The organism is Streptomyces sp. NPDC028298, from assembly GCF_055565895.1.
The window spans coordinates 439,015-495,647 of record NZ_JBVHTL010000002.1; the positions used below are offsets into that span (position 1 = coordinate 439,015).

49 protein-coding genes and 1 riboswitch (1 of these 50 running past the window's edge) are annotated in these 56,633 nt (G+C 71.2%); of the genes, 14 read left to right on the forward strand and 35 right to left on the reverse strand.

The window, feature by feature from the left end:
- Positions 1-166: 166 nt before the first annotated feature.
- Together ACZ4TO_RS10510 and ACZ4TO_RS10515 are read right to left on the reverse strand one after the other, a co-directional pair.
- On the reverse strand, positions 167-1,519 hold the full coding sequence (locus ACZ4TO_RS10510; RefSeq protein ID WP_382781000.1) for a class II 3-deoxy-7-phosphoheptulonate synthase: 1,353 nt from the start codon (positions 1,517-1,519) through the stop codon (positions 167-169).
- A 136-nt stretch (positions 1,520-1,655) separates the two neighbouring features.
- Entirely contained in the window at positions 1,656-2,873 is a 1,218-nt protein-coding gene (locus tag ACZ4TO_RS10515) for a glycoside hydrolase domain-containing protein (protein WP_468023966.1), read from the reverse strand.
- Between the two features lie 127 nt (positions 2,874-3,000).
- Between ACZ4TO_RS10515 and ACZ4TO_RS10520 the strand changes: the two genes are divergently transcribed.
- A complete protein-coding gene (locus ACZ4TO_RS10520) occupies positions 3,001-3,057 on the forward strand; it encodes a trp operon leader peptide (protein WP_101392327.1) in 57 nt (18 codons plus the stop codon).
- Positions 3,058-3,170: 113 nt separating this feature from the next.
- Positions 3,171-5,072, forward strand: coding sequence for an anthranilate synthase family protein (locus tag ACZ4TO_RS10525; RefSeq protein ID WP_468023967.1), 1,902 nt, complete (start codon positions 3,171-3,173; stop codon positions 5,070-5,072).
- On the opposite strand, the gene ACZ4TO_RS10530 is transcribed toward ACZ4TO_RS10525, so the two are convergent.
- The 5 genes from ACZ4TO_RS10530 to ACZ4TO_RS10550 form a co-directional block, all read right to left on the reverse strand.
- Positions 5,024-6,019, reverse strand: coding sequence for a 2-hydroxyacid dehydrogenase (locus ACZ4TO_RS10530; protein ID WP_382781009.1), 996 nt, complete (start codon positions 6,017-6,019; stop codon positions 5,024-5,026). The two genes, ACZ4TO_RS10525 and ACZ4TO_RS10530, sit on opposite strands and share 49 nt — an antisense overlap.
- Before the next feature lie 79 nt (positions 6,020-6,098).
- Positions 6,099-7,127, reverse strand: a complete 1,029-nt coding sequence (locus tag ACZ4TO_RS10535; RefSeq protein ID WP_382781012.1) for a 6-phosphofructokinase — start codon at positions 7,125-7,127, stop codon at positions 6,099-6,101.
- Between the two features lie 141 nt (positions 7,128-7,268).
- Positions 7,269-7,970 (reverse strand): response regulator, encoded by a 702-nt coding sequence (locus tag ACZ4TO_RS10540; RefSeq protein WP_385049697.1) that lies wholly within the window; start codon positions 7,968-7,970, stop codon positions 7,269-7,271.
- Between the two features lie 19 nt (positions 7,971-7,989).
- The gene (gene macS / locus ACZ4TO_RS10545; protein WP_382781018.1) at positions 7,990-9,213 is read right to left on the reverse strand and encodes a MacS family sensor histidine kinase; all 1,224 of its coding nucleotides are present in this window, start codon (positions 9,211-9,213) and stop codon (positions 7,990-7,992) included.
- Positions 9,214-9,320: 107 nt separating this feature from the next.
- Positions 9,321-10,241: a lysophospholipid acyltransferase family protein gene (locus tag ACZ4TO_RS10550; protein WP_468023968.1), complete on the reverse strand. Its 921-nt coding sequence runs from the start codon at positions 10,239-10,241 to the stop codon at positions 9,321-9,323.
- A gap of 159 nt (positions 10,242-10,400) precedes the next feature.
- Between ACZ4TO_RS10550 and ACZ4TO_RS10555 the strand changes: the two genes are divergently transcribed.
- Positions 10,401-11,210, forward strand: a complete 810-nt coding sequence (locus ACZ4TO_RS10555) for an alpha/beta hydrolase (RefSeq protein ID WP_382781024.1) — start codon at positions 10,401-10,403, stop codon at positions 11,208-11,210.
- On the forward strand, positions 11,203-11,967 hold the full coding sequence (locus tag ACZ4TO_RS10560; protein WP_468023969.1) for a hypothetical protein: 765 nt from the start codon (positions 11,203-11,205) through the stop codon (positions 11,965-11,967). The genes ACZ4TO_RS10555 and ACZ4TO_RS10560 overlap by 8 nt, the downstream gene beginning before the upstream one ends.
- Positions 11,968-12,078: 111 nt before the next feature.
- Here ACZ4TO_RS10560 and ACZ4TO_RS10565 read toward each other — a convergent pair whose 3' ends face one another.
- The 6 genes from ACZ4TO_RS10565 to ACZ4TO_RS10590 form a co-directional block, all read right to left on the reverse strand.
- Positions 12,079-12,843 carry an endonuclease/exonuclease/phosphatase family protein gene (locus tag ACZ4TO_RS10565; protein WP_382781030.1) on the reverse strand — a complete coding sequence of 255 codons (765 nt, stop codon included), beginning with the start codon at positions 12,841-12,843 and terminating at the stop codon, positions 12,079-12,081.
- 142 nt (positions 12,844-12,985) lie between these two features.
- Entirely contained in the window at positions 12,986-13,939 is a 954-nt protein-coding gene (locus ACZ4TO_RS10570; RefSeq protein WP_382781033.1) for an ROK family glucokinase, read from the reverse strand.
- 54 nt (positions 13,940-13,993) lie between these two features.
- On the reverse strand, positions 13,994-14,494 hold the full coding sequence (locus tag ACZ4TO_RS10575; protein ID WP_468023970.1) for a DUF5304 domain-containing protein: 501 nt from the start codon (positions 14,492-14,494) through the stop codon (positions 13,994-13,996).
- Between the two features lie 92 nt (positions 14,495-14,586).
- Entirely contained in the window at positions 14,587-15,756 is a 1,170-nt protein-coding gene (locus tag ACZ4TO_RS10580; RefSeq protein WP_382781039.1) for an ArsA family ATPase, read from the reverse strand.
- Positions 15,757-16,126: 370 nt separating this feature from the next.
- Positions 16,127-16,567 (reverse strand): SRPBCC family protein, encoded by a 441-nt coding sequence (locus tag ACZ4TO_RS10585; protein WP_355769797.1) that lies wholly within the window; start codon positions 16,565-16,567, stop codon positions 16,127-16,129.
- Positions 16,568-16,691: 124 nt separating this feature from the next.
- Positions 16,692-17,447, reverse strand: coding sequence for a metallophosphoesterase family protein (locus tag ACZ4TO_RS10590; RefSeq protein WP_382782718.1), 756 nt, complete (start codon positions 17,445-17,447; stop codon positions 16,692-16,694).
- Between the two features lie 338 nt (positions 17,448-17,785).
- Between ACZ4TO_RS10590 and ACZ4TO_RS10595 the strand changes: the two genes are divergently transcribed.
- Positions 17,786-19,582 carry an AMP-dependent synthetase/ligase gene (locus ACZ4TO_RS10595; RefSeq protein WP_382781041.1) on the forward strand — a complete coding sequence of 599 codons (1,797 nt, stop codon included), beginning with the start codon at positions 17,786-17,788 and terminating at the stop codon, positions 19,580-19,582.
- 454 nt (positions 19,583-20,036) lie between these two features.
- Here ACZ4TO_RS10595 and ACZ4TO_RS10600 read toward each other — a convergent pair whose 3' ends face one another.
- The gene (locus ACZ4TO_RS10600; protein ID WP_468023971.1) at positions 20,037-21,179 is read right to left on the reverse strand and encodes a glycosyltransferase family 4 protein; all 1,143 of its coding nucleotides are present in this window, start codon (positions 21,177-21,179) and stop codon (positions 20,037-20,039) included.
- A gap of 180 nt (positions 21,180-21,359) precedes the next feature.
- Between ACZ4TO_RS10600 and ACZ4TO_RS10605 the strand changes: the two genes are divergently transcribed.
- Positions 21,360-22,565, forward strand: coding sequence for a glycosyltransferase 87 family protein (locus tag ACZ4TO_RS10605; protein ID WP_468023972.1), 1,206 nt, complete (start codon positions 21,360-21,362; stop codon positions 22,563-22,565).
- Here the strand turns inward: ACZ4TO_RS10605 and ACZ4TO_RS10610 are convergent.
- Positions 22,526-23,911: an MATE family efflux transporter gene (locus ACZ4TO_RS10610; protein WP_468024360.1), complete on the reverse strand. Its 1,386-nt coding sequence runs from the start codon at positions 23,909-23,911 to the stop codon at positions 22,526-22,528. The two genes, ACZ4TO_RS10605 and ACZ4TO_RS10610, sit on opposite strands and share 40 nt — an antisense overlap.
- Positions 23,912-23,989: 78 nt before the next feature.
- On the opposite strand from ACZ4TO_RS10610, the gene ACZ4TO_RS10615 reads away from it, so the two are divergent.
- Positions 23,990-24,523 carry a PadR family transcriptional regulator gene (locus tag ACZ4TO_RS10615; protein WP_468023973.1) on the forward strand — a complete coding sequence of 178 codons (534 nt, stop codon included), beginning with the start codon at positions 23,990-23,992 and terminating at the stop codon, positions 24,521-24,523.
- Positions 24,524-24,719: 196 nt separating this feature from the next.
- On the opposite strand, the gene ACZ4TO_RS10620 is transcribed toward ACZ4TO_RS10615, so the two are convergent.
- From ACZ4TO_RS10620 to ACZ4TO_RS10640, 5 genes are all read right to left on the reverse strand, one after another.
- Positions 24,720-25,919, reverse strand: a complete 1,200-nt coding sequence (locus ACZ4TO_RS10620) for a hypothetical protein (protein WP_385049559.1) — start codon at positions 25,917-25,919, stop codon at positions 24,720-24,722.
- Positions 25,920-25,996: 77 nt separating this feature from the next.
- Positions 25,997-27,019: a C40 family peptidase gene (locus ACZ4TO_RS10625; RefSeq protein ID WP_382781057.1), complete on the reverse strand. Its 1,023-nt coding sequence runs from the start codon at positions 27,017-27,019 to the stop codon at positions 25,997-25,999.
- A gap of 241 nt (positions 27,020-27,260) precedes the next feature.
- Entirely contained in the window at positions 27,261-28,292 is a 1,032-nt protein-coding gene (locus ACZ4TO_RS10630; RefSeq protein WP_382781060.1) for a C40 family peptidase, read from the reverse strand.
- A gap of 410 nt (positions 28,293-28,702) precedes the next feature.
- Entirely contained in the window at positions 28,703-30,052 is a 1,350-nt protein-coding gene (locus ACZ4TO_RS10635) for an NYN domain-containing protein (RefSeq protein WP_468023974.1), read from the reverse strand.
- Positions 30,053-30,088: 36 nt separating this feature from the next.
- Positions 30,089-30,328, reverse strand: a complete 240-nt coding sequence (locus tag ACZ4TO_RS10640) for a hypothetical protein (RefSeq protein WP_037624014.1) — start codon at positions 30,326-30,328, stop codon at positions 30,089-30,091.
- Positions 30,329-30,480: 152 nt separating this feature from the next.
- On the opposite strand from ACZ4TO_RS10640, the gene ACZ4TO_RS10645 reads away from it, so the two are divergent.
- Together ACZ4TO_RS10645 and ACZ4TO_RS10650 are read left to right on the forward strand one after the other, a co-directional pair.
- Positions 30,481-31,239: a rhomboid family intramembrane serine protease gene (locus tag ACZ4TO_RS10645; RefSeq protein WP_382781066.1), complete on the forward strand. Its 759-nt coding sequence runs from the start codon at positions 30,481-30,483 to the stop codon at positions 31,237-31,239.
- Positions 31,240-31,281: 42 nt separating this feature from the next.
- Entirely contained in the window at positions 31,282-31,563 is a 282-nt protein-coding gene (locus tag ACZ4TO_RS10650; protein WP_339128929.1) for an Lrp/AsnC family transcriptional regulator, read from the forward strand.
- Between the two features lie 39 nt (positions 31,564-31,602).
- On the opposite strand, the gene ACZ4TO_RS10655 is transcribed toward ACZ4TO_RS10650, so the two are convergent.
- The 6 genes from ACZ4TO_RS10655 to ctaE form a co-directional block, all read right to left on the reverse strand.
- Complete coding sequence (locus ACZ4TO_RS10655; RefSeq protein ID WP_468023975.1) at positions 31,603-32,964, reverse strand: aminotransferase class V-fold PLP-dependent enzyme; 1,362 nt, start codon at positions 32,962-32,964, stop codon at positions 31,603-31,605.
- A 187-nt stretch (positions 32,965-33,151) separates the two neighbouring features.
- A riboswitch (SAM riboswitch) is annotated at positions 33,152-33,268 on the reverse strand.
- An 84-nt stretch (positions 33,269-33,352) separates the two neighbouring features.
- Positions 33,353-34,417, reverse strand: a complete 1,065-nt coding sequence (gene trpD / locus ACZ4TO_RS10660) for an anthranilate phosphoribosyltransferase (RefSeq protein ID WP_468023976.1) — start codon at positions 34,415-34,417, stop codon at positions 33,353-33,355.
- Between the two features lie 179 nt (positions 34,418-34,596).
- Positions 34,597-36,237, reverse strand: coding sequence for a cytochrome bc1 complex cytochrome b subunit (gene qcrB / locus ACZ4TO_RS10665; RefSeq protein WP_382781075.1), 1,641 nt, complete (start codon positions 36,235-36,237; stop codon positions 34,597-34,599).
- Positions 36,234-37,310, reverse strand: a complete 1,077-nt coding sequence (gene qcrA / locus ACZ4TO_RS10670) for a cytochrome bc1 complex Rieske iron-sulfur subunit (RefSeq protein WP_382781078.1) — start codon at positions 37,308-37,310, stop codon at positions 36,234-36,236. Before qcrA ends, qcrB begins: the two co-directional genes overlap by 4 nt.
- The gene (qcrC, locus tag ACZ4TO_RS10675) at positions 37,307-38,116 is read right to left on the reverse strand and encodes a cytochrome bc1 complex diheme cytochrome c subunit (protein WP_355765867.1); all 810 of its coding nucleotides are present in this window, start codon (positions 38,114-38,116) and stop codon (positions 37,307-37,309) included. The genes qcrA and qcrC overlap by 4 nt, the downstream gene beginning before the upstream one ends.
- 64 nt (positions 38,117-38,180) lie before the next feature.
- Complete coding sequence (gene ctaE, locus ACZ4TO_RS10680) at positions 38,181-38,801, reverse strand: aa3-type cytochrome oxidase subunit III (RefSeq protein ID WP_328453310.1); 621 nt, start codon at positions 38,799-38,801, stop codon at positions 38,181-38,183.
- Positions 38,802-39,003: 202 nt separating this feature from the next.
- Between ctaE and ACZ4TO_RS10685 the strand changes: the two genes are divergently transcribed.
- Entirely contained in the window at positions 39,004-39,405 is a 402-nt protein-coding gene (locus ACZ4TO_RS10685) for a response regulator (protein ID WP_382781082.1), read from the forward strand.
- A gap of 85 nt (positions 39,406-39,490) precedes the next feature.
- Here ACZ4TO_RS10685 and ACZ4TO_RS10690 read toward each other — a convergent pair whose 3' ends face one another.
- The 4 genes from ACZ4TO_RS10690 to ctaC all read right to left on the reverse strand — a co-directional run bounded on the left by ACZ4TO_RS10690 (position 39,491) and on the right by ctaC (position 43,983).
- Positions 39,491-40,762 (reverse strand): L,D-transpeptidase, encoded by a 1,272-nt coding sequence (locus tag ACZ4TO_RS10690; RefSeq protein WP_382781084.1) that lies wholly within the window; start codon positions 40,760-40,762, stop codon positions 39,491-39,493.
- A 130-nt stretch (positions 40,763-40,892) separates the two neighbouring features.
- Entirely contained in the window at positions 40,893-41,291 is a 399-nt protein-coding gene (locus ACZ4TO_RS10695; RefSeq protein ID WP_355765877.1) for a cytochrome c oxidase subunit 4, read from the reverse strand.
- Positions 41,288-43,021 (reverse strand): aa3-type cytochrome oxidase subunit I, encoded by a 1,734-nt coding sequence (gene ctaD, locus ACZ4TO_RS10700; RefSeq protein ID WP_382781088.1) that lies wholly within the window; start codon positions 43,019-43,021, stop codon positions 41,288-41,290. Before ctaD ends, ACZ4TO_RS10695 begins: the two co-directional genes overlap by 4 nt.
- Entirely contained in the window at positions 43,018-43,983 is a 966-nt protein-coding gene (gene ctaC, locus ACZ4TO_RS10705) for an aa3-type cytochrome oxidase subunit II (protein ID WP_382781091.1), read from the reverse strand. Before ctaC ends, ctaD begins: the two co-directional genes overlap by 4 nt.
- A gap of 298 nt (positions 43,984-44,281) precedes the next feature.
- Between ctaC and ACZ4TO_RS10710 the strand changes: the two genes are divergently transcribed.
- On the forward strand, positions 44,282-45,664 hold the full coding sequence (locus ACZ4TO_RS10710; RefSeq protein ID WP_468023977.1) for an aminotransferase class V-fold PLP-dependent enzyme: 1,383 nt from the start codon (positions 44,282-44,284) through the stop codon (positions 45,662-45,664).
- 124 nt (positions 45,665-45,788) lie between these two features.
- Here the strand turns inward: ACZ4TO_RS10710 and ACZ4TO_RS10715 are convergent, their stop codons facing one another.
- Entirely contained in the window at positions 45,789-46,763 is a 975-nt protein-coding gene (locus ACZ4TO_RS10715) for a carbohydrate kinase family protein (protein ID WP_382781096.1), read from the reverse strand.
- A 133-nt stretch (positions 46,764-46,896) separates the two neighbouring features.
- On the opposite strand from ACZ4TO_RS10715, the gene ACZ4TO_RS10720 reads away from it, so the two are divergent.
- Both ACZ4TO_RS10720 and ACZ4TO_RS10725 read left to right on the forward strand, forming a co-directional pair.
- Positions 46,897-47,118, forward strand: a complete 222-nt coding sequence (locus ACZ4TO_RS10720) for a hypothetical protein (RefSeq protein ID WP_326788238.1) — start codon at positions 46,897-46,899, stop codon at positions 47,116-47,118.
- A gap of 236 nt (positions 47,119-47,354) precedes the next feature.
- Positions 47,355-49,289, forward strand: coding sequence for a hypothetical protein (locus tag ACZ4TO_RS10725; protein ID WP_468023978.1), 1,935 nt, complete (start codon positions 47,355-47,357; stop codon positions 49,287-49,289).
- A 138-nt stretch (positions 49,290-49,427) separates the two neighbouring features.
- On the opposite strand, the gene erpA is transcribed toward ACZ4TO_RS10725, so the two are convergent.
- Positions 49,428-49,784: an iron-sulfur cluster insertion protein ErpA gene (erpA, locus tag ACZ4TO_RS10730; RefSeq protein ID WP_037623995.1), complete on the reverse strand. Its 357-nt coding sequence runs from the start codon at positions 49,782-49,784 to the stop codon at positions 49,428-49,430.
- A gap of 334 nt (positions 49,785-50,118) precedes the next feature.
- Between erpA and nadA the strand changes: the two genes are divergently transcribed.
- Positions 50,119-51,303, forward strand: coding sequence for a quinolinate synthase NadA (nadA, locus tag ACZ4TO_RS10735; RefSeq protein ID WP_382781102.1), 1,185 nt, complete (start codon positions 50,119-50,121; stop codon positions 51,301-51,303).
- A gap of 214 nt (positions 51,304-51,517) precedes the next feature.
- Here the strand turns inward: nadA and ACZ4TO_RS10740 are convergent, their stop codons facing one another.
- From ACZ4TO_RS10740 to ACZ4TO_RS10750, 3 genes are all read right to left on the reverse strand, one after another.
- Positions 51,518-54,655, reverse strand: a complete 3,138-nt coding sequence (locus ACZ4TO_RS10740) for an efflux RND transporter permease subunit (RefSeq protein ID WP_382781105.1) — start codon at positions 54,653-54,655, stop codon at positions 51,518-51,520.
- Positions 54,656-54,811: 156 nt separating this feature from the next.
- The gene (locus ACZ4TO_RS10745; protein WP_385049730.1) at positions 54,812-55,486 is read right to left on the reverse strand and encodes a response regulator; all 675 of its coding nucleotides are present in this window, start codon (positions 55,484-55,486) and stop codon (positions 54,812-54,814) included.
- Positions 55,483-56,633, reverse strand: the 3' portion of a protein-coding gene (locus tag ACZ4TO_RS10750; protein ID WP_382781111.1) for a sensor histidine kinase. 145 nt of this gene lie beyond the right edge of the window; 1,151 of the gene's 1,296 nt are visible here — the last part of the coding sequence; its start codon lies beyond the right edge, outside the window — the gene reads right to left on this strand; it ends in the stop codon at positions 55,483-55,485. Before ACZ4TO_RS10750 ends, ACZ4TO_RS10745 begins: the two co-directional genes overlap by 4 nt.

The window sequence follows — 56,633 nt, forward strand, 5'->3', positions numbered from 1 at the left end:
TCCCTGCTCTGGGGGAGGTTTTGTGTTTTGGTTTAGGGGGGTTAGGGGGAGACCACAAGCAGACAAGTGGTGGGGGGCGTCTCCCCCGGGGGGGGGGGGGGGGGGGTCTCCCCCCCCCCCCCCCCCACTCCAGGTGCCCGTAACAGGCGTGACGCCTGTTGATCTCCTACTGGTCGCGGTACATCTCGGCGACGAGGAAGGCCAGGTCGAGGGACTGGCTGCGGTTCAGGCGCGGGTCGCAGGCCGTCTCGTAGCGCTGGTGCAGATCGTCGACGAAGATCTCGTCGCCGCCGCCCACGCACTCGGTGACGTCGTCACCGGTGAGCTCGACGTGGATGCCGCCCGGGTGCGTACCGAGACCCTTGTGGACCTCGAAGAAGCCCTTCACCTCGTCGAGCACGTCGTCGAAGCGGCGGGTCTTGTGGCCGGAGGCCGCCTCGAAGGTGTTGCCGTGCATCGGGTCGGTGACCCAGGCCACGGTGGCGCCGGAGGCGGTGACCTTCTCGACCAGCTCGGGCAGCTTGTCGCGGACCTTGTCCGCGCCCATGCGCACGATGAAGGTCAGCCGGCCGGGCTCGCGGTCCGGGTCGAGGCGCTCGATGTACTGCAGCGCCTCCTCGGCCGTCGTCGTCGGACCCAGCTTGATGCCCACGGGGTTGCGGATCTTCGACGCGAACTCGATGTGCGCTCCGTCGAGCTGACGGGTGCGCTCGCCGATCCACACCATGTGGCCCGAGACGTCGTACAGGTCGCCCGTACGGGAGTCGACGCGGGTCAGCGCCGACTCGTAGTCGAGGAGCAGCGCCTCGTGGGAGGCGTAGAACTCGACGGTCTTGAACTCCTCCGGGTCGGTGCCGCAGGCCCGCATGAAGTTCATCGCGTTGTCGATCTCACGCGCGAGCTGCTCGTAGCGCTGGCCGGACGGGGAGGACTTCACGAAGTCCTGGTTCCAGGCGTGCACCTGGCGCAGGTCGGCGTAGCCGCCGGTGGTGAAGGCGCGCACCAGGTTGAGCGTCGAGGCGGACGCGTTGTACATCCGCTTCAGCCGCTCGGGGTCCGGGATACGGGCCTTCTCGTTGAAGTCGAAGCCGTTGACCGAGTCGCCCCGGTAGGTCGGCAGCGTCACGCCGTCGCGGGTCTCGGTGCCCTTGGAGCGGGGCTTGGAGTACTGGCCGGCGATCCGGCCGACCTTCACCACCGGCACCGAGGCGGCGTACGTGAGGACGGCGCCCATCTGGAGCAGCGTCTTGAGCTTGTTGCGGATGTGGTCGGCCGACACGGCGTCGAAGGCCTCGGCGCAGTCGCCGCCCTGGAGAAGGAACGCCTCTCCCTTGGCGACGGACGCCATCCGGGCGCGCAGCTGGTCGCACTCGCCCGCGAAGACGAGCGGCGGATACGACTCGAGGTCCGCGATCACATCGCGCAGAGCCTCGGCATCGGGGTACTCGGGCTGCTGCGCCGCGGGCAGGTTTCGCCAGGTGTTGCCAGCGCTCGCGCTGGACTTAGCGTTCACGGTCACCCGGACAACATTACGGGGTCGTGTCGGGCGTCCCATCCACATGCCCATCAAGTGAGACGAACCGCGCTCGATCGGTGACGCTCCGGACGGGCGCCGCGACCGTTCGCGACACCCGCCCGGAGAGGTGCGGACGGTCCTAGTCCACGTCGAGGCGGTCGCGGTCGATGGAGATCCGCACCCCGCCGTGGGTCTCGGTCGTGTCGCCCACGTACTGGTGGACACGCTGGTGCTTGGACCACAGCGTCGAGGGGATCGAGGAGTCGGTCGTGCTCGACACCCGGTTCCAGCGGGCGAAGTGGATCACGTCGGGCAGGGTGACACGGCTCTTGTTGGCGATCAGGTCGGACACCAGGGACGAGGTGTTGCCGTACGCGCCGGAGCGGTAGCCGAGCGCGTGCAGACGCACGGTGTACGCCTGGAGGTAGGCGAGCACCGAGTCGGTGACCTTGCCTCCGGGCTCGTAGTGCTCCAGGTCGAGGTAGAGCACCGTGCCCTTGCCGAAGCCCAGCGCGGCCGCCTGCTTGACGGCGTCGTCGGCGCCCGCGGTGCCCTGCGAGACCGGGCTGGTGATGGCCGCGCAGCCGCCTCCGCAGCTCCCGCCGTCGGAGGAGGGCTGCCGGCCCACGTACAGCGGGAAGAAGCGCCAGCCGCGCGTGTACTGCGTCCGCACCCAGTCCGCGGTCAGGTGCTGCTGGGCGCAGGCGCGGTTGATGCCGCCGATGTAGACACCGATGGCGCCGTACGGGGAGTCGTCGCGCCAGGCGTCCATCGCCGACTGGCTGGGGGCGGTGCAGGCGTCGAAGCCCTCGCCGCGGAAGGAGGTCGCGTCCTTCGGCAGCGGGGCCGCCGCGCGCTGCTGCCCCGGCTCCTCGCGGCGGGCGGCGGCGACGGGCAGTCCGGCGCTGCTCAGGACGTCCTGGATGCGCGCGCGGTCGTATCCGTAGGCCGCGGTGACGGCGATGCGGTCGGCGGTGGCCCGGTAGGTGCGGGCCACCGGGTTCTCGGTGACGGCCCTGGGGGCCACCGGGGCGGGCTGCACCAGCAGGGCCTCGGTACGGCCGCTGGCCCTGGCCGGGCAGTTCTGGTCGGCGCCCGGGGTGCCGAGGTAGACGGCGTGCCGGTCGAAGCGGACGCAGGTGTCGGGATGTTTCTTCAGGTCCACGATCCGCCAGGAGTCGGGGACGGTGAAGATGTAGCCGCGGTAGGCGACCTGGGTGAGGTCCTCGGCGTCGCTCGGTCGCGGGGCGGAGCTCGCGGGGACGAGCGGTCCGGCGGCGAGGGCGGCGGCCGCGAGGAGCACGGTCAGGGCGCGGGCTCCGGTCCGGAGGGTCTGGGGCGAACGGCTTGCGCGCATGGTTCTCGTTTCTCGGTGCGTTCGGGCTGTCTCTGGCCATGCATGGCCGGTGACCGGACGGTAGGAACGCCCCGCGGGGCCGTTTCACGCTGTTGCCCGCCCCTCACCGTCGGGTAAGGTGCGGCGCATGTTCGCGCATTCGAACCAGAACTGGTGGTGGACCGCTCATCCGGCGGCCCACTGACTGCGCGTCGACACACGACTTCGCGAAGGCCGCCCGAGGGGCGGCCTTCGGTGTTTGCGGACCCGGGTCGTTCCTCTCCGAGATGCACGATCCCGAGAGAAGGACCGCACCCGATGAATCTGCTCGACCTGCTGGACGATCCCCGTCCCTTCGCCCTGCTGCGCCGCCGTACGCCGGGCCGCGACCATGACGTGGTCGAACTGCTGCTGGGGCCGGTGCGCGAGGTGGAGCGCCTCGCCGACCTCCCCGACGAGTGCCTCGCGCTGATCCCGTTCCGGCAGATCCGGGAGCGCGGCTTCGACGTACGCGACGACGGCACCCCGCTCGCGGTGCTCGTCCCCGAGGAACGCCATGAGGTGCCGCTCGCGCGGGCGCTGGCCGAGCTCCCGGACCACGACGTCCGGGTCGAGGGCGGCGGCTTCGACGTCGGCGACGAGGAGTACTCCGGGATCGTGGAGCGGGTGCTGCGGGAGGAGATCGGGCGCGGCGAGGGCGCCAACTTCGTGATCCGGCGGACGTACGAGGGCCGCATCCCGGGGTTCGGACGGGCGGACGCCCTGGCGCTGTTCCGCCGGCTGCTGACCGGCGAGCGGGGCGCGTACTGGACGTTCGTCGTGCACACCGGGGAGAGGACGCTCGTCGGCGCGAGCCCCGAGGTGCATGTGCGGATGTCGGCCGGGACGGTCGTGATGAACCCGATCAGCGGGACGTACCGCTACCCGGCCGGGGGGCCGACGCCCGAGGATCTGCTGGCGTTCCTCGCCGACGGCAAGGAGATCGAGGAGCTCTCGATGGTCGTCGACGAGGAGCTCAAGATGATGTGCACCGTGGGTGACATGGGCGGGGTGGTGATCGGGCCGCGGCTCAAGGAGATGGCCCATCTCGCGCACACCGAGTACGAGTTGCGGGGCCGCTCCTCGCTGGACGTGCGGGACGTGCTGCGGGAGACCATGTTCGCGGCGACCGTCACCGGCTCGCCCGTGCAGAACGCCTGCCGGGTCATCGAGCGTCACGAGGTCGGCGGTCGGGGCTACTACGCGGGGGCCCTGGCGCTGGTCGGGCGGCAGCCGGAGGGCGGACCGGACGGCGGGCCCGGGGCGCAGACCCTCGACTCCCCGATCCTCATCCGCACCGCCGACATCGACGCGGACGGCCGGCTGCGGGTGCCGGTCGGCGCGACCCTCGTCCGCGGATCGGACCCGGCGGGCGAGGTCGCCGAGACGCACGCCAAGGCGGCGGGTGTGCTCGCCGCACTGGGCGTGCGGCCCGGCCGGCCGCGCCCGGACGGCGCCCGGCCGCGGCTGGGCGACGATCCTCGGGTGCGGGCGTCGCTGGACGGACGGCGGGCCTCGCTGGCGCCGTTCTGGCTGCGGATGCAGGAGCGTTCCGGTGAACTCGCCGGGCACGCGCTGGTCGTGGACGCCGAGGACACCTTCACCGCGATGCTCGCGCACGTCCTGCGGTCGTCCGGGCTCGAGGTGACGGTGCGCCGCTACGACGAGCCGGGGCTGCGGGAGGCGGTCCTCGCGCACGAGGGTCCGGTCGTCCTCGGCCCGGGGCCCGGCGATCCCTCCGACGGGACGGACCCGAAGATGCGTTTTCTGCGCGGGCTGACCGCCGAGGTGCTGCGTGACCACCGGCACGGCGTCCTCGGTGTCTGCCTCGGGCACGAGCTGATCGCGGCCGAGCTGGGGCTGGAGATCGTCCGCAAGGACGTGCCGTACCAGGGCGCGCAGACCCGGATCGACCTCTTCGGGCGGCCCGAGACCGTCGGGTTCTACAACAGCTTCGTGGCGCGCTGCGACGACGAGGCGCTGGCGGAGCTGGCCGCGCACGGCGTCGAGGTCGGCCGGTCCGCGAACGGCGAGGTGCACGCGCTGCGCGGTCCCGGCTTCGCGGGCGTGCAGTTCCACCCGGAGTCGGTGCTCACGCTGAACGGCGCGGCCGTCGTGCGGGAGCTGACCGGTCAGCTCCGGGGCACGAGCACGTTCTCCGAGCGGCGGCCCTCGGCGTAGTCGCGGACGTTCGCGGCGGTCGCGTCGACGATCTGGCCCACGGCGTCCAGGGTGTAGTACGCCTGGTGCGAGGTGACCAGGACGTTCGGGAAGGTGACCAGGCGGGCCAGGGTGTCGTCCTCGACGGTCTCGAGGGACTTGTCGAGGAAGAACAGCCCGGCCTCCGCCTCGTACACGTCGAGGCCGACGCCCGTGAAGCGGCCCTCGCGCAGTTCGGCGACGAGGGCCTGGCTGTCGATGAGGCCGCCGCGGCTGGAGTTCACCAGGATCGCGTCGTCCTTCATGGCGCGCAGGGCCTCGGCGTCGATGAGGTGCTGCGTCTGCGGCATCAGCGGGACGTGCAGGGTGACGAGGTCGGACTCGGCGAGCAGGCGCTCCTTGGAGACGTACCGCATGCCGAGTCCGAGGCACGCCGGGTTCTCGGCGATGTCCCAGCCGAGCAGGTTCATGCCGAAGCCGTGGGCGATCCGGGCGAAGGCCGCGCCGATCTTCCCGGTGCCGACGATTCCCGCGGTGCGGCCGTGCATGTCACGGCCCATCAGCCCGTCGAGGCGGAAGTCGAAGTCGCGGGTGCGGTTGGCGGCGCGCACGATGCGGCGGTTGACGGCCATGCCGAGGGTCCAGGCGAACTCGGCGACCGAGTAGGGCGAGTAGGACGAGACCCGGGCGACCGTCAGGCCGAGACGCTCGGCGACGTCGAGGTCGATGTTGTTGAACCCGGTGGAGCGCTGGGCGACGAGCTGGGTGCCGCCGGCCGCCAGGGTCTGCAGGACACGGTGTCCCAGGGCGCAGTTGACGCTCGTGGACACGGCCTCGTGGCCGGCCGCGATGGGGGCGGTGTCCTCGCTGAGGAAGACGTCGAGGCAGCGGACCGCGTGGCGCTCCCCGAAGGCCTTCTCCAGCAGGGGCTTCTCGTCGGACTGGACGCCGAACGCCAGAATCTCCACCGGTCTCTCCCGTGCTGGGGTACGGGCCGAATATACGGCCCGTACCCCTCGGCCGCGCGGGCACGGCCGGGTGCCGGTGTCAGCCGAAGAACACCCCGACCTCGGCGTACAGGGCGGGGTCGACCGTCTTCAGCCTGGCGGTGGCCTCGGCGATCGGGACGCGGACGATGTCGGTGCCGCGCAGCGCCACCATCTTGCCGAAGTCGCCGTCACGGACGGCCTCGATGGCGTGCAGCCCGAAACGGGTGGCGAGCCAGCGGTCGAAGGCGCTGGGCGTCCCGCCGCGCTGGACGTGTCCGAGGACCGTGGTGCGGGCCTCCTTGCCGGTGCGCCGTTCGATCTCCTTGGCCAGCCACTCCCCGACGCCGGAGAGCCGGACGTGCCCGAAGGAGTCCAGGCTGCCGTCCTTGAGGACCATGTCGCCGTCCTTGGGCATGGCGCCCTCGGCGACGACGACGATCGGCGCGTACGAAGCCTTGAAGCGCGAGGTCACCCAGGCGCAGACCTGGTCCACGTCGAAGCGCTGCTCGGGGATGAGGATGACGTTCGCGCCGCCGGCCAGGCCCGAGTGCAGGGCGATCCAGCCCGCGTGGCGGCCCATCACCTCGCAGACGAGGACGCGCATGTGCGACTCGGCGGTGGTGTGCAGGCGGTCGATGGCCTCGGTCGCGATGTTGACCGCCGTGTCGAAGCCGAAGGTGTAGTCGGTGGCGGAGAGGTCGTTGTCGATGGTCTTCGGTACGCCGACGACGTTGATGCCGTACTCGTCGCCGAGCCGCGCGGCGACGCCCAGGGTGTCCTCGCCGCCGATGGCGATGAGCGCCTCGACCTCCTGCTTGACGAGGTTCTCCTTGATTCTGCGGATGCCGTTCTCGTGCTTGAGGGGGTTGGTGCGCGAGGATCCGAGGATGGTGCCGCCCCGCGGCAGGATCCCGCGCACGGCGGTGATGTCGAGCCGTACGGTGTCGCCTTCGAGCGGCCCCCGCCAGCCGTCCCGGTAGCCGACGAAGTCATAGCCGTACTCCTGCACGCCCTTGCGGACAATGCCCCGGATGACGGCGTTGAGCCCGGGGCAGTCGCCGCCTCCGGTCAGTACTCCGACCCGCATGGAAAGTCCCTTCGCCACGTTTGGCTGTCGGACTCACGCTAATAGTGATCCACGTCACTTCGGCATGGTGCGGACGGGCTGTTCCGGTGAATTGTCGGGTAGTTGATCAATAGATCACCCGGAAGGTGGCATCTGTACCGTTCACGCCCCGTCCAGGCCCCGCTCGATGGCGTAGCGGACCAGTTCGACGCGGTTGTGGAGCTGCAGCTTGCCCAGGGTGTTCTGGACGTGGTTCTGGACGGTGCGGTGGGAGATGACCAGACGTTCGGCGATCTGCTTGTAGCTCAGACCCTTGGCGACCAGGCGCAGCACCTCGGTCTCGCGGTCGGTGAGCTGCGGGGCCCTCGGCTCGTCGGTGCCCGTCCCGGGGGCGGGTTCCGAGGCCAGCCGGCGGTACTCGCCGAGGACCAGACCCGCGAGGCCCGGGGTGAACACGGGGTCGCCCGCGGCCGTCCGGCGCACCGCGTCGGCCAGTTCCTCGGCGGACGCCGACTTCAGGAGGTAGCCGGTCGCCCCGGACTTCACCGCCTCCAGCACGTCGGCGTGCTCGCCGCTCGCCGACAGGACCAGGACGCGCAGGGACTGGTCGGCGCCGACCAGCTCCTTGCAGACCTGAACGCCGGGCTTGGCGGGCAGGTTCAGATCGAGGACGAGGACGTCGGGCGCGGCCGCGAGCGCGCGGCGCACGGCCTGTTCGCCGTCGCCGGCGGTCGCGACCACGTCGAACCCGGCGGCCTCCAGGTCCCGGGCCACGGCGTCACGCCACATGGGATGGTCGTCAACGACCATGACCTTGATGGGGGTCTCCCCCGTCCGCGGCTGGTCCGCGGTCGTGCCCGTCATCGTCCTGCCGCCGCCTTCGTCATCGTGTCCTCGCCTTCCCCCGCGCGTCCTTCGGTACCTTCAGCTCGACCTCGGTGCCCTGTCCCGGGACCGAGACGAGTTCCGCCGTGCCGCCCAGCTCGCGCAGCCTGCCGCGGATCGAGAGCGCCACTCCGAGCCGCCCCTCGCCCTCGGCCTGGGCGAGCCGCCCCTCCGGGATGCCGGGGCCGTCGTCGCGGACCGTCACGATCACCGCGTCCGGTTCGTCCTCGACGAGGATCCAGGCCGGGGCGTCCTCGCCCACGTGCCTGCGCACATTGTCCAGGGCGGCGCCCACGGCCGCGGCCACCTCCCGCGCGGCGGGCGGGTCGAGCGGCACCGGCGCGCCGGGCTCGGAGAGGGTCACGCGCGCGGTGGCGTACGGGGCCAGCAGGACACGCAGATCGAGCGGGCCCTCGGGATCCTCGTCGTCGGGCTCGTCGACGGCACGGACCAGCGCGCCGAGCGCGGCGTCCTCCGACACCCGGGAGACGGGCACCAGACCGCCCGACACCAGCGTGCGCAGCGCGACCTCCTGCTCGCCCGCCATCCGGCCGAGCTCCGCCGCCTCGCCGCCGAGCGCGCTGCCGCGCCGCTGCACCATGGCCAGGACCTGGAGCACCCCGTCGTGGATGTCCCGGGCCAGCCGCTCACGCTCCCGGGTCGCCGCCTCGATCTCCAGGGCGCGGGCGAGGGTGCGCTCGGAGGCGCGGGCCACCTCGACGACGTAGCCGATGGCGATGGAGGCGACCCAGACGAGGATCACGTTGTGCACGGTGTCCCGGGTCGGGGCGCCGCGCTCGACGAGGTTGGCCGCGGCGACGAGCGTGGAGGCGAAGGCCGCCCAGCGCCAGCCGCCCTTGATCGCGAAGGCCAGGACGGCGCCGGCCGTCCATATCGACGGCAGCGTCGGGCCGCCCCCGTCGATGCGCGCGGCGGAGTCGGCGACGCGGGTGAGCAGGATGCCGGTCAGCGCCACGGTGAGGTCGGCGGCGAGGAACCGCTTGGTGCAGTTGGCCGCGCCGGAGACCCTGGGGAGCGTGGCCAGCGTCCAGACGAGCAGGAACGCGAAGAACGCGACGGCCACCCACGGGCGGTCGAACTTGTCGTACGTCGTGGCGAACAGCCCGATCGCGTACAGCACGGTCAGCACCCGGTAGCCGGTCAGCGCACGCCACAGCGGCTGCTCGACCGACATCCTCATGACTCTCTCGCGCCTGGCCATGCCCCCACCCCGCCCTGCCCCGCCCTGCCGACGTCCCTACGGACGCTCCTGGGAGCCGGACCGTTGCCTTCCGGCCGGCCCGGCCTCCTCCGTGCCCCCGGCCCCGCCTACGGACCGGCCTGTTCCACGTCCCGCGCCCCGGGAGCGGCCTGCGCTCCGGGAGCGGCCTGCGCCTCGTCGGGAGCGGCCTGCTTCTCGGCCTGCTTCTCGGCCTGCGTCCCGGTCTCTTCCCCGGCCGTCGGCTCCGCGGTCCGCTCCGCCGGCTCCTGGGCCTGCTCGTCGGCCTGCTTCTCGGCTTGCTTCTCGGCCTGGGCGAGCTGCGCCTTGGCCGCCTTCTCGGCGTCCTTCTCGGCCTTCGCCGCCTCCGCGATCTGCCGCTTGGCGGCCGTCGCGTAGATGTCGACGTACTCCTGCCCGGACAGCTTCATGATCTCGTACATGACCTCGTCGGTCACCGCGCGGAGCACGAACCGGTCGTGCTCCATGCCGTTGTAGCGGCTGAAGTCCAGCGGCTTGCCGATGCGGATGCCCGGACGCATCAGCTTGGGCATCAGCTTGCCCGGCGGCTGGATCTTCTCGGTGTCGATCATCGCCACCGGGATGACGGGCGCGCCGGTGGCGAGCGCCACCCGCGCGAGGCCGCCCGGCTTGCCGCGGTAGAGGCGGCCGTCGGGCGAACGCGTGCCCTCCGGGTAGATGCCGAACAGCTCACCGCGCTCGATCACGTCTATGCCGCTCTTGATGGCCGCCTCGCCCGCGCCGCGCGCGCCGGAACGGTCCACCGGGAGCTGGCCGACGCCCTTGAAGAAGGCGGCCGTCATCCGGCCCTTGATGCCCGGGGTCGTGAAGTACTCGGCCTTCGCGATGAAGGTCACCTTGCGTTCGAGGACCGCCGGCAGGAAGAAGGAGTCCGAGAACGAGAGGTGATTGCTCGCCAGAATCGCCGGGCCCTCGGCGGGGATGTTCTCGAGGCCTTCCACCCAGGGCCTGAAGGCGAGCTTCAGCGGCCCTCCGATGGAAAACTTCATTGCGCCGTAGATCACCCGCGTGCCTCCTGTGTCGTAGATCAGACCTTAACCCGGAGCGCCGTAGAAGGACCCGACGACCCTGGTCGGTGTCAGTACGGTCGCGTACGGTGAAGCACACCCGGAGTCGTTTTCCGCCCAACTCATGAACAGGAGACCGAGGTGCCGGTCCTTCCTGGAGCCGAGCCGTTCCGCCACGAGGGCGGAGACGTCGGCGTCCTCCTCTGCCACGGTTTCACCGGCTCCCCACAGTCACTGCGTCCCTGGGCCGAGTATCTCGCCGACCGTGGTCTGACCGTCGCGCTGCCGCTGCTGCCCGGGCACGGCACCCGCTGGGAGGACATGCAGCTCACCGGCTGGCAGGACTGGTACGCCGAGGTCGACCGCGAGTTGCGCGCGCTGCGCCGGACCTGCTCGCGGGTGTTCGTGTTCGGGCTCTCGATGGGCGGCGCGCTGGCGTTGCGGCTCGCGGCGAAGCACGGGGACGAGGTCGACGGCGTCGTGGTCGTCAACCCGCTGAACAAGGTGCACGGTCCGGCCGCGCGTCTCCTGCCGGTCCTGCGGCACCTGGTCCCCTCCACGAAGGGCATCGCGAGCGACATCGCGAAGGAGGGCTCCGAGGAGATCGGCTACGGCCGGGTGCCGCTGCACGCCGCGCATTCGATGCGCCGGCTCTGCGCGGTCGTCGACGCGGAGCTGCCGCAGGTCACCCAGCCGCTCCTGCTGCTGCACAGCCTCCAGGACCATGTGGTCTCCCCCGCGGACTCGGCGCGCATCCTCGGGCGGGTGTCCTCCACGGACGTCACGGAGATCGTGCTGGAACAGAGCTACCACGTCGCGACGTTGGACCACGACGCGGACCGGATCTTCGAGGAGAGCCACTCCTTCGTCACCCGGATCGCGCCCGGTGCCGGCAAGGAGGCCGACGCCGGTCGGGTGGGCGGGCAGGAAGGGACGGCAGCCGGTGACTGAGCACGACGCGGACCGCGGCGACTCCGAGGAGAAGGGCGTGCCTGTGGGCGAGCCGCTCGACGGTGCCCGCGGCGAGGGGGTCGGCGACCCGCTCACCGAGTCCGCCGGGGACCCGCTCGCGGAGCCGTCCGGAGACGCCCGCGGCACGTCCGCCGGCGACGAGCAGAGCGTGCCCTTCGACGAGGAGGCCGCCTGGAAGTCGATCGTCGAGGGCTACGGCGAGGAGCCGCCGGACCCGCCGGGCTCGCGGCCCTTCCGGTCGATCGAGGACCTGGCGCTCCCCGAGCCCGGTCCCGACACCGACGCCGGGACCGGCGGCGGCTCCGGGGACGACACGGGCGAGGACGACACCCCGGCTCCGGGTGCCGGGTCCGAGCCGGAGGCCTCCGGCTCGGGGCCCTCCGCCGTCAAGCCGCTCGGCAGTTCGATCTCCTTCGCGCCCGGCGTCGGCGGCCCGCGGGACTACCGCGCCCCCGAGCCGTCCGAGGACGACTTCGACGAGGACGACGAGGGGCACTTCGTCCCGCCCGAGCCGCCCCCGCTGCCCGCCGCGGACACGACCGCCAAGTTCGCCTGGCTCGGCGTGCTCGGCGGCCCCGCCCTGCTGCTGCTGGCCGTCCTGTTCGGCTGGGACATGACCTGGTGGCTCACCACCCTCGGCATCGGCGGCTTCCTCGGCGGCTTCGCCACGCTGGTGACGCGCATGAAGGACGACGACGAGGACCACGAGGACCCGGGGCGCGGCGCGGTGGTCTGACCGGGATCGCGGCCCGGGTGCGCCGAGATCCGGGTGCGGTGGAGATCCGGGTCCGGGCGTGGTTCCGCAGGCGGGTGGTTCGAGGTGGGGTGGGAGGCTTCGGCCCGTTCCCTAGGACGCGGGCACTCTGAGGGCGGCCAGTACGGGCAGATGGTCCGTGGCCGCCCTCAGGTCCGCTTCGCTCACTCCGGGCAGGCCGAGCGGCACCCCGCAGCCGAGGACCTCGATGCCGGAGCTTGCGAAGACGGCGTCGATGCGCCGGTAGGGACCCGCGAACGTCCAGGTGTGCTCCCCGCCCCAGGGCCGGGTCGCCCAGCCGTCCTGGAGCGCGCCCGCCAGACGGCGGAACGTCGGTCCCGCCGGGCCTTCGTTGAGGTCCCCGCCCGCGACGACGTGCGGGGCGCCGAGACCGGCGAGACGGTCGAGGAGCATGCCGCCCTGCTCGTGGCGCTCGGCCTTCTGGAGCGACAGATGGCAGCTCAGCACGCCGAGCCGGGCGCCCCCGAACCGCACGACCGCCGTGGCGAAGCCCCGGCGGTGCTGTCCCGGGGTGAGCGGCAGCAGGACGTCCTCGGTGCGCTCCACGGTGGCCCGCAGCGTGCACAGCAGCGCGGGCCCGGAGGCGGTGGCGCCCCCCGACAGGATGACGAGACCGGAGGCGGCGGCGAGACGCGCGAGCTTCTTGCGCCAGCGGAAGAAGCGGGGCGCCTCCTGGACCAGGACGAGGTCCGGTGCGCAGGCGCTGATCACTCGGGCGAGCGCGTCGGTGTCGTCGCGCATCGAGCGGATGTTGTAACTGAGCACGCGGATCACGGCCGAGCCGTCGGCTTCGGTGCGGGACGCGGGCAGCGGACTGGCGGAGAACGCGGTCGGCATGGCGATCAAGATACGCGCCCGACGCCCGCGCGGGGGGCCGAAGAACCGCATGGCTCGCCTTCGGGAACGAAAGGTGCGGACACGACTGCGCCCGCCGGCCTGTGCGGGGGGCGGCGGGCGCTGTCGTGCGAGACGGGGTGACCTACATGATCGGGTCGGGCTCCCGGGCCAGGTCCGCCGCTCCGACGAGACCCGCCTTGTTGCCGAGCTGCGCGGCGATCACGTCGGCGACCGGACGCCAGTTGCCGCCGACCAGCCAGCGCTTGTACGACTTACGGATCGGGTCGAGGACCAGCTCACCCTCGTCCGACAGGCCGCCGCCGACGATGAAGGCGGACGGGTCGAAGAGCGAGGCGAGGTCGGCCAGACCCGCGCCGGCCCAGCGGGCCAGCTCACGGTAGGAGTCCACCGCGACGTGGTCGCCCTGCCGGGCGGCCATGGAGATGTGCTTGCCCTCGATGCCTTCCGGGGTGCCGTCGCCGAGCCCCAGGAGGACCTCCGCCGCCTCCGGGGTCGCGTTGGCCCGCTGCTTGGCGTACCGGACGAGCGCGCGCCCGGAGGCGTACTGCTCCCAGCAGCCCTGCGAGCCGCAGCCGCACAGCAGCCCGTCCGGGACCATCCGGATGTGGCCGAACTCGGCGGCCACGCCGAAGTGGCCGCGGCGCAGCTTGTTGCCGATGATGATGCCGCCGCCGAGGCCGGTGCCCAGGGTGATGCAGATGACGTTGCGGTGGCCCTTGCCCGCGCCGAACTTGTACTCGCCCCAGGCGGCCGCGTTCGCGTCGTTCTCCACGACGACCGGCAGGCCCACACGCCGCTCGACCTCGGCCTTGAGCGGCTCGTTGCGCCAGTCGATGTTCGGCGCGAAGTAGACCGTCGAGCGCTGGCGGTTCACATATCCGGCGGCACCGATGCCGACGCCTACGATGTCGTGCCCGGCGCGCGCGCCCTCCACGGCCGAGGCGATGGCGTCCACGATCGCCTGCGGCGTGGTCGGGGTCGGCACCTTGTGCGTCGAGAGGATATTGCCTTCCTCGTCGACCACACCGGCCGCGATCTTCGTGCCGCCGATATCGACGCCGATGGTGAGTCCCATGAATCCCTCAGTTTCGGTCGAGCCCCGCTACGGCCAACCGTACCCGAGGGGCGATTAGTCCAGGTCGATGTGTTCGCCCGGACCGGACTCGTCGTCGCGGGAACCCGTGTCCCGAGTGGTCCAGCGACGCTCCTGGTTCTCGACGGCCGAGCGGTACGCGGCGAGCAGTTCCGAACCGGCGGCGGCGAGGTGGTCGAAGACCTCGGGGTTGCGCTCCAGCACCGGTTCCACGGCGGCCTTGGCCTGCTGCACGACCTGGTTGACCATCTGCTGGGCGGTGCCGGAGGCGACCGCGCCGAACAGCGGGGACTGGAGTCCGGAGAGCTTGTCGGCGACGGCGTCGACGAGTTTGCGCAGTTCCTCGGCGGCCGAGCCGGGCGGCGGGCCATGCCCGGCGCGGCGGCGGGCCTTCTCCGCGGCGAGGTCCTCGGCGCAGGCCGTCGCCCAGGCGTCGTCGTCGGTGGCGTGCGCTTCCTGGACGGGTACCTCGTCGACACGGACCTCGTCGGCCGTCTCCTCCTGAGCGGCCTCGGACGGTGGGCGCTCTTCGCTCATGGCGGGACTCCTGCCTACGATTTCCTTGCTTTCGACGTTACCCGAACGGGCGTATCCCGTTCACCGTGCCGGTGCCCCGGATCGCGGCAGGGTCACTTCTCGCGCGGCCACAGCCCGGGATCCGGCGTGAAACGGACCCGCAGCTCGCCCTCGCGCAGCGCGGCTCCGGCCACCGTGCAGCGGCGGAGCGCGGACGGCAGCGGGACGATCCTGCGGAACTGGCCGACAGTCACGACGAGTTCGTCGCCGCGCCGGATGAGGTCGAGTTCGTCGCGTATCGCGCCGGGCAGCGGAATGTGCCACACGAGCACGCCGTCGTCGGCGAGGCGGTCGGTCACGGGCCACTCGACCGGGGTGGGCGCGGTGTTGACGCCGGGCACGGGGAGCGCGGCGAGGTCGTCGGTGCCGCGCGGGTCGTGGCCGCGGTGCGGGACCTCGTGGACGGCGTACGTCTCGCGCCATTCGTCCAGGGCCTTGCGCTGCTGGGCCGCGAGGGCTCCCAGCCAGGCGTCGTGGGTGGCGCCGGGCAGGACGCGGTTCGCCACGAGGCCGTCCACGGGCAGTCCGCGCAGGGCGAGGGCGGTGGAGGCGGTGCGGACCGCGTCCGTGCCGGCCGGTCCGGGTTCGGCGACCAGCCGTACGGTCGTGGCGCGGTCCTCGACCACCGCCTGCACGGCGGCCAGTTCGATGTCCCAGCGCCCCGCGGTCTCGTACAGCCACTCGGAGGGCATGGGCACGCCCGCGAGCCGTCCGAGGACCGGGCGCAGGGCGCGGGCCGCCTGGCGCTCCGGCGGGAGCAGGCGGCGCAGGTAGCGGCGGAGCTCCTCGGGGAGGGCGAGGAGGGCGAGGGCCTGGGGGGCCGGGGGCAGGTCCACGACGAGCAGGCCGTACGCGTCCGACAGCGCGGCGTCGCGCAGGGCGCGCAGGAGGGCCAGTTCCTCGGCGCCGGGGAGCGGGGTGACTTCCTCGGCGTCCAGGCGGGAGGCGCCGAGGAGGTCGAGGGCGGTGGTGGCGCGGCGCTGGAAGGCGGTGAGGTCGTCGCGGAAGCGGGCGGCGGGGTCGGGGCGCCAGGCGGTGAGGCCGGGGGCGGCTTCCACGGGGTCGGGGCCGGTGGGGACGCCGAGGACGGCGCCGAGGGTGTCGGTGCGGTCGGCGGTGAGCACCAGGGTGCGGGTGCCCTCGCGGGCCGCCCGCAGCGCGGTGGCCGCGGCGACGGTGGTACGGCCTGTGCCGCCTTGGCCGGTGATCAGGATGGTGCGCATGGGGCTGAACGCTACCGGTGCGGTGGCCTCGGCGGTTTCCGGGTCGGGGTTGTGCCGGTGCGGTGGCCTCGGCGGTTTCCGGGTCCGGCCGGTGGGTGGGTCGGGGCCGCGCCGGTACATCAGCCCGTCGCCGTTGGGTGAGGAGTGACCGTCGGTGGCGACGGCCATTGATGTACCGCCACGTCCCCTCGCGCCGGATCCCGGCTGCGGGTGCGTGATCCAGACGGTTCCAGCAGGATTCAGCCCCGGCCGGCGAAATTTTCAGCCCCTCCGGCGTTTGAGGAGCGGGGTCTGGGGCGGAGCCCCAGGTATGGGACGGGTAGGGGCGGAGGGGGCGAAGAAAGGCCGGGGTGGGCCGGGCCCCCGGGGGTCAGGCGGTTTCTTCTACGCGCTTCTTCAGGCCGGCCAGGGCGCGGTCGATGATGACCTTCTCGGCCTTGCGCTTGATCATGCCGAGCATGGGGATCTTGACGTCGACGGTCAGCCGGTAGGTGACCTCGGTGGCCCCCTCGCCCGCGGGCTTGAGAAGGTACGAGCCGTCCAGCGACCGGAGCATCTGGGACTTGACCAGGGTCCAGGAGACCTCGTGGTCCCCGGTCCAGGTGTAACCGAGGGTCTGGTCGTCCTTGATCGCACCGGCGTCCATGACCAGCCGGACCTGCTCGGCACGGCCGAGGTCGTCCGACTTGAGGACCTCCGCCTCCTTCACCTCGCCCGTCCAGTCCGGATAGCGGGCGAAGTCGGCGATCACCGCCATGACGTCAGCCGGTGCCGCCTCGATCGTGATGCTCGAACTGGTGTGTTCCGCCATCGCGGTGGCTCCTCCAGATGCGGTCCGGTGAGGGAGGGTGGTGCGCACGTGTGTGCAGCGTGAAGGCTACCGCGCACGGCCGTGGGCGCCGTCACCCCACCTGCCCTTCAGCCCCGTCGCGGCGTCACCACTCCAGCACCCAGGGACGGCCCGACCCCGCGAAGTGCCCCACATTGACGCATTCCGTCGCCCCGACACGCATCCGGCGGGCGAGGGGCTGATGGACGTGGCCGAAGAGCGCGTAGCGGGGGCGCGTGCGCCGGATCGCGTCGAGAAGTGCGCGGGAGCCTCGCTCGAAGCGGCGCGCGACGGTGTCGTACACGAGCTCCGGCACCTCCGGCGGGATGTGCGTGCACAGCACGTCGACCTCGCCGACCGCCTCGATCTTGGCCGCGTACTCCTCGTCGCTGATCTCGTACGGCGTCCGCATCGGTGTCCGCAGTCCCCCGCCGACGAACCCGAAGACGCGGCCGCCGATCTCCACCCGCTCCCCGTCGAGGACGGTGGTGCCCGGTCCGGCGTACTCCGGCCACAGGGTCGGCATGTCGACATTGCCGTAGGTGGCGTACGTCGGATTCGGGAACGCGGCGAACATCTCGGCGTACTGCTTGCGCACGGCCTTCTCGATCGCCGCGGCCCGGTCGGTGCCGATGCCCGCCCACAGCCGGGCGCCGAACGCGCGCGCCTCCTCGAAGCGGCGGGCGGTGCGCAGCTCGACGATGCGGTCGGCGTTCTCCACGCCGAACAGGTCCGGGAAGATGCCGCGCGCGTGGTCGGCGTAGTCGAGGAAGAGGACCAGGTCACCGAGGCAGATCAGGGCGTCGGCGCCGTCGCCGGCCCGGGCCAGGTCGCGGGCGTTGCCGTGCACGTCGCTGACCACATGAACGCGCGTCCTCGGACGGCCGACAGGTGTGGATGCCATGACGATCAAGCGTAGGCGCGTGCGGCAAACGTGAACAGAGGCGGCCGGACCTGCGATTACTGGCATGCCCGGAAGGCCGTGGACTACTGTGCGCGCAGGAACGCCACCACGTGTGACGCATGGAACATCTCGCCGGGACCCCCTGTCGAAGAGGCCATACCGGCGGGTAACGTCCGGGCAGTCCAGTCGTACTCGGGATTTCAACAAGTGATCTCTTGAGTACTTGCCCGAGCCTTGGACCGCACCGTCGCATCACACAGAGTCGTGGCGTCGGCGCCCTATGAGGAGCAGCAGTCTTGCGCGAGTTCAGCCTTCCGGCTTTGTACGAGGTCCCTGCGGACGGAAATCTCACCGACATCGTCCGCAGAAACGCCGCGCAGCATCCCGACGTAGCCGTGATCGCCCGCAAGGTGGGCGGCACCTGGACGGACGTCAGCGCCACCACCTTCCTCGCCGAGGTGCGTTCCGCTGCCAAGGGCCTGATCGCCGCGGGCGTGCAGCCCGGTGACCGGGTCGCCCTGATGTCCCGTACCCGCTACGAGTGGACGCTGCTCGACTTCGCCATCTGGAGCGCCGGCGCCGTCACCGTGCCGGTGTACGAGACCAGCTCCCCCGAGCAAGTGCAGTGGATCCTCGGCGACTCGGGCGCGCGGGCCTGCATCGTCGAGCTGCCCGCGCACGCGGCCTCCGTGGAGTCGGTGCGCGACCGGCTGCCCGCCCTCGAGAACGTCTGGCAGATCGAGGCCGGCGGCGTCGAGGAGCTGGGGCGCCTGGGCGCGGACGTCAGCGACGCGACCGTCGAGGAGCGCAGCTCGCTCGCCAAGGCGGACGACCCGGCGACCATCGTCTACACCTCCGGGACGACCGGCCGCCCCAAGGGCTGCGTCCTGACCCACCGCGCCTTCTTCGCGGAGTGCGGCAACATCGTGGAGCGGCTGCGCCCGCTGTTCCGCACCGGTGAGTGCTCGGTCCTGCTGTTCCTCCCGCTCGCGCACGTCTTCGGGCGGCTCGTGCAGGTCGCGCCCATGATGGCGCCGATCAAGCTGGGCTGCGTCCCGGACATCAAGAACCTCACCGACGAGCTGGCCTCGTTCCGGCCGACGCTGATCCTCGGTGTGCCGCGCGTCTTCGAGAAGGTCTACAACTCGGCGCGCGCCAAGGCCCAGGCGGACGGCAAGGGCAAGATCTTCGACAAGGCCGCGGACACGGCGATCGCGTACAGCCGCGCGCTGGACACCCCCTCGGGGCCGTCGCTCGGTCTGAAGATCAAGTACAAGACGTTCGACAAGCTCGTCTACAGCAAGCTGCGCGCGGTGCTCGGCGGCCGTGGCGAGTACGCGATCTCGGGCGGTGCGCCGCTGGGTGAGCGGCTCGGCCACTTCTTCCGCGGGATCGGCTTCACGGTCCTGGAGGGCTACGGCCTCACCGAGTCCTGTGCGGCCACGGCCTTCAACCCGTGGGACCGTACGAAGATCGGCACGGTCGGTCAGCCGCTGCCCGGCTCCGTGATCCGTATCGCCGACGACGGCGAGGTGCTGCTGCACGGCGAGCACCTGTTCAAGGAGTACTGGAACAACGAGGGCGCGACCGCCGAGGCGCTCGCCGACGGCTGGTTCCACACCGGTGACATCGGCACCCTCGACGAGGACGGCTACCTCCGCATCACCGGCCGCAAGAAGGAGATCATCGTCACCGCGGGCGGCAAGAACGTCGCCCCGGCCGTCATAGAGGACCGCATCCGCGCCCACGCGCTGGTCGCGGAGTGCATGGTGGTCGGCGACGGGCGTCCGTTCGTGGGCGCGCTGGTCACGGTCGACGAGGAGTTCCTGGGCCGCTGGGCCGAGGAGCACGGGAAGCCGGCCGGCTCGACCGCGGCGTCGCTGCGCGAGGACGCCGATCTGATCGCGGCCATCCAGAACGCCATCGACGACGGCAACGCGGCGGTGTCCAAGGCGGAGTCGGTCCGCAAGTTCCGGATCCTCGCCCACCAGTTCACCGAGGAGTCGGGGCACCTGACGCCGTCGCTGAAGCTGAAGCGGAATGTGGTGGCGAAGGATTACGCGAACGAGATCGAGGCACTTTATCGGGGCTGATGCCCGAGCGACCGGGTTCCGCCCCGGCCGGGAACTTCACGGCTCGGCCCCCTCCGGTGGAGGGGGCCGAGCCGTTTCCATGCCGGTCCAGGTGTCTCCGGGGGCCGCCGTAGGCGGTGGAGGTCGTTCCCGGGCGGGAGGTGCGTCGTGGTTGCTCGCGCAGTTCCCCGCGCCCCTGAACGGCCGCCCTGACGGGCGCCCGCCAGGGCCCGTTCAGGGCCCGTTCAGGGGCGCGGGGAACTGCGCGGCCAGGCCGGGGCGGCCCGCAGGCGCCCGCGGACAGCAAGCGGCACCCCCGTAAGCGCGGCGCAGCCGTCCCTGGCGGGCGCCCGCCAGGAGCGGGGCCCGTAGGACGTGCCCCGTCAGGGGCGCGGGGAACCGCGCGGCCGGCCCCCGGCGGCCCGCAGACGCCCGAGATCCGCAAGCGGCACCCCCGTAGGCGCACCCGGGGACGCTAGAGCAGCTCTCGCAGGTGTTCGGCCAGTAGGTCCCAGCGCCATTTCTCCTCGACCCAGGACCGGCCCCGTTCGCCCATGCGGCGGCGGAGTTCGGGGTCGCCGAGCAGGGTGACGACGCGGTCGGCGGCCTCCTCGGCGGAGCCGCCGCGGACGACCCAGCCCGTCTCGCCGTCGAGCACCGCGTCGGGCGCGCCCCCCGAGTCGCCGGCCACCACCGGAAGGCCCGTCGCCGACGCCTCCAGGTAGACGATGCCGAGCCCCTCGACGTCGAGTCCGCCCCGGCGCGTGCGGCACGGCATCGCGAACACGTCGCCGGCCCCGTAGTGCGCGGGCAGTTCCGACCAGGGCACCGCCCCGGTGAACCGGACCGAACCCGCGACCCCGGTCTCGTGCGCGAGTTTGCGCAGGTCCTTCTCGTACGGCCCGCCGCCGACGATCAGCAGCACCGCGTCCGGCTCCTTGGCCAGGATGCGCGGCATCGCGAGGATCAGGGTGTCCTGGCCCTTGCGCGGGACGAGGCGGGAGACGCAGACGACGACGGGCCGGTCGGTGAGGCCGAGCCGGGCCCGGACCTCGTCGCCGCCCGAACCGGGGTGGAAGGTCCGCTCGTCGACACCGGGCGGCAGCTGCACCATCCGCGCGGCCGCCTCAGGCGTCAGCGCGGAGGCGATCCGCGAGCGGGTGTACTCGCCGAGGTAGGTGATCGTGTCGGTGGACTCGCCGATCCGGCGCAGCAGCGTCCGGGCGGCGGGAAGCTGGGCCCAGCCGGCCTCGTGGCCGTGCGTGGTCGCCACGAGGCGGGTCGCGCCCGCTCTGCGCAGGGCCGGCGCCATCAGGCCGAGCGGTGCGGCGGCACCGAACCACACCGACGTGCAGCCGTGCTCCCGCAGCAGGCCGACGGCCCGCCGGGTGGCCCCCGGCGTCGGAAGCAGCATGGTCGTACGGTCCCGTACGACGGTGAAAGGCTGCTCGGCGTCGAACGCGGCGGTCGCCTCGGCGCCCTCGTGGCCGCGCTTCCAGGTCGAGGCGTAGACGACGAGCCGCTCGGGGTCCAGGCGCAGCGCCATGTTGTGCAGAAAGGCCTGGATGCCGCCGGGGCGGGGCGGGAAATCGTTCGTCACGATCAGGGTCTTGTGCATCGTGTTCGACACTATCGAACCTATACTCACAGCTCCGCGCGGCCGCGCTTGACGGCTCGTACACAGACCGGTGGGTCACCCTGGGTCCGCGATGAAGCGCGACGGTGGGACACACGGATTCCGGACGATGAGGGCCAGGTGGGCATGACCGGGGCACGGAGGACGAGGTTCCCCTTCGCCATGACCGCACTGCTGCTGATCTGGGGTCTGACCAGACTGGCGCTGCTGCTCTTCGTGGCCAAGGTGTACGTCTTCCCCGGCCCGGACGTCACCAGCGACGTCTCGGTGATCTACCACGGCTGGTACGAGGTCCTTCAGGACGGCCGGTTCCCGCTGCACGACGTCACCTGGCAGTATCCGCCGGCCGCCTCCCTCGCGATCCTCTCCCCCGCCCTGCTGCCGTTCCTCGACTACGCGCACGCCTTCTTCGTGCTGGCCTTCGTCGCCGACCTGGTGGTGTTCGGGCTGCTCCTGTTCGCCGGCTCGCGCCCGGGCAGGAGCGTCCGCGGCGCCTGGGTGTGGATGGTCGGGGTCCCGCTGCTCGGGCCGACCGTGTACGCCCGCTACGACGTGATGGTGACGGCCGTCGCGGTCGCCGCGCTGCTCGCCGGCTCCCGCCACCCGCGGCTGATGGGGGCGCTCACGGGGTTCGGCGCGATGGTGAAGGTCTGGCCGGTCCTGCTGCTGCTCGGCGCGGTGCGCGGGCGGGCCTGGGCCTGGGCCGCGGGGACGGCGACCGGGATCGCGGCGGTGTTCTTCGCGACGATGCCGGGCGCGTTCTCCTTCCTGACCTTCCAGCGCGACCGCGGCACCGAGGTGGAGTCGCTCGGCTCCCTCGTCTTCCACGTGGCCAGGCACCACGGCTGGAACGGGCGGGTGCTGCTCAACTACGGCTCGGTGGAGTTCGTCGGTCCCTACGTCGACGTGGTGAGCACCGCGGCGCTGGTCCTGACCGGGCTCGCCTTCGGCTGGCTCATCCTGTGGCGGCTGTGCGCCAAGCGGTTCCTGCCGCACACGCTCGCCGACGCGGCGTTCGTCGCCGTGCTGATGTTCACCACGACCAGCCGGGTCATCAGCCCGCAGTATCTGGTGTGGCTCGTCGGGATCGCCGCCGTCTGCCTGTGCTTCCGGGCCGGCCGGATGGCGCTGCCCGCCTTCCTGGTGCTCGTCGCGTGCTTCGTGACGGTGCTGGAGTTCCCGACCTGGTTCGGCGACGTCGTCGGCAGCACGGACCTCGGCATCACCCTCCTGGTGCTGCGCAACGGCCTGCTGGTGGCCGCCTCGGTGCTGGCCGCGCGGGAGCTGTGGCGTTCCACGGTCTCCCGGCCCGCGCCGGAGCTGCCCGCTCAGGCCGCCCGCGCCAAGGAGACCCTGGCCTCCCCCTGAGAGCCGGTCCGCGCGCTCCGCCGGGCCCACAGCCACAGGGCCGCGCACTGCACCGTCATGGACAGCGCGAGGGCCAGGCAGACGCCCGCGAGCCCCAGTCCGGACAGGGCGAGGGCGAGAGGGAGCTGGACCGCGGTGCCCGTCAGCGTCACCCGCAGCAGCACCGGCGCTCCCCCGCTGCCCTCGAAGACCCCGCCGAGGGCGATGAAGCAGGCCATCAGCAGCAGGTAGGGGCCGACACAGCGCAGGAACAGCACGCCGTCGTGGGCGACGGCGGGGCCGGCACCGAAGGCCCGCATGATCCAGGGGGCGAGGGCGGCGAGCAGGCCCGCGGCGAGGAGGCCGACGCTCCCCGAGACGAGGACGGCCTGGCGTCCGATGGCGCCCCGCTCGTCACGGCCCGCGCCCCGGCTGTGCGCGGTGTGGATCGAGGCGGCCTGGCGGACCGCGTAGAACGCCATGGTGGCGACGTACATGACCTTGTAGGCGATCGCGTAGGCCGCGACCGCCGTGGTGCCGAGCCGGGCCACGATCGCGACCAGGACCAGGGCGCCGCCCTGCCGCACGGTGAAGTCGGCGGACATGGGCAGTCCGGTGGTGAGGGTGCGGCGCAGGGCGGCGCCGGTGGCCTCGGCGGGCCGCGCGCCGGCCGCCTCGGCGAGCAGCGTGTCGCGCCGCAGGGCGCGCAGTCCGACGACGAGGGCCACCGAGCGGCACAGGACGGTCGAGAGGGCGGCGCCCCGGACGCCGTACGCGTGGATGAGCAACGGGTCGAGGCCGAGGATCAGGCCGTTGGCCAGCAGGGCGAGGCGCATCGGGGTGCGGGTGTCGCCGGCGCCCTTGAGGATGCCGTCGACGAGGTTCTGTGCGAAGAAGACGGCGATGCCCGGCAGGGAGATCGCGAAGTACTGGACGGCGAGGGTCAGCGCGCGCCCGTCGCCGCCGAGGACCAGCCGGGCCAGTGGTGCGCGCAGCAGGAAGCCGCCCAGGGCGATCACCGGCGTGACCGCGGCGCACAGCGCCCAGCCGCCGCGTACGGCCGCGCGGACCGCGCCCGGGTCGCCGGCGCCCCGGGCGTGCGCGACCAGGACGGTGGTGCCTGAGGCGAAGACCAGGGCGACGCCGAGCAGCACGTTCTCGGTGTTCGTCGCGACGGCGACGGCGGCCACGGCGGCGCCGCCGAGCCGGGAGACCCACACCGTGTTGATGATCCCGGCGGCGACGGAGGCGAGCAGCGAGAGGTAGACGGGGTGGGCGAGCGCCATGAGCTGCTTGCGATGGGCGTTCACAGAGACTCCCTCGATACGAGCTACCTCGTTTAGAGGTAGCTCGATAAGAGGTACCATTGCCTGGCTGAACCCCGCAACCACCCGGACACGCCGACCCCGCGGGCCGTCGGCGTCCACGAAGGAAGGGCCGGCCGGATGCTGGAGCTGTCGATCCTGGGCTTCCTGTACGAGGAGCCGCTGCACGGCTACGAGCTGAAGGAGCGCATCAAGGCGCTGACCGGACACGTCCGGCCGGTCAGCGACGGCGCCCTCTACCCGGCGATCACGCGCCTGGTCGACGGCGGCCTGCTCGACCAGCACACCGAGCCCGGCAGCGGCGCGGCCCCGCGGCGCATCCTGTCGCTCACCGAGAAGGGGCGCGCGGACCTCATGGAACGGCTGCGCCACCCCAAGCAGGCCGAGATCACCGACCAGGTCCGCTTCAACACCCTGCTCGCGTTCCTGCGCCACCTCGGCGACCCCCGCGAGCAGGCCGCGGTGCTGCGCCGCCGCCAAGAGTTCCTCCTGGCCCCGACGAGCTTCTTCTACGAGGGCGAGCGGCCGGTGCGCGCGGAGGAGGCGGGCGACCTGTTCCGGCAGGGCATGCTGCGGGTGGCGCGGGCGACCGGCGAGGCGGAGCGGACCTGGCTCGCGGAGGCCATCGACCGGCTGGAGGGCGAACAGGCCTGAGGGTCGGTGAACAGGGTCGGTGAGCAGGCCTGAAGGTCGGTGACCAGGTGAACAGGGTCGGTGAACAGGCCTGAAGGTCGGTGACCAGGTGAACAGGGTCGGTGAACAGGCCTGAGGGTCGGCCGAGTCGGCCTCCAGGGCTCGGGCGGGCCGGATCCCTGGCGCCAGGGCGCCGGGCGAAACGGCGCCCGGCATCTCAGCCCAGCTGGTCCCTGAGGTACTGGCGCCACAGCGCGGTGAACGACTCCGGTGTCGTGTGCAGCACCTCCCGCAGCGCGGCATCGACCGCCCCCGCCCGCTTCCCGTGGTCGCCCACCGCACGGTAGAAGTCGTTCAGCCGGACCTCGCCCCACCGGTCCGCGATCAGCCGGCAGGCCATCCAGCCGCCCTCGTACGCCCGCGCCAGCCGGCCCGCGTCCCCGCTGAACCCGAAGTCCCCGTCCCCGGGCAGCGCGGCCGGGACGTCCCCCTCGGCCACCGCGCGCTGCAGTTCCGGAGCGACCTGGCCCGCCGTCCGCCCGCTGCCGCGATAGCCGGCCCAGTCCGCGTACCCCTCGGACAGCCACAGCGGAGTGGCGGCCGTGGTGTGCGCGCGGGTGGCGACGTGCGTGGTCTCGTGGGTGAGCACGACCTGCTTGCCGAGGTCGCCGAGGACGCCGTACGCGTCCGGGTTGACGATGATCCGGTCCGCGGGCGCCTTCGCCGAGCCGCCCGCCTCACCGGTGGTGACCGCCGCGATCCCCCGGTACCCGGACGCCGGGGCCCCGAGCAGCCCCGCCATCCCCTCCAGCGACTTCGGTACGAGGACGACGACGTGCCGCGACCAGTCCGCGCCCCAGGCGTCCGAGACGGCCGGCACGGCACGGTCCGCGAGGCCCGCGAAGGTCCGCAGCCGCCCGTCGGACTGCCCGACCCCCAGGACGAGGCTGTGCCGGCCTCGTACGGCCGTCACGGTCCCCTCGTCCCACAACTGGTCGCCGCCCTTGCCGGCCGGCTCGTCGGAGGTGACGCGCCAGGTTCCGCCGGTTCGGGTGAGCCCGAGCGCGCGGTCCACCTTGACCGGCGCGGTGTCGTAGCCGTCGATGCCGTAGCGCAGTTCGGCACGGGCGGTGGCACGGTCGCCGGAGCGGTTCAGGTCGGCCAGCCGGTAGGACCAGGCCGAGAGCGGCACCTCACGCAGGCTCGCGAGCCCCTGTCCGGCCCCGGCCGCCGTGCCGGTGGCACGGAACGCCGCGTCGTCCCGGTCCAGGACCGCGGCCGCCCGCCGGTCCAGGACCCGCTGCACATCCGCCGCCGCGGTGTCCGGCGCGGCCCGGCCGCCGCAGCCGACGAGCCCGGCGAGCAGCAGCACGACGGAGAGCCACGCTCGCGACGCACCACACCTTCGACCGGCCATTCTCCCGATCGTACGGTGCCCGCGGCCGCCCGCCGGACCGCCCGCCGGGCCCGTGCGGAGCCGGGACGGCGCCCCCGTCAGACGCGCGTGACGGACGAGATCGGCATCATCCCGACCGGGTCGTAGCGCACCGGTGCGCCCGGGTAGGGCGCGTGGATCACCTGGCCGTTGCCCACGTACATGCCGACATGGCTGGCGTCGGACCGGTAGGTCACCAGGTCACCGGGCCGCGCCTGGGAGAGCGGGATCTGCCGTCCGGCGAACCGCTGGGCCTGCGAGGTGCGCGGCAGGCCGACCCCGGCGTGCGCGTAGGACCACTGCATGAGGCCCGAACAGTCGAAGCCGCCGGGCCCGTTGGCGCCCCACACGTAGGGCCGGCCGAGCGCCGAGCGGGCCGCCGCGACGGCGATGGCCGCGCGCGACGAGGAGGCGACGGAGCCGCCGAGTCCCGGCAGGTCGCCGCGGGTCGCGCGCGACGCCCGGTCGTAGGCGGCGCGGTCCGCGTAGGGGAGCGAGTTGAGCAGGTGCCGCGCCTTGGCCAGTTTGCCCTCGATGACCCGCTTGTTCCGGGCGACGGCCTTGCGGCTGCGTTCCAGCTCGGCCAGTTTCCCGTCGGCCTCGCGGCGTTCCTGGGCGAGGTCGCGCAACGCGAGCTGGAGGTTCTTGAGTTCGCCGGCCTGGCGGGTGCCGATCCGGTCGAGGGCGGAGGCCTGGTCGAGATAGTCGTCCGGGTCGGCGGAGAAGAGCAGCGCGAGGGACGGGTCGATGCCGCCCGAGCGGTACTGCGCCCCGGCGAGCGAACCCAGCGCGTCGCGCATGGTGTTGACGCGGTCCTGCTGCCGGGCGATCTGGTCCTGTGCCGTGCCGATCTGCTCGCGCAGCGCGTCGCCGCGCTCGTCGGCCTTGTTGTACGCCTCGGTGGCCTTCTCCGCCTGGGCGTAGAGGCGGTCCACCTCGGCCCGGGTCTCGTCGTGCGGCGCCGCCGAGGCGGGCAGGGTGCCGAGCGCGGCGGCCGCCGCGGACATCACGCAGGCGGCGGCACCGAAGGCGCCGGCGCCCCGGTGGAAGCCGGTCGGTGCAAGGCGGCGATGGAACCCCACGGGTGACCGCACTCCCTTCCGCTGACGGTCCCCCGCCGTCGGGGGATCGCGGCAGACAGTAACCGCGCGACCACACGTCGGCCAAAGACCCTCGCGGGCACGCACAGTGACGCCCCGCCGGAGACGCAGGTCACCGACGGGGCGTGGGGTCAGCGCGAGTTGTCGCAATTCGCCCGTTTGGGCGGTGTGGCGGGAGAGCGCTCGGGGCGGCCCGCACCGCGTGCGGGACCGCCCGTCCGGATCAGATCCGGACGCCGAACTGGAAGGGCATGTTGCCGATCGCCTCGTAGCGGACGACCGCGCCGGTGTGCGGGGCGTGCAGCACCTGGCCGTTGCCCGCGTAGAGGCCGACGTGGTGCTGGTCGCCGTAGAAGATGACCAGGTCGCCGACCTGGAGATCGCTCTGCGAGTAGATGCGGGTGCCCGCGTTGGCCTGGGCCTCCGAGGTGCGGGGTATCGTCACGCCGGCCTGGGCGTAGGCCCAGGAGGTGAGGCCCGAGCAGTCGAACGAGCTGGGGCCGGAGGCGCCGTAGACGTACGGGGAGCCGATCACGCTCTGGGCGGCGGCGAAGGCGGCGCCGGCACGGCCCGAGCCCTTGCTGTTGCCGAGGTCGACGCGCTGGCTGGCGCGGGTGGCCCGCTCCTGCTCCTGGGTGGCCAGCGCGGCCTTCTCCTGGGCGGTCAGCGTGTTGAGGAGCTTCTGCGCGGAGCCCAGCTTGCTCTGGACTTCCTTCTTCTTCTTGGCGAGCTCGGCCCGGGTGTCGGCGAGGTCCTTGAGCTTCGCGGAGGCCTCGGCACGCTGCTGGGCGAGCGAACGCTGCTTCTCCTGGACCTTCTTGAGCGACTCGACCTGCTGGGCGCTCAACTGGTCCATGGCCGAGGCCTTGTCCAGGAAGTCGTCCGGGTCGGAGGAGAGGAAGAGGGCCACGGAGGGGTCGATGCCGCCGGTGCGGTACTGGGCGCTGGCCATCGAACCGAGACCGTCACGCAGCTCGTTGAGCTCTTCCTGGCCACGGGCGACGTTGTCCTGGAGAGCGCTGATCTGCTTCTGCAGCTTCTGCTGCTTCTCCTTGGCGCCGTCGAGCTTCTCCGTGGCCTGCTCGGCCTCTTCGTAGAGCTTGTCGACCTTGGTCTTGACCTCGTCCTTGTTGGGCTTCTCGGACGGCGCCGCGTTGGCGGCGTTGGCGCTGAGGACAACAGCGGCAGCGGCGGCGGTGGTGAGCACGGTCACACGGGTGCGGCTCGGCTGCTTGGGTCGACGGTGGGACGCCACGAAGGCGAGCTCCTTCTTCCTCCAGCCGCCTGCCGAATACGCCGACGGGCGGTGCCCCTCCACCGTCACTCCCCATGAGTGATCACCCTAGTTGGAGGTTCGAGGCACGACCCTAGTGACCTACTTGTGATCAGTTCAAATCCAAACCTGAAAATTCTTTGTCACGGAGAGCATTCTTTGCCATCAACTCACCTGCAGTGATGTCCGCTTGACACTACGTCGTGTGAATGTCCGACGAATTCGGGCATCAGCCCTAGACGTTACGCATGGGACGTAGGGGACTCGCGCGACTTAGGGAACCGATCGCCGACCGCGCCGAACCGGACAGCATCCACCCCGAATTCGCCCCCAAAGCAGAGCGAAAGGGGCGAAAGAAGGAAAGAACGCTCAGGCGCGCGAGAAGCGCAGGGTCAGCCGCGCGAGAAGCGCTTGAGGAGTACCGCGGACGCCACCGGCCGGGCGCCCGCCTTGGCGATCCCGTCGGCCACCTCACGGTCGGTCGAGACGACGATGACCGGGCGGCCGGGCGGCTCGGCCCGCACGAGCTGACGGATCAGCTCGTCCGCCGTGACGCCGGGCTTGGAGAAGAGCACCCGCACCCCGCGTGGGGGCGCGAGCAGCACCGGCGCGGCTAGTTCGGCCCCGTCGAAGACACAGGTGACCTCGGCGCCGGTCTGCGCGGCGAGCTGCGAGAGCTGCCCGAGCAGCCGCAGCCGCTGCTTCTCCAGCGGCATCTGGGGATAACCGGTCTTGGTGACGTTGTAGCCGTCGACGACGAGGTGCGCCTGGGGCAGCGCGAGCAACTGGTCCAGGATCGCGGGGTCGTTCTCGGACAGCGCGCGGGCGGCGATGTCCTTCGGGGTCATCCGCCCCGGCTCGACCGCCTCGACCGTCTCCGCGGGCCGCACGGACACGGGAGGCAGCGCCAGTTCCCGGCGCAGCCCCTGGGCCGCCTCCAGGACCGTGTCGAGCAGCAGCCGCACCCGCATGTCCTCGACGCTGCGCCCCTCGCGGGCCGCCTTGCGGGTGGCCTCCAGGGCCGCCTCGGCCTCGGAGAGCCGTGCCTTGAGGCGCCGCGTCTCGCTCTCGGCCGCGGACACCTGCGCCTGGCTCTCCGCCTTCGCGCCGTCCGTCTCCGCCTGCAGCTTGCGCAGGGCCGCCTCACCGCGCTTGACGTCACTGAGGGCCCCGCGCAGCTTGCGGTGAAGCGATTCCGCTTCCTTGCGGGCCGACTCCAGTTCCGTACGCAGCCGTTCGGTCTCGGAGCGGGTCTGCCCGCGGGCCTCCGCGAGTTCCGCGCGCAGCCGGTCCAGTTCGGCGCGGCTCTCCTCGCCGGCGCGCTCGGCGTCGGCGCGCAGGGCCTCCTCGCCCGCGGCGGTCACGAGCTTCACCCAGCCGGTCGGGCGCACGACGTAGGCCGCGGCCGCCACGTCCAGCGGATCCGCGGCCGGGGGCGGCGCGCCCGAGTCGAGCGCGCCGACGAGCTCGGACTGGGTCTCTCTGAGCTTCTCGGCGATGCGCTGTCTGAACAGCGGGTCGGTCTCCAGCGCCGCCGCCATCGCGTTGCCGGCGAACTTGACGCGACGATTGGGTGCGAACCGGGCGTACTGTCTCAACTGCACGGGCAGTTCGGACACCGTCAGCCCGCCGAAGCCGTCGGAGACGATCTGCACGACCCGTCGGCGCACGCCGTCGGGCAGCGGACGGTCGAGCACCTCGGCGGTGCCGTCGTCCGGCTCCCCGCCTGTGGTCTCCACCATCCGATTCACCCCAATATCCGTGCGGGGCCCGCTCCGTCAGGAGCCGGCGCCCGGCCTGTCCACGAGTTCGACCTGATCCACCGCGTTGCACCAACGGCACCGCACCGACTCGATGGTCTCACTGACCACCTCGCGCTCCTCGACCTTCGGCTCACCGGCGAGGTCCAGGTGCACATACTCGACGACCTTCGACGAGCGGGTCACGTCGAAACGCGTGAGGTTGCCGCAGAGGGTGCAGCGCCAGCGGGTCTTGGCATCGGGCAGGGGAACCGTCATAGGGCAGTCGCTTTCCTTCTAGTGTCCGTCCGGCGCCGGTTTCCCGGGGCTTTGGCTCGTAACCCTACGGCCTGGCGGGTACTCGACGCTCGGGTGTCCACGGCGGCGAGGCGGTCTGTGTGCATCGGCGTGGTTACGTCATGCTCTGCACCATGATCGGCAATTGGAGTGCGACGGTCGGCAGGGCGCTGCGGGGCCGGTCCGCGCCGGTGACGTACGGACTGATCGTCCTGTGCTGTCTGATCTTCGTGATCGGCCCCGCCTCGGGTCTCGATCCCGCGTACGGCACGGGGGACGAGCTGCTGGTCGCGCAACGGGCGTACTTCCGCCGCTGGGGCGTGGTGCCGGCCGCCCTGTTCGACGGGGCCCCGGGCGAGGCGCTCACCCCCGCGACCGCCCTGTTCGTCCACGGAAGCTGGCTCCATCTCCTGGGCAACATGCTCTTCTTCTACGTGTTCGGGCTGATGACCGAGGAGCGCATGGGCCATCTGGAGTTCGCCCTGTTCTACCTGGGCTGCGGATACCTGGCCCTGCTCGGGTACGCCGCCGCCAACGCGACCTCGCAGCAGTCCCTGGTCGGGGCCTCCGGGGCGATCTCCGCGGTGCTCGGCGCGTTCCTCTACCTGTTCCCCAAGGCCCGGGTGACCAGTCTCTTCCCGTTCCTGTTCTTCCTGCCGCTGCGGTTCCCGGCCTGGGTGGTGCTGCCGTTCTGGTTCAGCCTCCAGTGGCTGGCGGCCGGGCGCAGCGGTTCGGGTGGTCCCGGGGTGGCCTACCTGGCCCACCTCGTGGGCTTCTCCCTGGGTTTCGTCTACGCCTGGGCGCGCTTCCGGCGGCGCCCGGCCGTCGTGCCCGCCCGGGGGGTCCTGCCGGGGCCCCCGGTGGAGCGGCCGGGTCCGGTGGACCGCGAGTAGGGTGAGATCCCCAGCAGCGGCCCCCTAGGGAGAGAACCAGCCGTGATCACCGCGATCGTCCTCATCAAGACCAGCGTGGACCGCATCCCCGAGATCGCCGAGTCGATCGCGTCGCTGGAGAGCGTCAGCGAGGTCTTCTCGGTCACCGGCACCTACGACCTGATCGCCATGGTCCGGGTCCATGCCCACGACGACCTGGCGGACGTCATCCCCGGCCGGATCAGCAAGATCCCGGGCGTCGAGGCGACGGACACGCACGTGGCGTTCCGTACGTACTCCCAGCACGACCTGGAGGCGGCGTTCGCGATCGGTCTCGACTCCTGACCGACGCGGCGCCGCCTCCGGGCGGATCCGGTGCGGGGGTCAGACCGCCGGGACGCAGCGGCCGTCCTCGGTGCGGTACCGCCAGCGCGCTCCGTCCCTGACGAGCTCGCGCACCGCGCGGACGAACCGCTCGACGTGCTCGTCGGGGGTGCCGGCCCCGAAGCTGACGCGGATGGCGTTGAGGGACTTCTCGCCGGGGGCCGCCTCGGGGGCTCCGCACTCCCCCGCGGTCTCCGGGTCGCTGCCGAGCAGGGTGCGCACGAGCGGGTGGGCGCAGAACAGTCCGTCGCGGACCCCGATGCCGTACTCGGCGGAGAGCGCGGCGGCGAAGTGCGAGCTGTTCCAGCCCTCGACGACGAAGGAGATGACGCCGACCCGCGGGGCGTCGTCACCGAAGAGGGAGAGCACGCGGACCTCGGGGACCTCGGCGAGGCCCTCGCGGACGGTGCGGATCAGGTGCCGCTCGCGGGCGAGCAGGTTGTCGAAGCCCTCGTCGGTGAGCGCCTTGCAGGCCGAGGCGATCGAGTAGGCGCCGATGACGTTCGGCGAGCCGGCCTCGTGGCGGGCGGCGCTGTCGTGCCACTCGACGTCCACGCCGCCGTCCGCGCGCCGGGTGACCTTGCGGCTGGCGCCGCCGCCCGCGAGGTAGGGGTCGGCCTCGGTCAGCCAGTCGGAGCGGCCCGCGAGGACGCCGGAGCCGAAGGGCGCGTACAGCTTGTGCCCGGAGAAGGCGACCCAGTCGACGTCGAGGTCCTGGACGGACACCGGGTGGTGCGGGGCGAGCTGGGCGGCGTCGAGGACGATGCGGGCGCCGTGGGCGTGCGCGGCGGCGGCCAGTTCCCGCACCGGCCACAGCTCGCCGGTGACGTTCGAGGCGCCGGTGACGCAGACGAGGGCCGGTCCGTAGGGGTCCCGGGCGGCGAGGGCGCGCTCCAGGGTGTCGACGGCCTCGGCGGGGGTGCGCGGGGCGTTCAGGTAGGTCACGCGGGCGTCGCGCCAGGGCAGCAGGGAGGCGTGGTGCTCGGTCTCGAAGACGAAGACCTGGCAGCCGGCCGGGAGGGCCGCGGCGAGCAGGTTGAGCGAGTCGGTGGTGGAGCGGGTGAAGACGACCTGGTCGCCGTCGCGGCAGTCGAGGAACTCCGCGACGGTCCTGCGGGCGTTCTCGAAGAGGTCGGTGGAGAGCTGCGAGAGGTAGCCGGCGCCCCGGTGGACGCTGCCGTAGTACGGCGCGTACGCGGCGACGTCGTCCCACACGCGCTGGAGGGCGGGCGCGCTGGCGGCGTAGTCGAGAGCCGCGTAGGTCACCTCGCCGCCGGTGACGAGGGGGACGGTGACATCCCGGCCCAGAACGGGCAGGGGGGCACAAACAGTCTGGTCGGCGGCAAGGGTGGAAGCAGACATGGCGAGCTCCTGTGAGAGGCAGGCGGAATCACCGCGCGAGCCGGCCGCCTCAGGGCGGCGCTCGGCGCGGGAGAAAGGTGAAAAGGGTGTGCGGAGGCGGGGCTCGGCGCCCTAACGCATTCGCTTGCTCACAGAAGGCTCCCTCGAACGACCAGGACCCCTGGTGGTCCGCCCGGAGAGCGGGAGGGGTCCGCGCTTGCCGTAGGCCTCGCTGCCTACGACCTGGTCTTCACCCGGGGCACCCCGCCACGGACGGAGGGTTGCCGGACAGCCGGCCGGGGCCTGATGGCTGTCACTCATGACCTGGTACAGCATCTTGCCAGAGGATCTTCCCCGCGCAAGACGCAGTCCACGATCCGGACTGCGTCCCGCGCGGGATCCCGGGTGTTCAGGCGTTGCTGGCGGCCACCCAGCGCTCCAGGGTGCGCTTGGCGGCGCCGGAGTCGATGGCCTCGGCCGCCCTGTCCATCTGGACGCGGAGCTGCCCGGCCAGCGGCCCGTCGGCCGGCGTCAGGGCCACCAGGGCCGCCGCCGAGTTCAGCAGGACCGCGTCCCGTACGGGCCCCTTCTCGCCGTCCAGGAGACGCCGGGCGACCTCCGCGTTGTACGAGGCGTCGGCGCCCCGCAGGGCCTCCACCGGGACGATGTCGAGCCCGACGTCGCGGGGGTCGAAGCGCTCCTCGGTGACCTTGCCGTCGCGGACGACCCAGACGTGCGAGCCCCCGGTGGTGGTCAGCTCGTCGAGGCCGTCGTCGCCGCGGAAGACGAGCGAGGAGTTGCCGCGCTCGGCGAACACGCCCGCCACGATGGGCGCCATCCGGGGATCGGCGACACCGACCGCCTGGGCCTTCACCCGGGCCGGGTTGGTCAGCGGTCCGAGCACGTTGAAGGTGGTCCGGATGCCCAACTGGCCGCGGGCCGCCGCCACATGACGCAGCGCCGGGTGGAACTTGACCGCGAAGCAGAAGGTGATCCCGGCCTCCTCGGCCACCTCGGCGACCCGCTTCACCGGCAGTTGGAGATTGACGCCGAGCTTCTCCAGGACGTCCGAGGAGCCGGACGCGGAGGACGCGGCCCGGTTGCCGTGCTTGACGACCTTGGCGCCGGTGCCGGCCACCACGATCGAGGACATCGTCGAGATGTTGACGGTCTTCGCGCCGTCGCCTCCCGTGCCGACGATGTCGACGGTGCGGCCGGGCACCTCGATCACATTGGCGTGCTCGTACATCGCCCGGACGAGTCCGGCGATCTCCTGGACGGTCTCGCCCTTGGCGCGCAGGGCCACCACGAACCCGGCGATCTGCGCGTCGGTCGCCTCGCCGCGCATGATGCGGTCCATCGCCCAGGCGGTGTCGTCCGCGCTCTGGTCGCGGCCTTCGAGCAGTCCGTTCAGTACCGCGGGCCAGGAACGGCCCGCCGCGGTGTCGCCTCCAGCGGGGTTCACAGCGCTCATGGTCGCTCCTGGGTTCGTGGGTCACGCGGTCGCGGGTGACACGGGTGACACGGTTCGTGGGTGACGCGGGGTGGATCGCCCCGCACCACCGGGTGAGACCACCCTATCCAGCCCGGAGGACGGCAAAGAGCCCCGTCCGTGTCATGGACGGGGCTCCAGCCGTGGCGAACTGCCGGGGATCAGTGGTGGCCGTGGCCGCTCGCGATCTCCTTGTACTCCTCGACGGTGGGCTTGGGGATCTGGCCTTCCTCCCCGTAGAAGCCCTGGCTCATCTTGGCGCGCAGCTTCTGCGTGCCCGAGACCTTGCGCTCGACACCGTTCTCGTCGACCGTCGGGCCGATCTCGGCCGGCTTGTACTGCTCGTGCGCGGTGAGCGTGTGCAGCGCGTCCTGGCTGAGCGGCTCGTGGACCTCGATGAACTCACCGTGCGGCAGGCGCTTGATGATGCCCGACTCGCGGCCGTGCAGCACCTTGTCCCGGTCCCGGCGCTGGAGGCCGAGGCAGACACGCTTGGTGGCGATGAAGGTCAGCACCGGCACGACGAAGAACGCGATCCGGACGAACCAGGTGATCGAGTTGATCGACAGGTGGAAGTGCGTGGCCCACAGGTCGTTGCCGCCACCGATGAGCAGGACGAAGTACCAGCTGATCCAGGCGGCGCCGAACGCGGTCCGGGTCGGGACGTTGCGCGGACGGTCCAGGATGTGGTGCTCGCGCTTGTCGCCGGTGACCCAGCCCTCGATGAACGGGTAGACCGCGATCGCGACCAGGACCAGCGGGAAGATGACCAGCGGGATGAACACACCCAGGACGAGCGTGTGACCCCAGAGGTTGATCTCCCAGCCAGGCATGACGCGGATCAGGCCCTCGGAGAAGCCCATGTACCAGTCGGGCTGGGCGCCGGTGGACACCTGGTCCGGACGGTACGGGCCCAGGGCCCAGATCGGGTTGATCGAGGCGATCGCCGCGATGGCCGCGATGACACCGAAGACCAGGAAGAAGAAGCCTCCGGCCTTGGCCATGTAGACGGGCAGCAGCGGCATGCCGACGACGTTGTTGTTCGTCTTGCCGGGACCCGCGAACTGCGTGTGCTTGTGGTAGAAGACCAGGATCAGGTGGCCGACGACCAGGCCGAGCATGATGCCCGGCAGCAGCAGCACGTGCACCGCGTAGAAGCGGGCCACGAAGTCGCCGCCCGGGAACTCTCCGCCGAACAGGAAGAACGACAGGTACGTGCCGACGATCGGCACGGACAGGATCGCGCCCTCCATGAAGCGGACACCGGTGCCGGAGAGCAGGTCGTCCGGCAGCGAGTAACCGGTGAAGCCGGTGAACATGCCGAGGACGAACAGCAGGAATCCGAAGACCCAGTTGATCTCACGGGGCTTGCGGAACGCACCCGTGAAGAACACGCGCATCATGTGCACGAACATGCCGGCGAGGAAGATCAGCGCGGCCCAGTGGTGGATCTGACGGATCAGCAGACCACCGCGCACATCGAAGGAGATGTGCATGGTCGAGTTGAACGCCTCGGACATCAACTGGCCCTGCAGCGGGACGTAGCTGCCGTGGTACTCCACCTCGTTCATCGACGGGTGGAAGAACAGGGTCAGGTACACACCCGTGAGGATGATGATGATGAAGCTGTAGAGGCAGACCTCACCCAACATGAACGACCAGTGGTCGGGGAAGATCTTGCGCATGTTGGACTTGGCCAGGGAGTAGATCCCGAGACGGCCGTCGGCCCAGTCGGCGACCCGCTCACCGGCGGGTGCCTTCTCGCGCGAGGAGCGCGAGTCGGGGGTGGTGGTAGTGCTCATCCGCGCTCCCAGAATGCAGGACCGACGGGCTCCTTGAAGTCGCTGAGCGCTTCGAGGTAGCCCTCAGCGTTCACGCCGATCTGCAGCTGAGGCAGGGCGTGACCGGCCGGGCCGAAGATGACCCGAGCACCGTCGGAGAGGTCGAAGGTGGACTGGTGGCACGGGCACAGCGCGTGGTGCGTCTGCTGCTCGTACAGGGAGATCGGGCAGCCGACGTGGGTGCAGATCTTCGAGTACGCCACGATGCCCTGGTAGGACCACTCGAGTTCCTGCTTGTCCTTGATGTCCTCCGGCTGGAGCCGGATGATCATCAGGGCCGCCTTGGCGATCTCCTTCTGGAAGTCCTCGTCGTGCTCCTCCAGGCCCTCGGGCTTGGCGAAGGTGAGCGAACCGACGGCCAGGTCCGAGGGACGCAGCGGCTCGTTGGTGTTCATGTTGACGAGGAGCTTGCCCTTGGACCACAGCGTGTGGCGCAGCTTCGTGCCGGGCAGCGGACCGAGGTCGCGCAGCAGCATGACGCCGGAGAGCGGGAACAGGGCCAGCGCGCCGAACATCGTGTTGCGGATCAGCTTGCGGCGGCCGAGAGCGGACTCCCGGGCGCCGTCCTTGAAGTCGGCCAGGACCTTGGCCTTGACCGCGGGCTCCGCCTCGATCGGGTGACGCTCGTCGGCGATCTCCACGTCGGACATCAGGGTGCGGGCCCAGTGGACCGCGCCCGCGCCGATCGAGAACAGCGCCACGCCGAGGCACATGCCCAGCGCGAAGTTCAGCGCGCTGATGTGCCCGAGCGGGAACACGAAGATCGACTTGTCGTTCGGGATCGCCACGTAGGAGGCGATGAAGCCGACCGTGGCCACCATCGACAGCACGAACAGCAGGGCGACCAGACGCTCGGACCGCTTGGCGGCCCGCTCGTCGATGTCCTGGATGCGGTGCTCGTGGGGCGGGAGCCCCGGGTCCGCGAACGGGTTCTGCTCGTCCGCGACGGCTACCGGACCGTGACCGTGACCTGCGTGGTCGTCGGAGGCCCGCTCGGCGGGCACGTTCTCTTCTGGAATGTCTTGGCTACTCATGACTTCTTGGCCTTTGCGGTCCGAGCGGCGACCCAGACGGCGACGGCGATCAGGGTTCCGAGACCGAAGACCCAGCCGAACAGGCCCTCACTGACCGGCCCGAGGCCGCCCAGCTCGAGACCGCCGGGGCTCTCGGTGTTGTCACCGTTGACCGCGTCGAGGTACGCGATGATGTCCTGCTTGTTCTTCTCCGTCAGCGTCGTGTCGGGGAAGGACGGCATGTTCTGCGGGCCCGTCTGCATGGCCTCGTAGATGTGCTTCGGGTCGACACCCTCCAGGCTCGGCGCGAACTTGCCGTGCGTCAGCGCGCCGCCCTTGCCGGTGAAGTTGTGGCACTGGGCGCAGTTGGTACGGAAGAGTTCACCGCCCTTGGCGATGTCCGCGCCCTCGGGGCTGACCTGGTTCTTGGTCGGGATCGCGGGGCCGGCGCCGAGCGAGGCGATGTAGGCCGCGAGCTGGTCGATCTCGGCCTGGGTGTAGATCACCTTCTTGCGCGGGATCTGAGCGCCGGGCTGCTGGGCCGGCATACGGCCGGTGCCGACCTGGAAGTCGACCGCCGCGGCGCCCACACCCACCAGGCTCGGCCCGTCGGAGCTGCCCTGACCGCCGGTGCCGTGGCAGCTTGCGCAGCCCACGGAGTACAGCTTCTGGCCCTCGGTGATACCGAGGGACTGGGCGGTTTCATCGGCCTGCGCCTTGCCCGCGGGTGCGAACGCGGCGTACAGCCCCCCGGTGGCCGCCAGCGCGAGGAGTAGGACGACGACCGCCGCCAGCGGATGGCGTCGTCGTGCGGAGAGCTTTTTCACGGATTACCCCGGTGTCAGGATCTTCTGCGTCGGTGCTTCTGGATGTTTCGGGCGGTGGGCCCGATTACTTGATCAGGTAGATCGTGGCGAAAAGGCCGATCCAGACGACATCGACGAAGTGCCAGTAGTAGGACACGACGATGGCGGCGGTCGCCTGCTCGTGAGTGAACCTCCGAGCCGCGTAGGTGCGACCGAGGACCAGCAGGAAGGCGATGAGTCCGCCCGTCACATGCAGTCCGTGGAAGCCGGTGGTCAGGTAGAACACCGAGCCGTACGGGTCGGAGGAGAGCGAGAGCCCGTCCTTCTTGACCAGTTCGGTGTACTCGAAGACCTGACCGCCGATGAAGATCGCACCCATGATGAAGGTGACGATGAACCACATCCGGAGCTTCTTCACGTCCCCGCGCTCGGCGGCGAAGACGCCGAGCTGGCAGGTCAGGGAGGAGAGCACCAGGATCGTGGTGTTCGTCGCCGAGAACGGAAGGTTCAGGCTCGAGGCCATTTCCTTCCAGTGATCCGGCCCGGTCACCGATCGCAGGGTGAAGTACATCGCGAAGAGGGCCGCGAAGAACATCAGCTCGGAACTCAGCCAGATGATGGTTCCGACGCTGGTGAGGTTCGGCCGATTGACCGACGGGTGCGCGTGCCCGGTTTCTACTGTCGTTGCTGTCGCCACGACCGACATTATGTCGGTCGCTTATCCCGCCCTCACGCCGGGGGGTGCCGTTCGGGGTGTTGACCGGGTGTGTCCAGCCCGGATGGACCATCGAAGCCGTGTCCGAACCGGTGTTGACGAGGTGTTCAAGGGAGTAGCATCCGCGCATCGGGCAGGGGACGATCAGCCCGACCGCACGATGTCCGTACGACGCTGACGTCTCGGAGGAAGAATGCAGCCGACCGCCACGGTGCTGGTCTACAGCGACGACTCCAACACCCGCGCGCAGGTGCGGCTCGCCACCGGGCGCAGGCCCGCCCCGGACGCTCCCCTCGTCGAGTTCGTCGAGTGCGCGACCCCGGACGCCGTCATCAGGGAGCTCGACAAGGGCGGCATCGACGTCTGCGTCCTGGACGGCGAGGCGGTTCCGATGGGTGGCATGGGGGTGTGCCGGCAGATCAAGGACGAGATCTTCAACTGCCCGCCCGCGCTGGTGCTCATCGGGCGCCCGCAGGACGCCTGGCTGGCCACCTGGAGCCGCGCCGACGCCGCGGTGACCCTGCCGGTCGACCCGGTGGAGTTCGCCGCCTCACTGGCCTCCCTGCTGCGTCGCAGGAACCTCCAGAGCGCCTGAGCGTCCCGCGCCCCGCCAGGGCCTGTCCGCACCCCTCACGTCGTCCCACGGCGGAGGACCGGCGGACAGGCCGCGGGGCGCGGTCTCACACGCTCTCAGGGCGCAGTCTGGCGCGCTGGGCGGGGCTGGGGGCGTCCGGGGAACCGGCCACCAGCGCGCTGCCCTCGCGCCAGTTCTTCCAGTCGAGGTTCCAGTCGCCGAAACCGTTGCCGAACGCGTCCATCGTCTTGCCGTCGGAGTTGACGACCTTGACTATGTCGCCCTCGTTGAACGTGTTGAAGAACCACTCGGCGTTCTCGGTGCTCATGCCGGTGCAGCCGTGGCTGACGTTCGCGTATCCCTGGGAGCCGGTCGACCAGGGCGCGGCGTGGACGTACTCGCCGCTCCAGGTGACCCGGGTCGCGTAGCGCACCTCCAGGTCGTAGGAGTCGGAACTGCCCTCGGCGATGCCGATGCTGGTACCGCGCATCCGTACGAGGGCCTCCTTCCCGAGCACGACCTTGACGCCGTTGCGCGTGTCGAAGCCGGGCTTGCCCGTGGTGACAGGGATCTCCTTGATGTCCTGGCCGTTGCGGTAGACGGTCATGGAGTGGGTGGCGGCGTCGGTCAGGGCGACCAGGCTGTCGCCTGTGGTGATCTTCACGGTCTTGGCGTCGCCGCCCCACAGGCGTTCGCCGATCCTGATGCCGGCGAGGTTGCTGTGGGCCGTGACGCTGGCGTGGGCGGGCCAGTACTCCTTGGGGCGGTAGTGCAGCGTCTTGTCGTCCACCCAGTGCCAGGCGCCGTCGACCGCGGGGACGGAGTCGACCCTGAGGGCGCGTTCGACTATGGTGCGGGCCGCCTTGTCCTTGACGGGGGCGCTGAGTTCGGCGGTTATCGGCTGGCCGACGCCGTACCTGCCCGTCTTGGGCCCGAACTCCACGTTCAGCAGCTTCTTCGTCTTCGGCGTACTGGTGTCGAAGCCGATGACCTTGCGGCCGGGGGCGCCGTCCTCGTCCTCGGTGCTGACGTGCACCGTGTAGTGGGCGCCCGCGGCCAGCGGTGAGGTGCTGTGCCATCGGCGGCCGTCGGCGGCCAGTTCGCCCGCGACATAGCGCCCCGACGCGTCCGTGGCGGTCACGTCGGTGATGCGCCCCTCGTCACTCTCTGAGGTGATTTCCAGGGGCTTGTCGGGGTCGATCTTGGTCTGCTTCTTGCTGTCCTCGGAGAGGCCCTTGAACGAGATCTGTCCCGCCGCGTCGTACGGCTTCGCCGAGAGCGGGTGGTCGTCGGAGCCGCAGGCGGCGGCGCCCGCGCCGAGGGCGACCACCAGCGCGGTGCAGCTGACGACCGTGCGGATTCGCGGTGAGTGATTCATGAGTCCACGCTATGGACGCCCGTCAAGCACGGCGCGCCGGGTGAGCCGAGCGAGGGACACAAGTCGCGGCAAACGAGGGAGCCCGGACTCTCCTGACGGAGTGTCCGGGCTCCCGGGCGTTCAGCGCGTGCTACTGGGTGCGGTTCTCACCGTGGTAGTACTCGAAGACCCAGCCCCACAGGCCGAGCATGATCAGCGGCGCCGAGAAGTACAGCAGCCACCAGCCGAAGACGACGCCCAGGAAGGCGAGCGCGCCACCGGTGCCGAGCGCGAGCGGCTGCCAGCTGTGCGGGCTGAAGAAGCCCACCTCGCCGGCCTCGTCCGCGACGTCGGCCTCCTTGTCGTCCTGCGCCATGGCGTCGACCCGCCGGGCCGTGAAGGCCAGGTAGTAGCCGATCATCATGCTCAGGCCGAAGCCCATGAAGAGGGCCGTGGTGCCGGCCGGCTCCTTGGACCAGACGCCGTAGACGATCCCCATGATGAGGATGAACAGCGCCAGCCAGATGAACATCTTGCCTTGGACCTTCACTTGCCGGCCTCCTTTCCACCAGGAAGGGCCGACGAGCCGTGACCGGCGGTCTCGAGCTGTTCGAGAGCGGCGATCTCGGGGTGGTGCAGGTCGAACGCCGGGGATTCACTGCGGATCCGCGGCAGGGTGAGGAAGTTGTGCCGCGGCGGCGGGCAGGAGGTCGCCCATTCGAGCGAACGGCCGTAGCCCCACGGGTCGTCGACCTCGACCTTCTTGCCGTACTTGGCCGTCTTCCACACGTTGTAGAGGAACGGCAGGATCGACAGGCCGAGCAGGAACGAGCTGATCGTCGAGACCGTGTTCAGCGCGGTGAAGCCGTCGGCGGCGAGGTAGTCCGCGTAACGACGCGGCATGCCCTCGGCACCCAGCCAGTGCTGCACCAGGAACGTGCCGTGGAAGCCCACGAACAGCGTCCAGAAGGTGACCTTGCCCAGACGCTCGTCGAGCATCTTGCCGGTCATCTTCGGCCACCAGAAGTGGAAGCCGGAGAACATCGCGAACACCACGGTGCCGAAGACGACGTAGTGGAAGTGCGCCACCACGAAGTAGGAGTCGGACACGTGGAAGTCCATCGGCGGCGAGGCCAGGATGACGCCGGTCAGACCACCGAAGGTGAAGGTGATCAGGAAGCCGACGGCCCAGAGCATCGGTGTCTCGAAGGACAGCGAGCCCTTCCACATCGTTCCGATCCAGTTGAAGAACTTCACGCCGGTCGGTACGGCGATGAGGAACGTCATGAAGGAGAAGAACGGGAGGAGGACGCCACCGGTGACGTACATGTGGTGCGCCCACACGGTCACGGAGAGACCCGCGATCGCGATGGTCGCGCCGATCAGGCCCATGTAACCGAACATCGGCTTGCGCGAGAACACCGGGATGACTTCGGAGATGATGCCGAAGAACGGCAGGGCGATGATGTACACCTCTGGATGGCCGAAGAACCAGAAGAGGTGTTGCCAGAGCAAGGCTCCGCCGTTTGTCGCGTCGAAGACGTGCGCACCGAATTTACGGTCCGCCTCCAGGGCGAACAGCGCCGCCGCGAGGACGGGGAAGGCCAGCAGCACCAGAACCGCGGTGAGCAGGACGTTCCACACGAAGATCGGCATACGGAACATCGTCATGCCGGGAGCGCGCATGCAGATGATCGTGGTGATGAAGTTGACCGCGCCGAGGATCGTGCCGAAGCCGGAGAAGGCCAGACCCATGATCCACATGTCGGCGCCGATGCCCGGCGAGCGGACCGCGTCCGACAGCGGGCTGTAGGCGAACCAGCCGAAGTCGGCCGCGCCCTGCGGGGTGAGGAAACCGCCGACCGCGATCGTCGAGCCGAAGAGGTACAGCCAGTAGGCGAACATGTTCAGCCGCGGGAACGCCACGTCGGGCGCGCCGATCTGCAGCGGCATGATCCAGTTCGTGAAACCGGCGAAGAGCGGCGTCGCGAACATCAGCAGCATGATCGTGCCGTGCATCGTGAACGCCTGGTTGAACTGCTCGTTCGACATGATCTGCAGTCCGGGACGCGCCAGCTCGGCGCGCATCAGCAGCGCCATGACGCCGCCGACCAGGAAGAACGCGAACGACGTCACCAGATAGAGCGTGCCGATCGTCTTGTGGTCGGTGGTGGTGAGCCACTTGACCACGACACTGCCGGGCTGCTTGCGCCGCACCGGCAGCTCGTTCTCGTACGAGTCTTCGGCGGCGGCACCCTGGGGTTCGTTGAGGATGCTCACAGGTTGTTCGTCTCCCGGTTCTTCTCGTGGCCCGTCTGCTCAATGCCGGCCGGGACGTAACCGGTCTGTCCCTTCGCCGCGAGCTCCTTGAGGTGGGCCTCGTAGCGCTCGGGGGAGACGACCTTCACGTTGAAGAGCATCCGGGAGTGGTCGACGCCGCACAGCTCGGCGCACTTGCCCAGGAAGGTGCCCTCACGGTTGGGGGTCACCTGGAAGGAGTTGGTGTGGCCCGGGATGACGTCCTGCTTCATGAGGAACGGCACCACCCAGAAGGAGTGGATGACGTCCCGCGAAGTGAGGATGAACCGGACCGTCTGACCCTTGGGGAGCCAGAGGGTCGGACCCGGGTTGCCCGTCTGCGGGTTCTTCGTGGCGGGCGTGCCGACGTCGTAGACACCGCCGGCGTTCGCCGGGAAGTCTGCCTTGAACCGGTCCGGAATGGCGGCCAGGTTCGGGTCGGTCTTGGCGTTCCCGGAAGAACCGGGGACGTCCTCGATGTAGTTGAAGCCCCAGCTCCACTGGAAGCCGACCACGTTGACCGTGACGTCGGGCTTCGGCTTGAGGCTGAGAAGCTTCGTCTCGTCGCGTGCCGTGAAGTAGAACAGCACCGAGACGATGATGAGCGGGACCACCGTGTACAGCGCCTCGATGGGCATGTTGTACCGGGTCTGCGGAGGAACTTCGACCTTGGTCCGGCTGCGCCGGTGGAAGATGACGCTCCACAGGATCAGGCCCCAGACCAGCACGCCCGTGGCGAGCGCGGCCGCCCACGAGCCCTGCCAGAGGGAGAGGATCCGCGGAGCCTCCTCCGTGACCGGGGTGGGCATACCAAGGCGGGGGAAGTCTTCCCAGTTGTACGAGCAACCAGTGGCTGTCGCCAGGACCAGGCCCGCAGTCATTGCCTGCAGCAGCTTCCGCCGCATCGGGCGCCGCGGCGAGCGGTCGGAGCCGTTGGGACTCACGTAGCGCCTTCCCGAGAGTCTCGCCCGCGCTGTTGGCTGCGGCCTTCTCGCTGGTCGGTCGCCGCCCTGCGTCGGGCAGGGGTTTGGATGTTTATGCGGACCAAACCCTACTGGACGCTATTTGGGGTCGCGCGGGGAGGGTGCCCAACGCGCCGCCCGACTCCCCGAAGGAGTGCTGTTTGGCCTTCAAGGCCTTGTCAGAGTACCTGGAATGCCCCGGTCCGGATGGCTTCTGACGCCCCCTTGGGAGGGCCGGCGGCGGGCGGGCGCGGACCCTGACGGAGCTAGCGTGGGGGGCGTGTCCTACTTCGACGCCGCCTCCGCGGCCCCGCTGCATCCCGTCGCCCGGCAGGCCCTGCAGGCCTCGTTCGACGAGGGGTGGGCCGATCCCGCCCGCCTCTACCGCGAGGGAAGGAGGGCCCGGCTGCTCCTCGACGCGGCGCGCGAGGCGGCGGCCGAGGCGGTGGGCTGCCGCCCCGACGAGCTGGCCTTCACCAGCTCCGGCACCCGCGCTGTGCACTCCGGGATCGAGGGTGCCCTGGCGGGCCGGCGGCGCGTCGGACACCACCTGATCGTGTCAGCGGTCGAACATTCGTCGGTGCTCCATTCGGCGGACGCGCACGAGGCGTCGGGCGGCGCGGTGACCCGCGTTCAGGTCGCGCGCACCGGAAGGGTGTCCCCTTCCTCCTACGCCGAGGCCCTGCGCCCGGGCACCGCGCTGGCCTGTCTCCAGTCCGCCAACCACGAGGTGGGCACGGAGCAGCCGGTGGCCGAGGTGGCACAGATGTGCCGGGAGGCAGGAGTGCCGCTGCTGGTGGACGCGGCCCAGTCCCTGGGCTGGGGCCCGGTGGAGGGCGACTGGTCCCTGTTGGCGGCGAGTGCCCACAAATGGGGTGGTCCCTCGGGCGTCGGCCTGCTCGTCGTGCGCAAGGGCGTACGGTTCGCTCCCCAAGGGCCCGTGGACGAGCGGGAGTCGGGGCGGGCGGCCGGGTTCGAGAACATCCCGGCGATCGTCGCCGCGGCGGCCTCGCTGCGCGCCGTCCGGGCGGAGGCGGCGCAGGAGGCGGCCCGGCTGCGCGAACTGACGGAGCGGATCCGGGCGCGGGTGCCCGCGCTGGTGCCGGACGTCGAGGTGGTCGGCGACGCGGTCCACCGGCTCCCGGGGATCGTCACCTTCTCCTGTCTCTATGTCGACGGAGAGACTCTGCTGCACGAACTGGACCGGGCGGGCTTCTCGGTCTCCTCGGGCTCGTCGTGCACGAGCAGCACCCTGACCCCCAGCCATGTCCTGAAGGCGATGGGTGTCCTGAGCGAGGGCAATGTCCGCGTGTCGCTGCCGCCCGGCACCCCGGAGGAGGACGTCGACCGGTTCCTGTCGGTGCTCCCGGGGGCGGTCTCGGGCGTCCGCGAGAAGCTGGGTGCGCCGACGGCGGTGACGAAGGTGCCCGCGTCCGCCGACGCGCTGGTGGTCGACGCGCTGGGCAGGCGCTGCCCGATCCCCGTCATCGAGCTGGCCAAGGTCATCGGGGACGTGCCGGTCGGCGGGACGGTGCGGGTCCTGTCCGACGACGAGGCGGCCCGCCTCGACATCCCCGCGTGGTGCGAGATGCGGGGTCAGGAGTACGTCGGGGAGGAGCCGGCGGATCGCGGCTCGGCCTACGTGGTCCGCCGGCTGTCGTAGCACCGCACCGCGAACCGGGCCCCCGGCCTCCGCGGAACCGGGCGGGCCCGCCTCCTCCGGACAGGGCTCCGGGCCCGCTCCCGTCGGACGGAGGCGGGCCCGGACCCGGGGTCTGCGGCAGGGTCTAGGACAGGTGCGCCCGGACCTCGGTGGCGGCGTCGTCGCCGTACGCCTTGGTGAAGCGGTCCATGAAGTGGGCGCGGCTGAGCTGGTACTCCTGCGTGCCGACCGTCTCGATGACCAGGGTGGCGAGCATGCAGCCGACCTGCGCGGCGCGCTCCAGGCCGACGCCCCAGGCGAGGCCGGAGAGGAAACCGGCGCGGAACGCGTCACCGACGCCCGTCGGGTCCGCCTTGAGCTCCTCCTCGGGGCAGCCGACCTCGATCGGGTCGTGGCCGACGCGCTCGATACGGACACCGCGCGAGCCGAGGGTGGTCACCCGGTGGCCGACCTTGGCGAGGATCTCCTCGTCGGTCCAGCCCGTCTTGGACTCGATGAGCCCCTTCTCGTACTCGTTCGAGAAGAGGAACGTCGCGCCGTCGAGCAGGACCCGGATCTCGTCGCCGTTCATGCGCGCGATCTGCTGCGAGAAGTCGGCGGCGAACGGGATCCCGCGCGAGCGGCACTCCTCGGTGTGGCGGAGCATCCCCTCGGGGTCGTCCGCTCCGATCAGGACGAGGTCGAGACCGCCGACCCGGTCCGCGACCGCCTTGAGCTCGATGAGGCGGGCCTCGCTCATCGCGCCCGTGTAGAACGAGCCGATCTGGTTGTGGTCGGCGTCCGTGGTGCACACGAAGCGCGCGGTGTGCAGCACCTCCGAGATGCGCACGGACGCGGTGTCGACGCCGTGCCGGTCCAGCCAGGCGCGGTACTCGTCGAAGTCGGAACCGGCGGCTCCGACGAGGATCGGGCGGGTACCGAGCTGACCCATGCCGAACGCGATGTTCGCGCCGACCCCGCCGCGCCGGACATCGAGGTTGTCGACCAGGAAGGAGAGGGAGACCGTGTGCAGCTGATCGGCGACCAACTGGTCGGCGAAACGGCCGGGGAAGGTCATGAGGTGGTCGGTGGCGATGGAGCCGGTGACTGCGATACGCACGGCTAGGACACGCTCCTGCGAGGGGAGGGGATTGACAGTTAACGCTACCGGGTCCGCACGCGACCCCTGAAGGGCCAAAACTACCCGATAGTAGATCTTTCTTCGTGACGGCAACGGTGCTTACGGTTCCGGTATGACGAACCTCAAGGTCCATGGCACCGCCCCGCTCGGCCCGGTCGGCGACCTGGAAGGCGATCTGGCGTCGCTGCGCGGCGACTGCGCCCGGATGGCCGGTCACTGGTCGGCCCCCGCACCCGTCCCCCCGCTCCACGTCTCCCCCTCCCTCATCCACGGGGTGACCGTGCCGCCCGCCTCGGCGCGGTTGCTGGACGCGATGTCCGACTACGGCGACTGACCGGCGGCGTCCGTACGGCGCCGCCGTACGGGTGAGGGCCCGGCGGCGCCGAACGGGTGAGAGTTTCCCGGCGGCGCCGACCGGGCGAAGAAGGAGTGCGCTCGCAGGGAACCGTGCGCTCCCCCGCTGCGTCCCATCGCCGTCCCCCGTAAAAGGGATGCGCCATACGACCCTGGAGTGCCCGTCATCGACAGGGCCGGGTCATGGGACTGCAGTGGAGCCGAAGGAGCGATGCGGTGAGCACCGAGCGACCCGACAACGACGCGACCGATCCCGCCGGGAGTCACGCCGAGGGTCCCGCCGAGAAGGCGGCCGAGAACACCGCCGAGGCCGCCCCGGAGAACACCACCGAGGTTCCCCCCGGGGAGCGGGCCGAGGACACCGCCGCGGATTCAGTCACCGGCAGGGTGACGGACTCCTCCGGCGGCGGGACCGAGGTTCCCGTCGAAGGCGAGGCCGACGAGGCGGTCGAGGGTGCCGCCGACGTGGCCGCTACCGGCGCGCGCGACGCCGACCCCGGCTCCGACCCCGAGTCCGGCTCCGGCTCCGGCTCCGGCAAGGACTCCCCCGATTCCGCCGCTCTCCCCGAGGGTTCCGGGGACGGTCGGGACGGGGACGAGCACCCCGACGTCGCCGTCCTCGGAGGTGACGCGGGGGCCGGTGGGGGCCGTCGGCGGAACACCCCGGCGCTCGTCGCCTCGGTCGTCGCCGCCGTGCTGCTCGTCGGGGGCGGCGGCGCCTACTTCGCCACGACGGCGTCCGGCGGCGACCGCTCCGGCACCCCGGGGGCCGACGGCACTCCCCCGCCGCTCGCCCTCGACGGCTACGCCGCGAGCACCACCGGCGACGGGTCCACGGGCGGTACGGCGGGCATCGCGCCCGGCGAGCCCAACCCCTACGGCACCACCTACCGCGCGAGCGGCACGCTCCCCGAGGGCCCCGGCTCGGCGCACGTGCAGTGGGCCGAGGGCAAGGTGACCCGGACCGAGGTGGCGCGGCTCGCGAAGGCCCTGGGCCTGGCGGGAACGCCCCGGCTCGCCGGGGACGCCTGGACGGTCGGCACCGCCAAGGACGGCACCGAGCCGAATCTGCGGGTGACCGCGGACGCCCCGGGAACCTGGACCTACAGCTCCGCCCTGCCGGGAGGCGACAACTGCGTCAAGGTGACGGTGTGCGGCCCGGCGGGCTCCGGCTCCGCGTCCGGTTCCGCGTCCGGCTCCACGCCGGGCCCGGTGAGCGAAGCGGCGGCCGAGAAGGCGGCGGCGCCCGTGCTGAAGGCGGTGGGCCAGGACGACGCGAAGCTCGACGCGAGCCAGCTCATGGACCGGGTACGGGTCGTGAACGCCGACCCGGTCGTGGACGGACTGCCCACGTACGGCTGGACGACCGGCCTGCGCATCGGCACGGACGGTCATGTCGTGGGCGGCAGTGGCCAGTTGAAGACTCCGGTGCGCGGAGACGCGTACCCGGTCGTCGGCGCGCGGAAGGCGCTGGACGCGATGAACGGATCGGCGCCGGCGACGGGCGGCGACCGGCGCATGGGCATCGGCGGCTGCGCGAGCCCCGTACCGCTGAAGGACCGGGACGAGATGCCGTGCGAGCACCCGTCCCCGGAGCCGAAGGCGCAGACGGCGACCGTCGAGAAGGCCACCTTCGGGCTGGCGGCGCAGCGCGCGGACGGGCGGCAGGCACTGGTGCCGTCCTGGCTGTTCGAGGTGCGGGCCCCGGGCGCGCAGGACACGTACACCGTGACGCACCCGGCGGTCGACCCGGCGTTCCTGGCCTCGCCGGAGTCGCCGGCGCCGCCGAGCACGGACCCGACCGTCCCGGCGCCGCCCGGCGAGCCTTCCGCACCGGCGGCCACGCGTGACGTCGGCGTCCAGGGCTACACCGCCGACGGCAGGGACCTGACGGTCGGCTACACCGGCGGGGTGTGCGCCCACTACACGGTGTCGGTGAGCGAGAGCTCCGGCAAGGTCACCGTGACCGTGACGGCGAAGCCCTGGAAGAACAAGGTCTGCATCATGATCGCCAAGTTCTACGAGAAGACCGTGCGCCTGGACGAGCCGCTGGGCCGCCGCGAGGTCGTGGGCAGCGACGGCAAGGCGGTCCACCACGGGCTCGTCGCCGTCCCCGGGGCCTCGGGAGCGGCGTCGGCGGGCCCCCGGTAGCGGCCTGCCGGTCCCGGACACGCGAAGGCGTCCCGGACATGCGAAGGCGGCGTCCCCTCACAGGGGGACGCCGCCTTCGTTCGTACTCCGCGTGTACGTGCCTTCGCCACGAGCCGTGGACCGGGCCCCGGGGGCCGACTAGCTGAAGGAGTCGCCGCAGGCGCAGGAGCCGGTCGCGTTCGGGTTGTCGATCGTGAAGCCCTGCTTCTCGATGGTGTCGACGAAGTCGATCGAGGCGCCGCCCAGGTACGGGGCGCTCATGCGGTCGGTGACGACCTTCACACCGTCGAAGTCCTTCACGACGTCGCCGTCGAGCGAGCGCTCGTCGAAGAAGAGCTGGTACCGCAGGCCGGAGCAGCCGCCGGGCTGAACGGCGACGCGCAGCGCCAGGTCCTCGCGGCCTTCCTGGTCGAGCAGGGCCTTGACCTTGGCGGCGGCGGCGTCGGACAGGATGATGCCGTCGTTCACGGTGGTGGTCTCGTCCGATACGGACATCTGCTTCTCTCCCGGGTTGTACGGAGACTGCTTGCCGCAGGTTGCAACCCGCGGGGCCGCGGATTCATTCCGGGCCGAGCTCATGTCTTGTGCCTTCTCTTCATGCTCGCACATGCGCCCGCGCACGAACACCGGCCTGTGGACAACCCCACGGACACCGGGGTGTCACCCGCCGGAGAGGCGACCGGGATTCACGTCACATGGACGCTATGGCCATCGTCAACGTGACGTGAAGCGGTTATGATAGATAGCGTCAAATAGACGAAAAGGCATCGTACCGCCGGCCCGCTCCACCAGGAGCCCGGCGACCCGCAGAACAGAAAGGGTGCGTGTCGTGACCACCGCCCAGACCCAGGAGCTCGACGTACAGCCGACGCCCCTCGCCCTGCTGCTGCTCGGCCGCCAGGCCGACCCGAAGAGCGAGCGGGGCGTCGAGTGCCCCGGCGACCTGCCCTCGCCGTCCGACCCGGACCTGGTCGAGCGCGCGCGGGCGGCCAAGGAGAAGCTCGGCGACAAGGTCTTCGTGCTCGGACACCACTACCAGCGCGACGAGGTCATCCAGTTCGCTGACGTCACGGGTGACTCGTTCAAGCTGGCCCGCGACGCGGCGGCCCGCCCGGAGGCCGAGTACATCGTCTTCTGCGGTGTGCACTTCATGGCGGAGTCCGCCGACATCCTGACGGGCGACGCCCAGAAGGTCGTCCTGCCGGACCTCGCCGCGGGCTGCTCGATGGCCGACATGGCCACCGCCGAGCAGGTCGCCGAGTGCTGGGACGTCCTGACCGAGGCCGGCATCGCCGAGCGGGTCGTTCCCGTCTCGTACATGAACTCCTCCGCGGACATCAAGGCGTTCACCGGCAAGCACGGCGGCACGATCTGTACGTCGTCGAACGCCCAGCGCGCCCTGGAGTGGGCCTTCGAGCAGGGCTCGCAGGTGCTGTTCCTGCCCGACCAGCACCTCGGCCGCAACACCGCCGTCCGCGACATGGGCATGTCCCTGGACGACTGCGTGCTCTACAACCCGCACAAGCCGAACGGCGGGCTGACCACGGAGGAGCTGCGCGGCGCGAAGATGATCCTGTGGCGCGGCCACTGCTCGGTGCACGGCCGCTTCAGCGTGGACTCGGTGAACGACGTGCGCGAGCGCATCCCCGGCGTCAACGTCCTCGTGCACCCCGAGTGCAAGCACGAGGTCGTCGCGGCGGCGGACTACGTCGGTTCCACCGAGTACATCATCAAGGCCCTGGAGGCCGCCCCGGCCGGGTCCAAGTGGGCGATCGGCACGGAGCTGAACCTCGTACGGCGTCTCGCGAACCGGTTCGCGCCCGAGGGCAAGGAGATCGTCTTCCTCGACAAGACGGTCTGCTTCTGCTCGACGATGAACCGCATCGACCTTCCCCACCTGGTGTGGACCCTGGAGTCCCTCGCCGAGGGCAACCTGGTGAACCGCATCGAGGTCGACAAGGAGACCGAGGCGTTCGCGAAGCTGGCGCTGGAGCGGATGCTGGCGCTGCCGTAGCCACCGCCGCTCCCCCGCGCACGACATCGAAGAGGCGCCCCTCGGTCCGAGGGGCGCCTCTTCGCCGTCACCCCTCTTCGCAGTCACCCCTCTTCGCCGTCACCCCGCTCCGCCGTCATGCGCTTCCTCTTCACGCCGCCGCGCCCGGCCGGACAGCGCGCGGCCCCCGCCCCGGCGCGTGAACGCCGGGGCGGGGGCCGCCTCGTGGAACCGGTCACACTCCGGCCGGCTCCGGGGACTTGTCCTCGTCGCCGACGGCACTCTTGTCGGTGCCCGCGCCGGACTTCGCCTCGCGCTTGGCCGCCCGCTTCTTCGCCCTGCGCTCCTTGCGGAGTTCGAGCATCGCGTACAGCGTCGGGACGAGCAGCAGCGTCAGCAGCGTCGACGTGATGAGACCGCCGATCACGACCACCGCGAGGGGCTGCGCGATGAAGCCGCCCTCACCGGTCACGCCCAGCGCCATCGGCAGCAGCGCGAAGATCGTCGCCAGCGCCGTCATCAGGATCGGGCGGAGCCGGTGCCGGCCGCCCTCGATCACGGCCTCGACCACGCCGTAGCCCTGCGCCCGGTACTGGTTGACGAGGTCGATCAGCACGATCGCGTTCGTCACCACGATGCCGATGAGCATCAGCATGCCGATCATCGCCGGAACACCCATCGGGGTGCCCGTCACGACCAGCAGGCCGATCGCGCCGGTCGCCGCGAACGGGATCGACACGAGCAGGATCAGCGGCTGGACCAGCGAGCGGAACGTCGCCACCAGCAGCATGAAGACGATCGCGATCGCCGCGAGCATCGCCAGGCCCAGGTTCTTGAACGCGTCGCTCTGGTCCGAGGAGACACCGCCGATCGACGCCGTGGCACCGGCCGGCAGCTTCAGCTTCGCGAGCTTGGCCGTCAGGTCGTTGCTGACCGCGCCGGTGTTGTCGCCGGTCGGCCTGGCGGTGATCGTGGCGGCCCGCTGGCCGTCGATCCGGGTCATCGCGACCGGTCCGTCGACCAGCTTCACGTCCGCGATGTCGCCGAGCTTGACCGCGCCGAGCCGCAGCCCGCGCAGCTCCGCGATCGTGGTGACCGGCTTCGCGGACTTGATCACCACGTCGCGCTCGGTGTCGTCCAGGACCGCCTTTCCGGTGGTCGTGCCGCGCACCGCCTGGGTGACGGCCGCGCCGAGGGTGGCGTCGTTGAATCCTGCCGCCGCGGCCTTGGAGTTGGCCTTGACCGAGATGCGCGGGACGCTCTGGGACAGGTCGCTCGTCACGTCGGTGACGCCGTCGAGCTTCGCCACCTCGTCGCGGACCTGGCCGGCCGCCTCGCGCAGCACGGCCGCGTCGGCCGCCTTCACGACGACCTTGAGGTCCTGGCTGCCGAACCCGTCGCCGGCCGCGACGGTGATGGTGCCGGCGCCGGAGAGCGTGCCGAGCTCCTTCTCCACGCGGTCCTGGACGTCCTTCGAGGACGCGGAGTCCTCCAGCATGATCTGGTACGACGCCTGGTTGGTGTCCGTACCGCCGCCGAAGGCCGCCATGAAGCCGGAGGAGCCGATGGTGACCTGGTAGTCCTTGACGCCCTTGACGCCGTCGAGGAGCTTCTCGACCTTCTTCGCCTGCGCGTCGGTCTCGGCCAGGCTGGTGCCCGGCTTCAACTGCTGCTTGACGCTGAGGACTTCCTGCTCGCCCTGGTCGAAGAAGTTCGTCTTCAGCAGGGGCGCCATGCCGAACGTGCCGACGAGGATCGCGACCGCGATGAGCACACTGGTCAGCCTGCGGCGGGTGGCGAAGCGCAGGACCGGGACGTAGAAGCGCTGGAGACGGCTGCGCTCCTCCTTCTCCTCGGCCTTGCGGCGGGCCTCCTCGGCGTCCGCGGGGGTGCCCTTGGGCGCGCGCAGGAACCAGTACGAGAGCACGGGGACGACCGTCAGCGACACGAGCAGGGACGCCAGCAGCGCCGCCGTGACCGTGAGGCTGAAGGAACCGAACAGTTCGCCGACCATGCCGCCGGTCAGACCGATCGGCAGGAAGACGGCGACCGTGGTGAGCGTCGAGGAGGTGACCGCCCCGGCCACCTCGCGGACGGCGGTGAGGATCGCCTCCTGGCGCTCCTCGCCGTAGCCGAGGTGCCGCTTGATGTTCTCCAGGACGACGATCGAGTCGTCGACGACCCGGCCGATCGCGATGGTGAGCGCGCCGAGCGTCAGCATGTTCAGCGACAGGTCACGGGTCCACAGCACGACCAGGGCCAGCACCACGGACAGCGGGATGGACACCGCGGTGACCAGCGTCGAGCGGACCGACGCCAGGAACAGCAGGATGACCAGGACCGCGAACAGCAGACCGAGGGCACCCTCGGTGGTCAGCCCGTGGATGGACTTGGAGACAGCCGGGCCCTGGTCGCTGACGACGGTGATCGCCGATCCGGCGCCGAGGTCGGCGCGCAGGCCGGGGAGCTTGTCCTTGACCGCGTCGGAGATGGCGACGGCGCTGCCGTCGTGGTCCATGGTGACGGTCACGGCGAGACTCGGCCGGCCGTCGGTGCGCGTGATGGAGTCGGCCTTGGCCGGCTCCTGCGCGACCGTGGCGACGCTGCCGAGGCGTACCGGCTTCTTGCCGGGCTGTCCCACGACCATCAGGTCCTGGATCTGGCGCAGCGAGGTGAAGCCGCCGCCGACGCGCACGGTGCGGTTGCCGCCGTCCTCGTCGAAGGAGCCGGCCGGGACGGTCGCCCCGCCCGCCTGGAGTGCCTGGCCGAGGGCGGCCGGCGTCAGGCCCGCCTTCGCCAGCTTCCTGTCGTCGGGCGTGACGGTGACCTGGAGGTCCCGCACGCCGGCGACCTGGACCCGGCCGACGCCGTCGATGCCCTCCAGGGAGGGGACGACGGTGCGGTCGAGCCGGTCGGCGAGCGCCTGCTGGTCCTGGCCGGAGGTGACGGCGAGGACGACGGTCGGCATGTCGTCGGTCGAGCCGGCGATGACCTGCGGGTCGACCGCGTCGGGGAGCTGGGCGCGGGCCCGGTTGACGGCCTGCTGGACGTCGGCGACGAGCTGCTTGGTGTCGTTGCCGTAGTCGAAGGACGCCATGATGACGGCGTTGCCCTCGCTCGCGGTGGAGGTGACACCGGTGATGCCGTCGACGGCCTGGAGGCTGTTCTCGACGGGCTCGACGACCTGCTTCTCGACCACGTCGGGAGACGCACCCTGGTACGGCGCGAGCACCGACACCACGGGCAGTTCGATGGTGGGCAGCAACTGCTGCTTGAGCTGGGGGATCGCTATCGCCCCGAAGACGAGCGCGATGATCGACATCAGCCCTATGAGGGCCCGCTGCGCGAGGCTGAATCTGGACAGCCAGGACATGGGTGGTGGGTCTCTTTTCCGTGGTTCGAGCGGAACGCGGGGGACGGGGGAACTCCCCACGTCACACCTTGGGTCATGGACGGGCGGTGATCCGTAGCCCCTGGGTCCATTTCCTTACCCGGAACCTACTCCAGGCGCAGTACGCGCAGATGACGCTCAGTCCACCCGGGGGCGTACCAGCCCCGACTCGTACGCGATGACGACGAGCTGGGCCCGGTCACGGGCGCCGAGTTTGGCCATGGCGCGGTTGACGTGCGTCTTCACCGTGAGCGGACTCACTTCGAGACGCTCGGCGATCTCGTCGTTGGAGTGGCCCGCGGCGACCTGGACGAGGACCTCGCGCTCGCGCCCGGTGAGCGCGTCGAGCCGCGCGGAGCGGGCGGCGCCGGGCTCGTCGTCGTCCCGCGCGAGGAACCGGGCGATGAGGCCCTTGGTGGCGGCCGGGGACAGCAGCGCCTCGCCGCCGGCGGCGATCCGGATGGCGTTCAGCAGTTCCTCGGGCTCGGCGCCCTTGCCGAGGAACCCGGACGCGCCGGCGCGCAGCGACTGCACGACGTACTCGTCGACCTCGAAGGTCGTCAGCATCACGACGCGTACGTGGGCGAGGCCCGGGTCGGCGGTGATCTGGCGGGTGGCGGCGAGTCCGTCGGTGCCCGGCATCCTGATGTCCATCAGCACCACGTCGGCCCGCTCCTCGCGGGTCACCGCCACGGCCTGGGCGCCGTCGGAGGCCTCCCCCACGACCTCCATGTCGGGCTCCGAGTCGACCAGCACGCGAAAGGCGCTGCGCAGCAGCGCCTGGTCGTCGGCGAGCACGACACGGATCGTCATACGGGGTCCCCCAGGGCGGTGGCGCGGTTCTTGACCGGAAGGATCGCATGGACGCGGAAGCCGCCTCCGTAGCGGGGACCGGCGGTGCAGCTCCCGCCGATCGCGGTGACGCGCTCGCGCATGCCGAGCAGCCCGTGGCCGCCGCCCTCCTGCGGGCCGGTGTCCGCTCCGGTGCCGGGGCCGTTCCCCTCCGCTCCCGGTCCGCTCTCCTGTCCTGGGAGGGTCTCTCCGCCGGGGCCGTGTCCCGGGCCGCTGTCGAGGACGGTCACCTCCACCACCGGCCCCACCCGGACCACGCTGACCTCGGCCTTCGCGCCCGGGCCGGCGTGCTTGCGCACATTGGTCAGGGCCTCCTGGATCACCCGGTACGCGGCGAGGTCGGCGGCCGCGGGCAGCACCGTTCCGGAGTCGGAGCGGGCCACCTCGACGGGGAGTCCCGCGTTGCGGAAGGTGTCCGCGAGCTCGTCGAGCCGGGCGAGCCCGGGGGCGGGCTCGGTCGGGGCCTCGGGGTCGCCGGACTGACGCAGCAGGCCGACGGTCGCGCGCAGTTCGTTCAGCGCGGACCGGCTCGCCTCCCGTACGTGGGCGAGGGCCTCCTTGGCCTGGTCGGGGCGCTTGTCCATGACGTGGGCGGCGACTCCGGCCTGCACGTTGACGAGGGCGATGTGGTGGGCGACGACGTCGTGCAGATCGCGGGCGATCCGCAGCCGCTCCTCGGCGACCCGGCGACGGGCCTCCTCCTCCCGGGTGCGCTCGGCCCGCAGGGCGCGTTCCTTGATCGCGTGGACGAAGGCGCGCCGGCTGCGGACGGCGTCACCGGCCGCGGCGGCCATGCCGGTCCAGGCGAAGACGCCGAGGTTGTCCTGGGTGTACCAGGGCAGCGGCCCGGCGAGCATGGCGACCGCCGTCAGGACGGTCATGGTGACCAGGCCGACGCGCCAGGTGGTGGGGCGGTCGGTGGACGAGGCCACGGTGTAGAGGGCGACGACGGCGGACATGGCCACCGGGGCGCGGGGGTCGGCGGTCACCAGCTCCACCAGGGAGACGCCGACGGTCGCCGCGAGGACCTTCATGGGGGCGCGGCGGCGGAAGACCAGGGCCGCGGCCGCGAGCCCCATCAGGGCGAGGCTGAGCGCGTCCGGGGTGC

Excerpts from the sequence above, each read along its gene's own strand:
- ACZ4TO_RS10515 (WP_468023966.1), bottom strand. The coding sequence starts at position 2,873 with ATGCGCGCAAGCCGTTCGCCCCAGACCCTCCGGACCGGAGCCCGCGCC.
- ACZ4TO_RS10525 (WP_468023967.1), top strand. The coding sequence starts at position 3,171 with ATGAATCTGCTCGACCTGCTGGACGATCCCCGTCCCTTCGCCCTGCTG.
- ACZ4TO_RS10535 (WP_382781012.1), bottom strand. The coding sequence starts at position 7,127 with ATGCGGGTCGGAGTACTGACCGGAGGCGGCGACTGCCCCGGGCTCAAC.
- ACZ4TO_RS10540 (WP_385049697.1), bottom strand. The coding sequence starts at position 7,970 with ATGACGGGCACGACCGCGGACCAGCCGCGGACGGGGGAGACCCCCATC.
- macS (WP_382781018.1), bottom strand. The coding sequence starts at position 9,213 with ATGGCCAGGCGCGAGAGAGTCATGAGGATGTCGGTCGAGCAGCCGCTG.
- ACZ4TO_RS10550 (WP_468023968.1), bottom strand. The coding sequence starts at position 10,241 with ATGAAGTTTTCCATCGGAGGGCCGCTGAAGCTCGCCTTCAGGCCCTGG.
- ACZ4TO_RS10565 (WP_382781030.1), bottom strand. The coding sequence starts at position 12,843 with ATGCCGACCGCGTTCTCCGCCAGTCCGCTGCCCGCGTCCCGCACCGAA.
- ACZ4TO_RS10570 (WP_382781033.1), bottom strand. The coding sequence starts at position 13,939 with ATGGGACTCACCATCGGCGTCGATATCGGCGGCACGAAGATCGCGGCC.
- ACZ4TO_RS10575 (WP_468023970.1), bottom strand. The coding sequence starts at position 14,494 with ATGAGCGAAGAGCGCCCACCGTCCGAGGCCGCTCAGGAGGAGACGGCC.
- ACZ4TO_RS10580 (WP_382781039.1), bottom strand. The coding sequence starts at position 15,756 with ATGCGCACCATCCTGATCACCGGCCAAGGCGGCACAGGCCGTACCACC.
- ACZ4TO_RS10585 (WP_355769797.1), bottom strand. The coding sequence starts at position 16,567 with ATGGCGGAACACACCAGTTCGAGCATCACGATCGAGGCGGCACCGGCT.
- ACZ4TO_RS10600 (WP_468023971.1), bottom strand. The coding sequence starts at position 21,179 with ATGCACAAGACCCTGATCGTGACGAACGATTTCCCGCCCCGCCCCGGC.
- ACZ4TO_RS10605 (WP_468023972.1), top strand. The coding sequence starts at position 21,360 with ATGACCGCACTGCTGCTGATCTGGGGTCTGACCAGACTGGCGCTGCTG.
- ACZ4TO_RS10610 (WP_468024360.1), bottom strand. The coding sequence starts at position 23,911 with ATGGTACCTCTTATCGAGCTACCTCTAAACGAGGTAGCTCGTATCGAG.
- ACZ4TO_RS10615 (WP_468023973.1), top strand. The coding sequence starts at position 23,990 with ATGCTGGAGCTGTCGATCCTGGGCTTCCTGTACGAGGAGCCGCTGCAC.
- ACZ4TO_RS10620 (WP_385049559.1), bottom strand. The coding sequence starts at position 25,919 with ATGGCCGGTCGAAGGTGTGGTGCGTCGCGAGCGTGGCTCTCCGTCGTG.
- ACZ4TO_RS10635 (WP_468023974.1), bottom strand. The coding sequence starts at position 30,052 with ATGGTGGAGACCACAGGCGGGGAGCCGGACGACGGCACCGCCGAGGTG.
- ACZ4TO_RS10640 (WP_037624014.1), bottom strand. The coding sequence starts at position 30,328 with ATGACGGTTCCCCTGCCCGATGCCAAGACCCGCTGGCGCTGCACCCTC.
- ACZ4TO_RS10645 (WP_382781066.1), top strand. The coding sequence starts at position 30,481 with ATGATCGGCAATTGGAGTGCGACGGTCGGCAGGGCGCTGCGGGGCCGG.
- ACZ4TO_RS10655 (WP_468023975.1), bottom strand. The coding sequence starts at position 32,964 with ATGTCTGCTTCCACCCTTGCCGCCGACCAGACTGTTTGTGCCCCCCTG.
- trpD (WP_468023976.1), bottom strand. The coding sequence starts at position 34,417 with ATGAGCGCTGTGAACCCCGCTGGAGGCGACACCGCGGCGGGCCGTTCC.
- qcrB (WP_382781075.1), bottom strand. The coding sequence starts at position 36,237 with ATGAGCACTACCACCACCCCCGACTCGCGCTCCTCGCGCGAGAAGGCA.
- qcrA (WP_382781078.1), bottom strand. The coding sequence starts at position 37,310 with ATGAGTAGCCAAGACATTCCAGAAGAGAACGTGCCCGCCGAGCGGGCC.
- ctaE (WP_328453310.1), bottom strand. The coding sequence starts at position 38,801 with ATGTCGGTCGTGGCGACAGCAACGACAGTAGAAACCGGGCACGCGCAC.
- ACZ4TO_RS10685 (WP_382781082.1), top strand. The coding sequence starts at position 39,004 with ATGCAGCCGACCGCCACGGTGCTGGTCTACAGCGACGACTCCAACACC.
- ACZ4TO_RS10690 (WP_382781084.1), bottom strand. The coding sequence starts at position 40,762 with ATGAATCACTCACCGCGAATCCGCACGGTCGTCAGCTGCACCGCGCTG.
- ACZ4TO_RS10720 (WP_326788238.1), top strand. The coding sequence starts at position 46,897 with ATGACGAACCTCAAGGTCCATGGCACCGCCCCGCTCGGCCCGGTCGGC.
- erpA (WP_037623995.1), bottom strand. The coding sequence starts at position 49,784 with ATGTCCGTATCGGACGAGACCACCACCGTGAACGACGGCATCATCCTG.
- ACZ4TO_RS10740 (WP_382781105.1), bottom strand. The coding sequence starts at position 54,655 with ATGTCCTGGCTGTCCAGATTCAGCCTCGCGCAGCGGGCCCTCATAGGG.
- ACZ4TO_RS10745 (WP_385049730.1), bottom strand. The coding sequence starts at position 55,486 with ATGACGATCCGTGTCGTGCTCGCCGACGACCAGGCGCTGCTGCGCAGC.